Source organism: Mesorhizobium sp. WSM4849 (genome assembly GCF_055811385.1).
Map to the genome: position 1 here is coordinate 49,757 of NZ_JBVVPW010000005.1, position 57,671 is coordinate 107,427.

Consider the following 57,671-nt stretch of genomic DNA (forward strand, 5'->3'; position numbering starts at 1 on the left):
TTTTTTCTTTTTGGGGGGTTTTAAATTATGGGCGGGGCCTGAAACCCCGCCCCCCTCCGGGTTTTATTTTCCGGTAATGGCCCGGGGGCCCGGGGGGGCTACCGCCCCCCGTCCCGCTTCGAGCATCTCCGAAGAGCCCGAAGGCATAAAGTCGGACTTATTCCTCGATGCCCTTGGTGCCGCGCCGCGTGAGGTAGGCATCCCAATAGAAATCATCGGCGTTTTCCGCAGTGACGATGGAAAAGCCGTTGTCGACGAAAGGCACGCCCATGCCGTTGAAGCCCGACCGCCGGGCGTCGTTCATCGGATCGATCAGCTCAGGATGCTTGGCCAGCCACAGCAGCATGAAGCCCATATAGCCCTGCATGCCCTGGTTCGGGTTGACCGAGCCGAAGATTTCGCCGGCCTTGATCATATCGAGGATCTTGGCGTTGACGTCCGCCAGCATAACCCGGATCTTGCCGCCGCCCTCCTTCGCGGCCTGCGCGGCGCCGATTGCCGAGTTGGCTTCCGGCATGAACACCGCGCCCAGTTCGGGATGCGCCTGGGCAAGGCTGAGCACGGCCTGATAGGCCTTCGTCGCATCCTGATTCGACGCCGCGCGGCCGACGAGCTTCATATCCGGCCATTTGGCTTCCATGCGGGCGATGAAGGCGGCGATGCGCTTGTCGTGATTGTCCTGTCCGGGGTTTTCAAGGACCGCGTATTCGCCCTTGCCGTCCATCGCCTTGGCGACTGCATCGGCTGCATAGGTACCTTCGGCGACGTTGTCGGAGGTGATGTAGGACACTCGTTTGGAGTTGGGCGAATCCGCGGCGAATGTGACTACTGCCGTTCCCTGGTCGATGGCCCGGTTGATTGGCTCGATGAACGGATCGGAGTTCATCGGATGCACCAGGATGCCCGCCGGCTTCTGAGCCAGCGCCTGGTCGAATGTCGCTATCTGCTTGTTCACATCGTATTCGGGCGTTCCGGTGTATTCGGTCTCGCAACCGAACTGCTGTCCAGCCTGCTTGAACATCTCGTAGACCGGGAACCAGTATTCGACGCCGGAAACCATGACGTTCATGACGTATTTTTCACCCGGCTCGCACTTGAACGGGTTAGCGGCCTGGGCCGCGGCGTGGCCTGCCCCCAACACTGTGGTCGCTGCTGCCGAAATGGCGAGCATGCTCAAAAATTTGCGCAAGAGTCCTCCCTCGGCCGAAGCCTGGTCAATTGGGCGGCCTGACACTTACGTGCCGCCGCTTGTGGTTGATGAGACCGAACCTTCTCCCGAGGCCCAGCAGCTGATCATTCGCAGGAGTTGGCTCGAGTGTCAATAAAATTCACATGCTGAAATATATTTCACAGACTGGCTGGCAGTGACGAGCACCGATGGGCCGCCAGTGTTGGTGAACGAACGAGCCGAGCTCAGGTCAGCGGTTTCAAACTGACCTGCCGATGTTTTCCAGCATGACCTGCGACCGCGTTAGGTCAACGCAGCCACGGGTTGAATGTCAGGGACACGCCCGCTTCCGCTCAGGGACCTCAGAACATCCAGCCTGCAGCTAGACATGCACGGCAATCGAATTGCGCTCCACGATTTGGGCCGCCAGGACACGGTGCTCGAAAGGTAACGTAGCCTCCGCAAGCCTCTTCAAGAGAAGCTCCGCCGCCGCCGCTCCGATCAAGTGCGCTGGCTGCGCGATGGCTGTGATACCTTGGGCCACGAACTGCATCCAGTCGAGATCGTCGAAGCAAAGCAGCGAAACGTCTCCTGGAATCGCAAGCTTCAGTGCGGAAGTCGCCTCCAGAACGCCTGTCGACATCACACCGTCGGCGGTAAATAGAGCGGACGGTGCATTGCGCATTGTCAGCAGATCGAGCGCCTCCTTGCGGGCTGCCTCGCTGGAATAGACCGCCACCCGGCGGACCAACTGCAGATCCGGCTCGATACCTGCGGCACGATGAGCTTCCAGATAACCCAACAGCCGTTGCCAGCTTGGATGGTGGTAGCGAACGTCAGCGCTGGAGAGATCGACGTTTGCCACAAACGAGCCGACATCATAGCGCTGGCCCGGACCCAGTTCGGCCAGTATGCCGATGCGGCTGTGTCCGGCCTCAATCATCGCAGCGATGCTGCTGCGCGTCGCAGAAACGTTGTCGACCACCACGGAATCGGTTTCCAAGCCCGCCACGATGCGGTCGAACTGCACAACGGGACAGCGGCCCGCGACTGCCTCACGAAGATGATCCGGCTCGTCCACGAAGGTCGACGAGACGATCAAACCGTCGACCTGCTTTTCCAGCAGCAGTTGCACCGCCTCCCGCTCGAGTTCGGCATTTTCGTCACTATTCGTAACGATAACCCCGAAGCCGCCACGGCGCGCGACATCCCCTATTCCACGCAAGACGCTCGCGTAGAATGGGCTTTCGATATCGCCGACCACAACTCCGATAGTCTGCGTCTTACCGGTGATCAGACCTTTTGCCAGGCGATTGGGGCGGTAGCCCAGCGCAGCTGCGGCGGCGCGCACTTTCTCCTGAACCTCGGGGCTGCTGTAGCCGTAGTCGCCAAGCACACGCCCCGCCGTGGCGGAGCTGACCCCGGCCCGGCGAGCAACCTCTATGATGGTTGCGTTTTTCGACGATCTTTGAATCACTCAGCAAGCCCCGCCGCCCATTCGTGGTCGTAAAGACGAGCTAGTGGCAGTTAGGCCCACCCCGCAAGTCCGAACACCGCAGCACTCGCCGTTGCACACACCATTGCAATCACAGCACCTCAGACAGAAAGCGCCGAAGACGTGGGCTTTGCGGATTGTCGAAAAGGTCCTCTGGTCGCCCGGCCTCGACAATCCGCCCCTCGTCCATGAATACGACCTGGTTTGCAACCTTGCGAGCGAAGTTCATCTCGTGCGTAACGACCACCATCGTCATCCCGCCCCGTCCGAGGTCGGCCATCAAGTTCAGGACACCCTTTACCAATTCCGGATCGAGAGCACTGGTGACTTCGTCGAACAGCATGACTTCGGGCTCGAGGGCCAAGGCGCGCGCGATGGCCACCCGCTGCTGCTGTCCGCCCGAAAGATTTGCCGGCCGATGGTCTTTGCGCTCCAAGAGTCCGACTTCATGCAGCCTCGCCAAGGCCGCGCGCTCAGCCTCCTGGCGCGACATGCCTTTTACCTTGCGCAGCGCCAGGGTGATGTTGGCGAGCGCACTGCGGTCGGGGAACAAGTTGAATTGCTGGAAAACCATGCCGACACACCGCCGGAGCTGGTCAGGGGTCTGCTTGTAGATGCTTTCGCCATCGAGCAGGATGTCTCCGGCTCGACACTCGACGAGGCGGTTGAGGCAACGCAGCAAGGTCGACTTGCCCGAGCCGGATGGCCCGATCAGGCAGGTGACGGTCCCCGGCTCGACTTTCAGACTGACGTCATGGAGCACCTGGACGACGCCGTAGGCCATATCGATATTCGTGACCTCGATGCTGCCGCCGTTGAAGCGAGCGGGCGCGGCTGCGGCCGACTTCTCTGTGCCCGGCACACCGGCTTCCGCAAGCTCGGCGACTTCCTTGAGGCCGCTCTGCACCCCGGTGATACGCTTGCCGACGCGCATGCGCGCGTCGATGTAGTTGACGAGGTGGGTTAGCGGCACCGTGATCACGAGGTAGAAGACGCCGGCCAGCAAGAGCGGTGACAGGTTGCCGGTCAGCACGGCCTGATCTTGGCCGACGCGGAACAGTTCGCGTTCGGAGGCGAGCAGGCCAAGGAAATAGACCAGGCTGGAGTCCTTGACGTTGCCGATGAACTGGTTGACCAGTGCCGGCAGGACGCGGCGGATGCCTTGCGGGATCACCACCAGGCGCATGCCTTGGCCATACGTCATTCCGAGAGTGCGGGTGGCGTCGATCTGACCGCGCTCGACGCTCTGAATGCCGGCTCGGAAAATTTCTCCGATGTAGGCGCCGGCAATAAGGCTGAGTGCCAGAATGCCCAGCGGATAAGGCGATGGACCGAACAGGTCCCGGCCCAACCGTGCGAAGCCTTGGCCAATGATCAGAATAGTGACAATGGCGGGAAGCCCACGGAAGATATCGGTGTAGACCCGCGCGAGGAGCTTCAGCGGCCGGTTCTCGGAAATCCCCATCACGGCGAGAACGATACCGATCAGCGTCCCGAAAAACGTCGAGGCGACGGCCAGGATCAGGGTGTTCTTGAGGCCGACCATCACCATGTTTGGCAGAACTTCTGCCATCGCCTGGAAATCAAGGAAGCTGCGGGAGAAGGTATCGAACCAGCTCATATCAAGTCCATCTATAACTCGGCCGGGCACCGTTGCTCACGGGCCCGGCCGGAAAACACAGCGAAGTCGCTCGAATTCACTTCTTGGGCAGATATTGATCTGGCATGGGGGTGCCCGCGAACCATTTTTCGTGCAGCCGTTTCCAAGTGCCATCGTCCATGGCCTCGCGCAGTGCCTTGTTCAGTGCCTCGCGGAAGGCATCGTTGCCTTTCTTGACCACGAACCCGGCTGGCGCATCGAAGGACGGCACGTTCATTGTTATCTTCAGGTTTTTATAGCGTTCTACATACTGCTTGGCCGACTCATAGTCGGTGAAATGGCCGTCGATCGTCCCGTTGTTCAGCGCCGCCACCGCGGTGTTGTTGTCGGGGAACTTGACGATGTCGCCCTTCAGATTCTTCTCGGCATAGATTTCCTGCAGCGTCCCCTGGATCACGCCGATGCGCTTTCCGGCGGTGCTCTCATTGCTCGTCAGAGCCGGATCGGCCGAAATGATCGAAAGGTAACCCGCGAGATAGCCATCGCCAAAATCCACGGTCTTCTTGCGCTCCGCGGTCGTGCCAATGGCGGCGACAGCGACGTCGAAGCGGCCGTTGGCGACGGATGGCAGCAACGCCGAGAATTCCTGGCCGGTGAAGACGACCTGCTCCTCCTTGAACCCGAGCCGGTGCGCCACGTCGCGGAAGAGCTCAGCGTCGAAGCCGGTGAAGTTGCCGTTGGCGTCGGTGAAGACGTAGGGTTTCGCATCGCCCATCGTTCCGACACTGATCGTTGTTGGATCGATGAGGTTGTAAGGGTTGTCGGCCGCCTTTACCTGCGTTGACGCGGCCAACGTGCTAAGTCCTGTCACCAGGGCGATAGTCAGCGCCAGACCGCATTTCACCAGTTGGCGCCTGCTCGAATTCGTTTGCATGTCTTCTCCTCTTACGATTGGCCGAACCCGGCCTTCCCACTCGACGTCTGATCCATCAAAATGCTCTTAGGTGGCGTTTAATTAGATGGATGAGAACGTTATCACTTTACCTAGCATTGTCCGTTTCTCGCGTCAATTGTTTCGAGGAATTTCGCAGCTAGACCGTTTTCCCGTGTTGAACGTGCCCCGCTCCGCGGAGGATCTCGGGCGTCATGTTGCCTATATCGATTGCTGACGCATGGCCGATCGCGCCGTAGTACTGGCAGGTTGCAGCCGCCGCCTCTGCGGCATGGCGGAGAATGTCTCGAGGCGCCTCATCCGTAAGCAGGCCGAGTAGCGTTCGGGCTATGAAGGTGTCGCCCGCGCCCAGGGTGTCGATGGGTTCGACCAGCCGCGCCGGCGTACGGTAGGAGACGGTGTCGCTGTGAAGCACCGCGCCGGCTCGACCGCGAGTCACCAAAACCCACTTTGGACCACACGCAAGCAGATCGGATGCGATTACGGCCAATTCCTTGTCGTCAAGACCATCCCCTGAAACGGAAGCCAGATAGCAATAGCGTCCAACCTCGCGCCGGTGTTCCGGTTCCCGCCGCGTGGAAAAATCGTAAGATAACAGTGATTTACTCGAAACTGCAGCAACCCATGGGTCTAACCCGCTGGACTGGCCGATGTGGACAGCCTGAAAGCCTGAGAGAAAATCCAGATCTTCTTGCGTCGGCGTGAACATCGAAACGCCGAGATCGAAATCCAGGAAAATCCGATCGGCGTTGTGGTGACCTATGAGGCAGTAAGCGGTCGGCCCTTCGAGGCGCCGCAATCTGGTGACGTCAACGCGCTCCGACGCCAGTGCAGTGCAGATCAGGTCCCCGGCCCGGTCTTTGCCGATCGCTCCCACATAGGCCGACTGCCCGCCGAAGCGGCTCACATAGACCGCGACATTGAGGCAGTTTCCGCCAGGATACATCTCGCCGCGAGCAAGATAGCAATCGACCACGTTATCGCCCATCGCGGCAATCTTGACCATTGCAGGACTTTCAGCTTAAAAGGATGTGATAACGTTCGCACAATGGCTGCTATCTGTCAATTGTGCGCCGGCCCAAGCTCTGTCAATCGAGACGAGGAATCTCATGATTTCCGCCCTGCCCGCCGACCTAGAACGCGCTCTGAACGCTGCGGCGGGCAGGCAGTTTTCGCACCTCTTTCTCGTGGCGTGCGGCGGCTCGCTCTCGATCATGATGGCAGGCAAATACTTCCTCGACCGCCACAATGGCACATTCGCCTGCGACATCTACAACGCGGATGAGTTCGTCTGCCGAGATCCGCGGCGGTTGGGACCTGACACGCTTGTTGTCCTTTGCTCGCAGACAGGAACCACCAAGGAGACCGTGCGGGCGGCCAATCACGCAAAAGACCGAGGCGCAACGACAATCGGCATGACGCTCGACCAAACATCGCCCCTCGCGCGGGCGGTCGACCACCCGGTTGCCTACCAGGCCTCGTATACGACGGGCAAAGCAATCAATGCAGCCTACAGCAATTACGGCGTGCTCTACATGCTGCTCGCCGGTTTGATCGATGCTCGGGAGGACGGCGGGCTAACCGACGACCTGCTGATCAGCCTGAGCCATCTTCAACCGGCCATCGAGCGCGCGCACCGGGCCTATGCTGACCGGTTCGAGACCTTCGCCGCTCGCTTCGCACCTCGAGAGGCAATCTACACACTTGCCAGCGGTGCCAGCTACGGTGCGGCCTATTCGTACGCCATCTGCGTGCTCATGGAAATGCAGTGGTACGACTCGCAGGCAATACACGCGAACGAGTTCTTTCATGGCCCATTCGAAGTGGTGGATAGGGATGCTTGCTTCGTGGTCCTGCTGGGTTTGGACGAAACGCGGAGTCTTTCCGAACGTGCCCGTGATTTCCTTATCAAGTACGGCAGCCGGGAAAACATCCTGGTGCTCGATGGAGCGGAACTCGACCTCGGCGGTATGTCCGAACACATCAAACCCTATCTCGTGCCTTTGGTCTTCTTCGACACTCTATGGCGTTTTGCCTACAAGCTGGCAGGTCTGCGCGATCGGCCGATGCTCGAGGGCCGGCGCTACATGAAGAAGCTGTCGGACTACTAGTTCCGCCGCGCTTTGTGGCGACCTCACAACTCCCAGCCCATCTTCTGCGTAGAAGGATTTCTCTATGACTGCATCCTCAAAGCCGCGCCATGTCGTCGTTGTCGGCGCAGGCATCTTTGGCACCTCGACCGCGCTGCACCTCGCCCGCCTTGGCTTTGATGTGACCATTGTCAACGACGGCGCGCCGTCGAACGGTGCATCCGGCCGTTCACTTTCCTGGCTGAACTCAGCGCGACGCGCGGAGACCGCCTATCACCGCTTGAGGCTTGCAGGCGTCGACCGTTATCGGACCCTGGCCGTCACAAGGCCGGAAACCGCGTCCTGGCTTCGCTTTGACGGCGGCCTGACCTGGGATGCGGATGATGAGGCGAACCAGATCGCGTCCATCTGGCAGCTGGAGCAGGATATTGGTTATGACGCGCTTCTGCTCGGCCCTGCCGAAGTTGGCGCAGTGACGCCCGGGGTCAATGCCAGTGCAGTCACCCCGCAGGGCGCCATTTTCAATCCTGGCGAAGGATGGGTTGACCTGCCCTCTTTGATCGATCTGCTGCTCAATGAATTCCGCTCGCGCGGCGGCAAGCTTGTTCAGGACGCTGGACGCGTGCGGATAGTTGCCACAGGTGGTCGCGCGCGTGGCGTCGTCACTGCTGGCGGTGCGGCGGTCGAGGCGGATGCAGTGGTCCTTGCCGTTGGGCCAGCGACGCCTTCCATGCTTGCGGAGATCGGAGTCCATGTCCCCGACGCCACGCCGATTTCACTTCTCTTGAAGACCAAGCCCGTCAAGACCGACCTCCGTGCCGTGCTAAATACGCCGCGCGTGGCGGTGCGCCCGACGCCGGATGGCGCACTTGTTTTGGATTCGGCATGGTCGGAGGAAGAAGTCGTGGTCAACTCGGACGACACCTACACCGTGCACAACAAAACCGTCAAAGGACTGCTCGACGAAGCTAGCGCCGTGCTCGACGGCAATCCGCGGCTCCAACTCGCAACCTACGCCGTTGGCCCGAAGCCTATCCCCGGCGATGGCGAGCCGGTGCTTGGCTCCGTCGAGACCGTCGCCGATCTTCACGTCGCCTTTAGCCACAGCGGCGCCACGCTTGGACTGATCGTCGGCGAATTGCTAGCCAAAGAAATCGCCTCCGACAATCCGCACCCCATGCTTGCAACCTTCCGCGCCAACCGTTTCAATTGAAAGGGCAATCGCGGCCGAGGCCGACCGTCCAGATGAGCCGCGGTGGCATTGCCCAGATGACCGCCTTCGGAGGTTGATCCGCGCACCTGACTAGGATAACATGACAATCGTAGTTTAGTTTTAGCCGCGGCCGCAGCAAGGCTGGCCCTTCACGCGCGGCGCCAATGCCGATCGCATCGTGGTGGTCGCCGATACCGGCATCGTCGAACAAGGTCCGCATGATGAACTGGTGGCGCTTGGCGGTGCTTACTCACGACTGGGCGCGGCTACGGACTAACGACGCAGCTCTCAAAGCTGAAGCCGAGGGGAGTTCTACTGAAACGCACCCGATCGGGCTGCGCAACCCCAACCAAGCTGATGCCCGATCGGGTGCTCCGGTCGAAGCCGCCGCCACCGCTTTCCAAGCGGCGGGCGAGTCGCCGCTTGTCTAATCTCGACGGTGCCGGCCGAACGCTGTTATCAGCGCCCCCAGATCCCCTGTCTTGCGGCGGCAGGTTGTTCAGCGCACGGCGTGCGATGTTCGGAGGGCTGCTTGATAGCAGCCGAGATCATCACCATTCGGCGGCGTCAACGCGGCCTGTATGAATGGCGGCTGTTCCCGATCAGCCGTCGCGTGATGGGGTTGACGTCTGCCCCTTGTCGATCATGGCGTTGTAAGAGCCGGCGAGCCTCTTCATGGGCCGGATGGTTTTGGTCAATAAGGCTCGCGCGGAGCCGGTCGGGGAAATCGTACGAAGTAACTGGTTTATGCATTTTGAACCTCAGGTTTCGGAGCAAGACGCGTCGACACCTCGACAAGACTAGATGTTTGTCCAGGGCGCTGGATATTTGCGTCTCGCCAGTGAATCTGCCGCATCTGCGGTTCTTATTGCCATACACCGCTTTCGTTTCGGGCGTTTTTCTGTAGAGCGGTGGGAGTGTTTCGTTTGTTTCAGCGGCGCGCGCGACGGGATGACAGGCGGCGTTTTGTGACTGGTCCGAGTCGTTTGCTCGATCCGTGATATCGGCCGTGCAACCTAGGCCATTCGTGTTTCGGCCGTTTTTTCCGAAGGATTGGATAGAGTTTCGTTTTCACGTCAGCGCTGGCGATGACTCCCGCCGAAACAGTTGAAACAAATCACGCAGCGTCTGAATGTGTGCTGAAACAAAGAGGGTCTAGTATCCGCCCTCGGGCGATCACGCGAATAAAGGGGAACGACCATGCGGCCTGATAATCCGGTCACATCCACACACACAGGCTATGCCCTCTTTGACGCCAACAATGTCCTCGTTGGGAGCAATCTGGAGATATTTGGAAGCCAGCGCCTCGACCGCGGCGGGATGCAGCCGATGGACGCCATTGCCGCAGTCGCCGAAGCCCTCTCATATCTGAAAAGTTTCGACGGCCGCCCCATCGAGCCCGGCAACGCGTTCGTTGAAAGCGCCGTGGCGCGATGGACGCAAATCGACGACGCTCCAGTTGAAGCTGAGACATTGGATGGCCGGTGGAAGTTGCTCACCGCACATCCTCGGCCTGATGGCGGCGTGGCCCTGGTAAGCGTCGACATTACCGACATGAAGCGAGCGCAGATCGCGCACCGGGAAAACGCGGAGATATTCCGCTGCATCACGGACAGTCACCCGCTGCCCGTTTGGGTGGTGGACGCGGGAAGCGGGCAGATCCTCTACGAAAGCCTCGATGCGTCGAACCTGCTTGGCCGAAAATGGACCCCGAACGAGCCGCAATTCCTGACGGGTCATTTCGTGAATACTGGCGAATTCGATGAAATCAGTTCTCTCGCCAGCAACAGCGACATCGTGCGGGATCACGAAATCCAGCTCAGAAATACAAGCGGATCGACCGTCTGGTGCTCGACCAACTGCCGTCGAGGCGTTTATGGCGGGCGCCCCTCGCTCATCATCGGGGTATTGGACATCACGGAACGGAAGCAGCGCGAGGATCTGTTCGGTTTCCTGATCAAGCATCATCCGTTGCCGGTATGGATGAACGATGCAAGTTCGGGGGAACTCATCTATCAGAGCAATGCTGCCGAACGGCTGCTTGGATGGAGCAAAAAGGCGCAACGTGAGACGGTGCGGCTCGGCGACTACTTTGTCGACCCCGAGAAACACCGGGAAATCAATCGGGAGCTCATGCAAAAGGGCGTCGTCGAAAATTGCGAGGTGCTTCTTAAAAGACCCGACGGCCAGGAGTTCTGGGCCACGGGCAATCTCAGGATCGTCGCGTTCCAGGGCCGGCGAGTGGTTCTGGCCGGCATCGCCGATGTGACCAAGCAGAAGAAGCGTGACGGCGAAGTCGCTGCGGCGCGGGAGATGCTCGCAGACGCCGTTGAATCACTCTCCGAGGGATTCGCGCTGTACGACGAAGATCACCGCCTGGTCATGTGCAACAGCCTTTACCGCGATCTGAACCACCCGGTGCGGGATCTCGTTGAACCGGGTGTGGAATGGGGCGAACTCCTTCGCGAATCCGCCAAGCGCGGCGTGTACCGCAATGCGGTTGGGCGTGAGGATGAGTGGCTCGACGAGCGGATTCAAGGCCGGATCGAGTTCCACTCCCATTTCGAGGTACCCCTCTCCGACGGCAAATGGCACTCGGTTTCGATACATCCCACCGATCTTGGCGGCTTCGTCGTAACGCGCGCCGACATCAGCGGGCGAAAGAAGGCCGAGGCTGCCGAGCGCGACGCCACGGCACTGCTGCAAAAGGTGCTCGATGCCTGCCCTTCGCCAATACGCATGACCACGTTCGAGGGAGAAACGCTCTACCGCAATCCCGCTACCAGAGATCTCTACGCCGACCGTCCTCGAATAACCGACCACTATGTCGATCCAGACTATAGCGCAATATTGGAGCGCACCCTGATCGAAAAGGGCAGGATCGATGATTTTCGGGTCCAGCAGTACGACACCGAGAACAAGGCCTTCTGGGCTTCGATTTCCGCTCGCCTGATCGATTTCCAGGGAAGGCAGGTGATCGTATCAAACACGACTGATATCACCGACATGATCGCCGCCCAGCAAGAAACGCGCAAGGCCAACGAGCGGCTGATCGACGCGATCGAATCTCTGGCCGAAGGATTTGCCCTCTACGACAGGAATGATTGCCTGGTGCTGGCCAACAGCAGGTACCGCCAGATGCACGCGATAAGCGCGGATGTGCTCGTTCCCGGGGTGAACTGGTTCGATTTCCTCCGCGTGACCGCAGAGCGCAACCAGTTTCCGGTTCCTCGGGACAAGATCGACGACTGGCTTGCCGAGAGGGCACGGGACCGCCGCGAATTCCGGCAACAGGAATTCCGTCATACGGACGGGCGTTGGTTTTTCGTCTCGAACTGTCCGACCCGCGAAGGCGGATTCGTGGTCACCCGTGTCGACATTACAGAGCGCAAGCGGGCCGAGGAGGCCGCCAAGGAAGCGGATGAACTGGTCCGTAAAGTCCTCGAAGCCTGCCCCGTCAACATCCAGATGACCCGCGCCCATGACGGGAAGCTGCTTTACCGCAGCCCCGCCACCGTTGAGCTGCTCGGCGACGTCACCAGCGCCGTCGACTATTATGTCGATCCTTCAGAGCGGATCCGATACGTCGAGCGGCTTCTCGCGACGGGGTTGGTCGACGATTTCGAAACCCAGCTCAAACGCAAGGACGGTGGAACCTGCTGGTGCTCGATTTCGTCTCGACTGATCGATTACCATGGTGAGAAGGTGATCGTTTCCCACGCCTACGATCTCACCGACCGTATCGAAATGCAGCAGGAATTGGAGCGGCAGCGCGAGACGCTGCACCAGAACGAAAAAATGTCGGCGCTCGGTGGATTGCTGGCGGGGGTGGCGCATGAGCTCAACAATCCGCTCTCGGTGGTGCTTGGCCTGTCATCGCTGTTGAAGGAGACTGCTACCGACGCCAAGGTCGTGGAACGCGCCGACAAGATGAGCAAGGCAGCCGAACGCTGCGCCAGGATCGTCAAGACTTTCCTGGCTATGGCCAGACAGCAGCCGACGCGAACCTCAAACGTTGCGATCGATGATATTATTTCCGAAGCGGTGGAAGTGGCGAGCTATTCGATTCGATCGTCGGACATCGGGCTTTCAGTTCATCTTGAACCTGGCCTTCCTCCGATCTGGGCGGATCCCGATCAGCTTGCCCAGGTGCTGATCAATTTGCTGGTTAATGCAGAACAGGCGCTGCACGGCTGGGAAGGGCGACGGACAATCACGGTTTCAACGCGGCTTCAGCCCACGACCGGCAACATAGTCGTCAGCGTTGCCGACACCGGCCCGGGAATTCCCAAAGAGATACTTCCCCGCATTTTCGAGCCGTTCTTCACGACCAAAGAGATTGGGTCAGGGACCGGGATCGGGCTGTCCTTCTGTCATCGGATCGTTCAATCCCATGGAGGAACCATCGAGGTCGAATCCCCCGAGGAGGGTGGCTCGACCTTCATACTTTCGCTGCCTGCTTCGGACCGTCTCGAGGAACGAGCCGAAACGGCCGAAGACGAGCTCCCGAATTCAACCGGCATTGCTTGTCTGGTGGTGGACGACGAAGAGGAAGTGGGTGAGCTGGTCGCTGAGGTGCTCAGGCGGGATGGTTTCAAGGTCACCATTGCCAGATCCGGCGAAGAAGCGCTGCTGCATCTCCAGAACCGCACCTTCGCGCTGATCCTGAGCGATCTGAAAATGCCGAACATGGATGGACGGGGATTGTTCAACCAGATTGCCAAGCTCCATCCGGCCGAGCTCGACAGGTTGGCCTTCCTGACGGGGGACACGATCAGCCCGGACGCGCAGATGTTCCTGCGCGCCGCGAAACGGCCCTATCTTGAGAAACCGATCAAACCTAACGAGCTCCGTTCGTTTGTCTCGAATCTGGTCAACAACAATACTTGACAGATCCGTTGATTTGCACGTCACTTTAGGGGCAGCTTATCCATTAGGCTAGTTGCTCGGTGGTCGATTTTGACGACGCACGCACACGTAGTTGTCTGCGATGACGAACCGGATATCCGCGACACGGTAGCGGAATATCTGGAGCATCATGGCTATGCCGTGACGCCGGCCAACGCGGGGCCTGCCCTGCGTGAACTTGTTGATAGCCAGCACGTCGATGTGGTCATCTTGGATATCCGAATGCCAGGTGAGGATGGCCTCTCCCTGGCGCGATATCTACGAGAGCACTCAGACGTTGCCATTATCATGCTGACCGGATCGGCGGAAATCGTCGACCGCGTTGTCGGATTGGAGATTGGCGCCGACGACTATGTCGCGAAGCCCGTCGACCTGCGGGAGCTGCTGGCGCGGGTGAAGGCCGTGCTGCGCAGGACGTCGGCGAGTGAACGAGCTGCGGAGAAAGCGAGTACTCCGGGTCCTCACCAGGTCCAGTTCGGCAAGTGCCGCTTCGACCCGGACGAACACAAATTATACAACGCCGAGGGGGTCGAAATAGCGATCACCGCGATGGAGTTCCGGCTTCTGAAAGTATTCAGCGAACATCGTGGACGAGTACTCAACCGCGATCAACTGCTCGAGCTCGCCCATGACCGCGGGTGGGATCCCTTCGATCGCAGCATCGACATTCGCGTTTCGCGCCTGCGGAAGAAAATCGAGGTCGATCCCTCCAAGCCGGAGGTGATCAGGACGATCCGCGGCATGGGTTACCTCTACGCTTGAGCGCGCCGCCGCTGGGTTGGACCAGCGCCTCGTCCCTTGCGCTTTATGCGATTTTGTGGCTCCAGGGGATTGCCCCGCTCAACCTCTGATCTTCGGGATCCAGCTGCGTTGCGTTTCCACTATGACGTGTGGCACTGAAAGGCAGGCGTACCGGCCAAAGCATGTCTTTTTCAACCTGGGATTGTGTATCGCAGCCGGGGTTGCGAGGCTGCGACACGTTTCCTGAGCCGACAAGGACGCCGGCACTTTAAGCGCGGGTCAGAGCCGTTCGATGCCGAGAAAATCCGGCGCTCCCACCCAGGCGGCCTTGAAGCGCGCATCCATCTCTTCGGCGTCCGCTGTCCTGCCGGTCCTGCGGAAAACCTCGCGCAGGCCCCACAACGCCCAGGCGTTGTTTGGAGTCTGCTCCAGCACGTGCTCGAAGGCTGCCGCGGCCGCCTCGTGCTCACCCATGGCCATGTAGACCGCGCCGAGGGTCTGTCGGACCGGATAATACCAGTAGGCCGGTTCCATATAGGCAAGGCCGTCCTCGATCGCGACCGCCGCCTCAAGCTTATTGCGCGCTTCCCGCAGGTTGCCCTGGTGCTGGGCAATGCGGGCCTCCACGATCAGCGCGCTCAATTCCAGCAAATCCGGCGCCGGAAGTCCTCCCGCCGTTTCCGTGGAAAAATCGGTCTCGGCGGCGAGCTCGCGGATTGCCGCGGTCTCGGCGCGCGCCGCCTCGCTCGCGCCTTTTGCGGCGAAGGCGATGCCCCGCGCATATCGCCAGGTTGCCTCGACATAAGGCAGGGCGTTTGCCGGCAGCGGCAGCGCGAGTATGACCTCGGGACCGCTGTACTGGGCGTGCGCAAAATAGGTCGCCGCCTTGATCGGCTGCAGCCCGGCCACCTTCCTGGCCGTGGTGTTGGAGACCAGGGATTCGAGCTTTTTGGCCGCCTCGGCGATTGCCTCGATGTCGCCCGCCATCTGTGCTGAGGTCATCAGGAAATGCAGGTTGTGCGGATAATAGCCGTCCGTGTAGACACCGGGCGTGCTCTCCGGCGCTATGCCGACGCGCTCGAAATAGGCCTCGTCCGCCGCCACCGCCTTGCGGTTGATCTCCAGGCTGTCGATCCACCTGCCGACCTGGTGATAGATATGCGCTGGCATGTGCACGATGTGTCCGGCGCCGGGCATGAGGGCGGCAAGCCGGTCGGCATGGGCTTCGGCCCTTTCCGGCGTCGTCGACGCTTCGACGGCATGGATATAGAGATGGATCGCACCGGCATGATCCGGATTGCGCGCCAGCACCCGCTCCAGCGAGGCCACAAGCTTGACCGTGTCCGGCTTTGGCGTTGCTCCGCCGTCAAGCCAGTAGTCCCAGGGCATCAGGTTCATAAGGGCGTCAGCGTAGAGCGTGGCGATCTCGTCGTCCTGCGGATGGCGGTCTGCCAGTTCCGCCATCGCCGCAGCATAGGCCTGGTTCAGGGCGCCCTGATCGGCCGAAGTATCGGCGCTGTAGCGCCTGGAGAGCGCGGCGATAAGATCCTTTTCCCGGCTGGAGGCGAGGTGCGCTAGCTTGCGCGCCTGCGCTACGGCTTCGGCGGCGTTCGCGGCCGCCTCTTGGCCCATGCCGGCGTTGATGTTGGGGCCGAGCACGTAGGCCTCGCCCCAGAAACACATGGCGCAGGTCGGGTCCAGCTTCTGGGCGGCCCTGAAAGCGCGTTGCGCCTCGGCGTGGTTGAATGCCCACGCCCAGCGCAGGCCCTGATTGAAATAGGCCTGCGCCAGCGGGTTGGCGGTGGTGACAGGGTAGGAATAACTGCCGAGGTTTTCGAACAGCGGGACGCTTGTCGAATCCTCTGCAAACGCCGCCTTGGCCAGGCGGTGCGGAACGCCCGTTTCATGGGCATTGGCGGCAGGCGCCGCCAGAAGGGCGGCCGCGCTCGCACAGGCCAGTAGCGGGAGCCTGAATGAAAGCTTCATGGTTCAGCCCGCCTTGTCTTCTTGGCCGCGCTTCAAGCCGCGGACCACCAAACCAATCTCGGACCGGCTGATCCCGATGTCCCTCAGGAAGGCATCGTCCATCGCCGCAAGCGTCCGTTCCGCCATACGGTGAACCCGGTAGTCCCGGAAAGAGCGGTAAGCTGCTCGCATTATCGACATTGCAACACTCCATTGATTGGCGCCGCGGGTGCAGCGATGCCATTGCATTTAAACCATCCCTGTTTCAGGCGTTTTTCCGCGCCGAACGCGAAGTGTTTCGTTTGTTTCAGCGCCGAGGAGCGCTTTCCGCGCGGTGTGGACTGAGCTGCCAGAGTCGCGCGGGAAACCGCCTTCTTTCCTGGCGCTGGATAGTGAAACCGGCGTCCGAGATCAGCCACGCTGGCTCGCGTCAGATGGCAGCACCGGGAGCCAGCCCCACAATCCGACAAGACGCCTTTGCAGTGTGCTCGGGGAGCGGAGTTTCTCCGCCGCCATGCTCCATGAACACCAGCCGCCCGCCGAGCTTCAGGACGCGGCGGAACTCAGCCAGCGTGCTCTCGCTTTCCGGGTGCGGGATGGTACAAAGCGAGTAGATGGCGGTATCGGCCATAGCATCAGCCAGAACGTCTAAGGCAGGTTGAAGCTGGAGGAGGCATCGCCGGCGCCGTGCCCTTTGAGGTCGATGATTTGCCTTTCCAGGCAATCAGCCGAAACTTCTGCTCCGGCCATGACATTAGCCGCAATCGATCGACTGTGGTCAGGCGCGACCAGGGGCCCGTCTTGGTCGGGCCGATATGCGGCTGTCAAATCGTCGACCGCCTGGGCTGATATCGGCACGTCGCCGTACCCGGAGATGAATATGATCGGCACGTCTGCCCGCCCGACAGCCGTCGTTCGTTCGTTGCTGCTCAAGCTAAACAACGGGTCACGGCCTGCCGTTGGGCGGCAAGTTGGGCGGCAAGGGCCCTAGCGGTCGGGTTTGAGCCGTACAGGCCGTCAACGAACCCTGTAGAACGGATTCGGCAGCAGGAACAGCTTCTCGGCGTGTCCCCCGAACAGGTCGGATGGCTGGTCACCGACATTGGCAATGATCGTGTAGCCGGCCTTTTCGATTTCGGCTCTTACGGGTGCCTTGAAATCAGCGGCGGAACCATATTTGGCTCCCGGCTGGACCATATAAAGTTGCTCATAGCCGGCATAGCCCGCCGATTGCAGGTTCTGTTCGGTCGCCTGACGCTGGTCCTCCGGACGTCCGGTGATGAAGAATACTGCGACTTTCGCCGTTCGCGCCTGCCGGAAGACCTCCAGCACGGGGTCGATGGCCGGATCCTTCGCGAGTTGGTCCCAGGCGGCCCAGCCACAGGGACCGTCGATTGCGATGTCGCAGGCGCCGCCGATCGGGCGGCCGAAATTGTCACGTGTGATCACTTCCCAGTTGGCCAAAGCCGTCTCGTCGATATCGAGCACCAGTGCGGGGCGAGGCACCTCCATTGCGCGCTTGACAACCCAATCGCCGGCCTGCTTCGCCACGGCGGCAAGGTCGCGATCATATGCGCCGGAATCATGATAACTGGCGGCCGCCAGCATCGCGTCGCCGACATTGGCTGGCTGAGACGGGCTTGTGAGAAGCAGCGAGCCATCGGCACGCGCCGACCCAGGCACATTTGTGCCAATCATCAGCACGATTGCCCCGACGGCCGCACCACGCGCAATTCTATTCCAACTAATCGTCTGCATCACGAGACCTTGCGGTCGCGAGAAGTCCTCTGTCAAGCGAGGCAAGGCACAGGTCCTCGAAACTGAGCGATGTCGGCAAGTGCCCCAACAGCGGTCTTTCGGGGTGCTTGAGGTGAACGCTAGAAGTCGACCTCGCGAGAACTACCACCAACGCTCCTGAAGACAGGTTCGCGGTTCCGACGGCGAGATGGTTAAGTCCGTTCCGAAGAGGTGCTCGCAATGGATGCTCCGGACTGGACTCCACACGCTCGTGCGCGGCGGAGAACGTTGGATGGCGCGATATTCCGCGAAATGACTGCCCAATTGCCGCCGATTGCCGTTCAGCCGGCGCGCCGAGCCGTCAAGGACGCGATCGTCCGCATGGCAAGGGTTCGCAGCTTTGGCGTGCGATGCCGTTCAGCGGGCACCGCGGTGGAACGATCGCGGTGCCGTAGTCTGTACCCGCACACTAGCAGTTCGCCCCAGTCTGCGGGTCGCACGCCTTGTTTTCTTGCTTCTGTGGCTTGGGCTCGGCCGCCTGTTCCGGCTCGGCCTGCTGCTGCTCGGCGGCAGGCTGCTCCTTGGCCTTCCGCTTCTTAGGCTTGGCCGCCTGCTCCGGCTCGGCCTGCTGCTGCTCGGCGGCAGGCTGCTCCTTGGCCTTCCGCTTCTTAGGCTTGGCCGCCTGTTCCGGCTCGGCCTGCTGCTGCTCGGCGGCGGGCTGCTCCTTGGCCTTCCGCTTCTTAGGCTTGGCCACCTGTTCTGGCTCGGCCTGCTGCTGCTCGGCGGCGGGCTGCTCCTTGGCCTTCCGCTTCTTAGGCTTGGCCGCCTGTTCCGGCTCGGCCTGCTGCTGCTCGGCTGCGGGCTGCTCCTTGGCCTTCGGCTTCTCAGGTTTGGCCGCCTGGTCCGGTTCGGCCTGCTGCTGCTCAATGGTCGGTTGCTCCTCGCTCGTCGGCTTCTCAGGCTTGGCGGTCTCTTCCGGCTCAACCTCTTCGCCGGTCGCCGGCGCCTGTTCGGTCGTTGCTGCGCCTTCGGTCGGCTTCGATTTCCGGCCTGCCTGAACCTGCTTCACCTCCTCGATGTCTTTGAGCTCAGCTGGTTTGGCATCGGGATCGGCTTTCACGTCACCTTCAAAGACCGTGACCGTATTGTTTTCCAATTTGCCGGCCTGCTCGGGCGTCTCGGTCTCGCTGACCTCGACGACGGTCACCTCCTGGCTCGTCTCTTTCTCGATCACATCAACATCAATGACGTTGTTGATCACCACGTTGTTCTGGATCGTCACGTCGCCGGCAGGCTCGGCCGCTTCGACAATGCGCACAAACTCCGGCTCATCACGGATAACGACGACGGAAATGTCCTCAGCAAGGAATTCGCGGGTGGGGACCACGACCCAGTAAAAATCCGGCGTGGTGTCGAAGGTCACCTCGATTGAAATCAAATCGGGATCGCGGCGTGGCGGCAGCGGAGCCCAGATGATGTGCTCCCTTTCACGCCGCCAGCTCACCCAGGCTGGCGCCCAACGAGTGCCGGGAACCCAGTACCAGCCGATGTCGTCGGCATAGCCCCACCGGCCGTAATGGTAGGTCGCCCAGCCGAACGGCTCGTCGGACACCCAGAGCCAGCCATACTGCTCGGTATAGACCCAGTGTCCAATGGTATACGGACGCCAATCGTCAGGGACATCAACCGGGACGAAAACGGGCGCTCCCTGGTAGGAAACCCAATCACCATGGGAAGACAGGTCGTCATAGAATGTGCTGATCGAAATGGAAACGTCGGTGGCTGCCCTTGCCTCGGACACAAGCGCCAATGGTGCAACCGGGTTGGGAATCTCGACGACCATAAGCAGACAGGCGGTCACGCCGCCCAGCATCAGTCGTACCGCATTTTGTGCAAGGACGCGTTTCATTCTGGTCTTCCTCCGAAACAGATCGCCCTTCACCTTGAAAACTCGCCGGCTGTCGGATTGTTCCACTTGCTAATGTTGCCGCATCTGGCCACACGCCGGCTTGGCATCACACGGCGATGATCCCAGGGATCAACATCAGCGTTGCTTTATGGGCTCGGCGAGCCAGATCACGACCGCCGTCACAAATCTGCGCACCGAAGAAGCAATGCCTACGGAAAGCGCTTTGCGCACCAGTCGGTCGAAGCCATCACGGTCGCCCGGGAGCCGTGCCACAGGGTTCAGTGACCGCACCCTCGAAGTTTGGCGGCGCTGTCCGCGACATGCCTGACCTCAACAAGGTGTTTCGCAGGCGGCCAAGCCATTTGACGAAGCAAATATCGCATCGGTGACCAGATTCAGATCCGTTTTGGGGGCGTCTGCTCCTAGGGCGGAGCTGATGTCTCGGCCAAAAGCATCGATGATGCGTCGAGACTAACAGGCGCGCTCGGATCGTGCCGATGAAATTCCTCATTCAGCGGAACGGATAGGGGCAGGCGAAGTCGGGGCGCAACCGCGGCGTCCCACAGCCGTCAACTTTCGGAATCACTGCGCGTCGCCACCGCGTCCTTGACGGCATTGGCAAGGTTAGCGAGGATTCTCCATTCCTGCTTGAGACCTTCGAGCGTCGCCTCAAACGAACGAGTGCGGGTAGCTCTGGCACCGGCATGGCTTGCGACAGCCTGCGAATAGAGATCGACGGTCTGCTGCGCGGTTGAGGATCGTGAATAGGAGGCCGCGGTCTGTCTGGCTTCTTCTTGCAATGCCGCTCGGCCCGGCGCAGTGATCGCGCGGACTCTGGCGAGAGCCTTGGAGAATAGGCCTGGGGACGCATCGGCTGACAGGAGATAGCCGTTCTTTCCGTTGCGTACCACCTCACGGACTCCAGGTTCATTGAGCCCGACCACGGGAACGCCGGTCGCCATCGCCTCGACAAGCACAAGACCTTGGGTTTCGGAACGCGACGAGAAGGCGAAGACGTCCATGGCGGCATAGACGTCGGCCAGTTCGGCGCCTTCGACCACGCCTAGCAGATGGCATCTGTCCTGAAGACCTGCCTCGTCCAGCATTCGGCGCATTTCGGACGCTGACGCACCGTCGCCGGCGGCAACAAAATGCGCGCGCTCATTTTGCGAAAGAAACAGGCAAACTGCTTCAGTGAGGTAAGTCAGGTTCTTCTCCGGCGCCAGCCGGCCTACGTGCCCGACGATGAAATCGGTTTTCGCTAGTCCCAACCGGCTCCGCAATCTCAGCCGATCTCCTTCGGCGAACCTGGCCAGGTCGATCCCGGTCGGGATTATGGTGATCGGTTTGGTGACATCGTGGTGGCACAAGAGGTCGGCAATGCTGCGAGTTGGAGCGATGATATGCTCGCACAGATCACAGTAGCCAGCCGCGAGGCTGAGCACGAGGCGTTGGAGGACCGGTGCATCCTGCGCAACGTAGTGGCCGTAGAGTTCGTAGCGGGTGTGATAGGTAAATATCGTCGGCAACGCTCGTGAAGCCGCGATGCGAAGGGCGGTATCGCCGAGAAGAAACGGGTGGTGCGAATGGACGATATCCGGTTTGAAGGCGTTCAGTGTCTTCTCAAGGGAGCGGGTGAACGGGATCGGCACTGAAAAATCGCTCCCGTTAAAATTCTGGATCGCCGGGACGCGGAGGATGTCGCTTTCTGATCGCGCTGCTTCCGCATAGTCCGGCGCGACGATCAGGACTGCATGCCCCAACTCACGCAGCATCTCCGACAACGACGCAACGCTGTGTGCAACGCCGCCGACATGCGGGGTGAATGTGTTGGTAAACATCACGATGTTCATGCAAGGCCTGCCGCGTCTGTCGATCGAAGGGACGCGGCCTCAAAGAAATCGCCGTGTCCAGATTCTCGGGCCGGCGACGACCAGGTGGCAGGCTCGGTAGCACTCAGGCCAAGCCTCGACCTTGCCCTCAAGTTTCGGCCTCCCGCTTCAGCGCTGCCTCGTGTGTTTCTTGATGCAGGATACCGAGGGACGTGTCTTTCACCCACCACCTGCTGCAGTCCTGACCGGCCGCGCTATGCACTCAACCGAAACCGTGTGACGTCGATGGCCGCGGCCATCAGTGTCTGGGTGTAGGTAGCCTGCGGATTGCTGAAGATCGCCTCGGTCGGCCCTTCCTCAACGATCTTACCCTGCTTCATGACGATGATGTAGTCGGCCATGGCGCGCACGACGGCGAGATCGTGGCTGATGAACAGATACGACAGTTCATGGTCGGCCTGCAGCTTGCGCAGCAGTTCGACGATCTGCTTCTGGACGGAGCGGTCGAGTGCCGAGGTCGGCTCGTCGAGGACAACCACCTTAGGCTTGAGGATCATCGCCCGCGCGATGGCGATGCGTTGGCGCTGGCCGCCGGAGAATTCGTGCGGGTAGCGATTGCGCGCATTCGGATCGAGCCCGACCTCGCGTAAGGCCTCGACTGCGCGCAGATCGCGTTGCCTGCCCGGCAGGGTCGGCTCATGCACCAGAAGCCCCTCGGTGATGACCTGGCCGACGGTCATGCGCGGCGACAGCGAACCGAACGGGTCCTGGAAGACCAGCTGCAATTCGCGCCGCAGCGGCCGCATGGCCTGACGGTCGGCGGCGGAAATATCGCGATCGCCAAAGCGGATGAGGCCGTCGCTTGGCAGCAGCCGCAGCAAGGCTCGGCCGAGCGTCGATTTTCCCGAACCCGATTCGCCGACGATGCCGATGGTCTGGTTTCGTTTCAGCCGGATCGAAATGCGATCGACTGCGCGCAGGATCAGCGGCTCGCCGGCGAGAAACCCGCCGCCGATTTTGAAGGTCACTTCGACATTTCTGCCTTCTAGCAGAACGGGCGCATTTGGCGGTGGCGGCGCCTTGGTTCCGGTCGGCTCGGCGGCCAACAGCATCTTGGTGTAGGCGTGCTGCGGGTTGGCGAAGATCGCTTCCGCCTCGCCCTCCTCGACCACCTCGCCATAGCGCATGACATAGACCCGGTCGGCAAAGCGCCTGACGATGCCGAGATCGTGGGTGATGAAGACGATCGCCATGCCGAGCTTGCGCTGCAGTTCGGCGAGCAGCATGAGGATCTGCGCCTGGATCGTCACGTCGAGCGCGGTCGTCGGCTCGTCGGCGATCAGTATGTCGGGGTCGTTGGCCAGCGCCATGGCGATCATGACGCGCTGGCGCTGGCCGCCCGACAACTCGTGCGGATAGGATTTCATCCGCCGCTCCGGATCGGGAATATGGACCAGCCGCAAGAGCTTTAACGCCTCTTCGCGTGCCTCGGCGGCGCTAAGCCCGCGATGCCGGCGGATCGGTTCGATCAGCTGATTGCCGATCGAATAGAGCGGATCGAGCGAGGTCATCGGCTCCTGGAAGATCATGCTGATCTTGCGGCCGCGGATCTGATTGAGCTCGGACTTGCTTAGGGTCAAAAGATTGCGGCCGCGATAGTCGACGACGCCTGTCGCCTCGCCGTTCGAGGCCAGCAGGCTCATCGCCGCCATCATCGTCTGGCTCTTGCCGGAACCGGATTCGCCGACCACGGCAACGGTTTCGCCTGCATTGACGTGGATGTTGATGCCTTTGACGGCTTCGACCGCGCCGTCGAGCGTTCGGAAGCGGACCCGAAGGTCCTTGACGCTGAGGATCGTTTCGGAAGCGACCATCTCAACGATCCCTGGGGTCGAGCGCATCGCGCAGCCCATCGCCGACGAAATTCAGCGCGAACAGCGTGGAGACGAGAAAGAAGGCCGGGAACAAAAGCAGCCAGTTGGCCGAGCCGATGTTCTGGGCGCCGACCGAGATCAGCACGCCCCAGCTGGTCATCGGCTCCTGGACTCCAAGCCCAAGGAACGACAAAAAACTCTCCAGGATGATGACCTGCGGCACCAGCAGCGTCATGTAGATCACCACCGGCCCGAGCAAATTGGGGATCACATGGCGCAGCAGAATGCCGCGCTGGCCGACGCCCATGGCTTCGGCCGCCTGGACATATTCCTGCCGGCGGATCGACAGCGCCTGTCCGCGCACGATGCGCGCCATGTCGAGCCACAGCACGGCGCCGACCGCCAGGAACATCAGCACGAAATTCCTGCCGAAGAACACCACCAGCATGATGACGAAGAAGATGAACGGCAAAGAATAGAGCACGTCGACGATACGCATCATCACCTCGTCGATCTTGCCGCCGGCAAGGCCGGCGGTGGCGCCGTAGAGCACGCCGATGACCACGGCCACAATGCCGGCAAGCAGGCCGATGGCCAGCGATATGCGCCCTGCCATCAGCGTTCGGGACAGGAGATCGCGGCCCGTATTGTCGGTGCCGAACAGGAAATATTGCTGCTTGATCGAGGCACTCATCACCATTTCGAGACCGTCCGGCGATTTGCTCTCGATCTTTGTGTCATCAAATGTATCGGAACGATCAAGGTAGCGAATGTTGCGGTCGTCGATCGGCTTCGACGATCTGACGGTAACGAACACACGGCTGCCCTCCTGCCGCCACTCCTTGATGTCGACGCGCATACGCCTGATCGCCTCATCGAGAGCGCCTTCGATCATGTCGGCCTTCGGATAGGCGGAAAAGCTCGGCGGCGTACGGACATAGTCGGCATAGATGGTGGTGTATTGGTGCGGCACGAAATAGGGCCCAAACACGCTGATGACGGCGATGAAGGCAAGATAATAGATGCTGAACATGGCCGCGCGATTGGCCTTGAGGCGCGCCCAGGCATCGCCCCACAGGGAGCGGCCGACGACGGCCGGAGCGGTGGCTGCGATGTCAGTCATAGCGCACCCTCGGATCGACGACGGCATACATGACGTCGACGATCAGGTTGAAGATGATGGTGAACAGCGCGATGACCACCACCGTTCCCATGACCAACGTGTAGTCGCGGTTGAGCGCAGCAACGACAAAATGGCGGCCGATGCCTGGAATGGAGAAGATGGTCTCGACGATGATCGAGCCGGTGAGAAGCGCTGCCGCCGCCGGACCGGTGAAGGAGACGATCGGCAGGATGGCGCCACGCAGCGCATGTTTCACCACCACCGACCAGTCGGACAGACCGAGCGCGCGGGCGGTGCGGATGTGGTGCGAACGCAGCGATTCGATCATCGAGCCGCGCATCAGGCGGGCAACGATAGCGATCTGCGGCAGGGCGAGCGTCAGCACCGGGCCGATCTTGTTGATCAAGGCGCCGTCGCCCCAGCCGCCGATCGGCAGCAGTTTCCAGGTCAGACCGAACAAGAGCTGAATCACCGGCGCGATGACGAAGGTCGGGATGGTGCTGCCGGCGGTCGCCAGCGCGATCACCGAGTAATCGGCAAGCTTGTTCTGGTTGAGCGCGGCAACGGTGCCGAGCACGCTGCCGAGCAACAGCGCCAGGATGAGCGCCGAAGCGCCGAGCTGGACCGAGATCGGCAGACCTTCCCTGAACAATTCGCCCACAGTGAAATCCGGCATGTTGTAGCTCGGACCGAAATTGCCGCGCAGCAGATTGCCGAGATAGTGGACATATTGCAGCCAGAGCGGGTCATTAAGGCCGAACTGCGCTTCAAGATTAGCCTTGATCTCGGGGCTCAGGCCCCGCTCCTGATTGAACGGGCCGCCAGGCGCGACACGTATCAGGAAGAACGCCATGGTCACGATGACGAACAGCGTCGGGATGGCGGTCAGGAGCCGCCGGAATACGTATCGCAGCATCGGTTCCCCGCTTGACCTAGAGCGACGTGCGTCCACTTGGACGCACAAAGTACGCTCTAGCGCTTCAATCTTCGCATCGTGCTTCCCGAAAATCGATTCCGATTTTCGGGCCGATGCGATGGCAAACCGGAGCCGCCGCCCCTAACGCATGACCCGAACCGAAGGTTCGGAAAGGATCACGCGCAAAATCAAGGCGTTACAGCGCCCTGTGCGCGTCCCAAAGGACGCGCGGCGCTGTATAGGAGCGGCAGTCCGGCCAAGGAGATCAGTCCTTGGAGATGAAGCGGGACGGATGCACGTCCATAACGTTATCCTCGAAGCCATGAAGCTTCGGAGAAACGATATCCTTGTAGCTATAGTAGAGAAGCGGGATGTTGCCGACCTCGTCGACGAGGATGCGCTCGGCCTCGGCGAGTTCTTTCATGCGCTCTTCGGGCTTGCCGCCGGCGGCGGCCGCCTCGTCCATGGCCTTCTCGAATTCCGGGCTGTTGTAGCCCGAATAGTTGTTGCCGCTTGCCTTGCGGGAGATGCCGAGGAAGGTTTCCGGATCCTTGTAATCCGCAATCCAGCCGGCACGCGCCACGTCGTAGTCGCCCTTCTGCTCAAGGAAGGAGTAGTGGGTCTTGGTGTCGGTGTTGAGCAGCGTGACTTCGACGCCGAGCGGCTTCAACTGCTCCTGGATGGCGACCGCAGTGTTCTTGTGGTTTTCCGACGTGTTGTAGCGGATTTCCATCTTCAGCGGTTTCTCGGGCGTATAGCCAAGCTTCTCGAGTACCTTCTTGGCCTCATCCTCGCGGTCGATCTGCGACATGTCCGCGTATTTGGCCATTGCCGGCGTATAGCCCTCAATGCCTGGAGGCACCATCGAATAGCCGGGCAGCATTGAGTTCTGCCAGACCTTTTCGGCAAGGAAATCGCGGTCGACTGCCATGGAGATGGCATTGCGCAGTTCGACGTTGTCCCACGGGGCCTTGTCGGTCTTGATCGCAAAATAATAGGTGCCGAGGTAAGGCCCGACGCGAATCTGATCGCCAAACTTGGCCTTGAGGTCGGCGAGCTGCTCGGTCGGGAGGTCGTCGTAGCTGTCGAGTTCGCCGGCCTCGAAGCGCTTCATCGCCGACGAACGATCTTCGGTCGGGATGTAGTTGACGACGTCGAGCTTGACGCTTGCAGCATCCCAGAATTTCGGATTCTTGACCAGTTTGATGTGGTCGTTGGGAACCCACTCCACCAGTGTAAAGGCGCCGTTGGAGACCAAATTGCCCGGCTTGATCCAATCGGCGCCGAGCTTGTCAATGGAGGCCTTGCTGACCGGATAGGCCGCCTGGTGGGTCAGCATTTCGAGGAAATAGGGCGTGGGCGCCTTCAGCGTCACTTCCAGTGTATTTGCGTCGATTGCCTTGACGCCCATCTCCTCGGGCTTCGCCTTCTTGGTGTTCACCTCCTCGGCATTCTTCACGGGATAGAGCATCGAAGCGTATTCGGCGCCGGTGGCCGGATCTTCCAGCCGTTGGAAAGCGTAGACGAAGTCATCTGCTGTGACCGGAGCACCATCCGACCAGACGGCGCCCTTGCGCAGCTTGAAGGTGTAGACGGTGCCGTCGTCCGATACTGTCCAGCTTTCGGCGGCGCCCGGGATGAGGTTCGCCTTTGCGTCCTGCATGGTCAGCCCCTGGAACAGGTCACGCAAAATATTTGCTTCGTAGATTGTCGAGGTCTTGTGCGGGTCGAGCGACTCCGATTCGGCGGCGCTGCCGCGGTTATAGACGACCTCGGCGAAGGCCGGCGTGTAGAACGTGCCGGCGGCCAAGGCCATGGTTGTGGCGAACACCGTCGCCTTCAGCATGTTTTTCAGCATGAAGTTCTCCCTGTCGAGGCGGCCCTTCAGCTACGCCTCATGAGTGTTGACGCCCGAGACCGATTAGATGGCTCCTTTGAGCGCGCCGCCGGTTCCCTTTCCGGCAGCTGGTGGCCAAACAGTAACGTGGCGATTTTTTATTTCAACAGACTCGTGAGGTCACCCTAAGTAAGGCGCAGCGACAGCCACTTTGCGACCGGCAGAACAGCGGTCGAAACCATTGACTTGGCTCCGTTTCTCCCACTCAAGCATTCGTTTCCGGCAAGAAATCTGTCGTCGATTCCACTTTGTCGAAATGTCTTAAGCCGCCTTTAAGCAACCACGGGTTACATCTTGCGCGGGCTTCGGTATGTCCCGATGGGCGAAGGACATGAACAGCACAGAAACTAAGACAATCTCTATACAACAGCGTAAAATGCACCCGTTAACACTCAAATTACGCCAGTTTAGAGACCAGTCCGGAACTTCCGCGATTGAGTTCGCGCTGCTTTCGCCCATTTTTATCCTACTTTTGCTCGGAATGGTTGCATACGGACTCTATTTTGGTGCAAGCAATTCCGTACAGCAAATCGCGGCGGACGCCGCCCGCACAGCGATTGCCGGGCTAAATGAAGGCGAGCGCCAGGCACTGGTGACCAGTTTCGTCAACACCAATGCCGGCGGATATCCGTTCGTCGATTCCACCAAGCTGACCTATCACGCCAAGGACAGCACAGCCGACGGAAACCAGTTCGTCGTGTCCATCCAATACGATGCCCGTAACTTGCCGGTCTGGAATCTGTTCCCGGCGCTGCCCATGCCTGGAGCCACGATCTCACGCGAGTCGACAATACGGGTCGGAGGCATCTGAATGTCGGAAACTTTGCCGGGGAGAATCGGCCGGGCCGCCCGCTCGATGCTTGGCGACCTGAGGGCGAACTTCACCGTCATGACGGCGCTGTGCGCACCGTTCGCGCTGGCGCTGGCCGCCTTCGCCATCGATGAAGGCTCGATCTATGTGGAGCGCCGGGAGGCTCAGTCGCTGGTCGATCTTGCGGCAATCACCGCCACCTCCAACATCAACAACATTGAGGCGGCGGTGGTGACCACGCTCGGCGACAACGGAATGCCGGGTATCGTTGTTCAGAAGGCAGGGCAGACGATCGCCCCTGCCCTCGGAAAAACCGTCGTGTCGGTCACCGCCGGCCGATATTCACCAGAGTCGTCGCTCGGCGTCGACAAGCGCTTCGAGGCCAGCAAGAAGCCCTACAACGCCGTCCGTGTCGCGCTGAAAAAGATTCCTGCCCGCTATTTCGCAAGTTCGCTTATCCCTACGCCGGTCATCGGCACCCAAGCCGTTGCCAGCGTAGCGCCGCAGGCGATGTTCTCGGTCGGGTCCAGGCTTCTCAGCGTCAATGGCGGCATCCTCAACTCGCTTCTCAGCGGGCTACTGGGCGGCAACATCTCGCTCAGCGTCATGGACTACAACGCGCTGATCGCTGCCGACGTCAACCTGCTTCATTCTTCGACGCCCTTGCCGTCCAGTTGCAACTGACAGGTGTCAGCTATTCGGAGGTGCTGGCTTCGAACGCGACGGTGGGCCAGATAGCCACCGCCATGGCTAATGTTTCACCCGTTGGCAGCACCAGCAAGCTTGCTTTGCAGACAATCGCATCAAGGACCACCAGCACGGTCAAGATACCGCTCAATCATCTTGTCGACCTTGGATCAATGGGCCAACTGGGCCTCGGACAAAAGTCGGCCGGTTTTTCGGTCGACGCTAGCGTCATGGGTATGCTGACCACCGCCGCTGCACTGGCCAACGGCTCGAAGCAGGTCGAGCTCAATCTCGGAGCCACCATTCCGGGGCTTACCTCGACCACACTTGCCATCGCCATCGGCGAACCTGCGCAATTCTCGCCGTGGCTGACAATCGGCGAGAAGGGCGCCGTGGTGCGCACGGCGCAGACACGAATTAAGCTGGTTGCCTCCGTCGGCATCGGCAATTCGAATCTCGGAGGCGGCACCACTCTCTTGGCCGTCAATCTTCCGCTGCATATCGAAGTGGCCTACGCCGAGGCCAAGCTGACCGACATTAGTTGCCCGACGGGGCGCCCGGACAGTTTGGAGGTTTCCATCGCGGCGCGCCCGGGCGTTGCCTCGCTGCATCTTGCCGCCAGCGATGCCGACAGCAGCCCCACCGCCTTTGCCGATTTCAGCAATCCACAGTCGTTCTCTAACGCACAGATCGCGGCAGTGAGGCTTTTGCTCATTCCATTGCTGTCGGTGAACGGGTCTGCAGCGCTTGATATCACCAACAACGATCCGACGACATTGACCTTCAACAGCACCGAAATCGCCAACAAGACGATAAAGACCGCTTCTACGAAAAACCTGACGCAATCGCTCACCACATCGCTTGTCGATGAACTGTCGCTCTCGATCAATGCGCTGGGACTAGGGCTGCTGAACGTAACCGCCCTGCTTGGAACGGTAAAGCCGGCGGTGATTGTGGCTGTGAACGCCGTGACGGCGCCGGTCGACGAATTGGTTTATAACGTGCTTGCGGCACTGGGCGTGCATGTCGGCGAGGCAGATGTCCGGGTCATGGGCGCGACTTGCGGGCGCTCCGTGCTCGTTCCATGAGTTGACAAATGAAGACATCAGCCGGCTCGTCCGAGGAAGCAGCCCAAAGGCGGCAGCGACAGAATTTTTCCCTGCCAGTCGGCACCGGCGCCAAGATCGATCGTCTCTGCGACATCGATACCCTGCGGCAACGGCCATTTGGCCGGCTCCTCGGCGAAATTGAAAAGGCAGAGCAGCTTCTCGCCGCCGCCTTCGCGAATGAAGGCAAGCACATCGCCCTCGGCATCGAGAAAGCGGATCGAACCCTGTACCAGCGCGGCATGCTGCCTGCGCAAGGCCAGCATCGCCCGGTAGCTGGCTAGAACCGACTTTGCCTCGCCGTTCTGGACATCGACGGCGCGGTCGCGATGGCTTTCTGGGATCGGAAGCCACGGCTTGCCTGTTGAAAACCCGGCGTTCTCGGCGCCTTTCTCCCATACCATCGGCGTGCGGCATCCATCCCTGCCCTTGAACCCCGGCCAGAAGCGGATGCCGTATGGATCGCGCAGATCCTCGAACGCCAATTCGGCTTCCTCCAGCCCGAGCTCCTCGCCCTGATAGAGGCAGATCGATCCACGCAGGCATGACAGCAGCGCGATCGAGAATTTCGCCACCGCCTCCGGATTGCCGCCGGGCCTTGTCCAGCGCGTCACGTGGCGCACGACATCGTGGTTGGAAAACGCCCAGCAGACCCAGCCGTCGGAGACAGCACTCTCGAACGCTTCGACGCATCCGCGCACGTGTGCGGCCGAGAATTGCGGTCCGAGCAGGTCGAATGTGTAGCACATGTCGAGCTTGTCGCCGCCGCTGGTATAGGCGGCGAGCGTCTGCAAGGAACGGGTTTCGTCGCCAACCTCACCGACAGCGGCGCGGCCCTCATATTCGTCGAGCAGGGCCCGAAAACGGCGGAGGAAAGCGAGGTTTTCGGGCTGTGTCTTGTCGAACAGATGCTCCTGATAGAGGTAGGGATTGGTTTCGGTGTTGGTGCCGGCAACGCTCGAAGCCAAAGGCGGATTGCTGCGCAGCCAGCGGTCATGGACATAGTAGTTGACCGTGTCGAGCCGAAACCCGTCGACGCCGCGCTCCAGCCAGAACCGCACCGTTTCCAGCAGGGCGTCCTGAACCTCCGGATTGTGGAAATTGAGGTCCGGCTGCGAGGCGAGGAAATTGTGCATGTAATATTGCCTGCGGGTCGCGTCCCACTCCCAGGCTGGGCCGCCGAAGACCGACAGCCAGTTGTTGGACGCGGTGCCGTCAGGCCTCGGATCGGCCCAGACATACCAGTCCGCCCTGGGGTTATCGCGGCTCGCGCGGCTTTCGACGAACCATTCGTGCCGGTCGGACGAATGCGACAGGACCTGGTCGATAATGACTTTCAGGCCGAGACGGTGGGCCTCGACGGTCACCGCGTCGAAATCCTCTGATGTGCCGAACATCGGATCGACGGCTGTATAGTCGGATACGTCGTAGCCCATATCGGCCATCGGCGACTTGAAGAAGGGCGACAGCCAGACGGCGTCGGCGCCAAGCGATGCAACATGAGCCAGCCTTGAGGCAACGCCGCGCAGATCGCCGCTGCCGTCCCCTGTCGTGTCCTGGAAGGAGCGCGGGTAGATCTGGTAGATGACGCAGCCGCGCCACCACTGGCCGTTCTCACTTGCCACCGCCGTTCTCCTTTATCTGAGGTTGCGCGGCTTTGTGTTCGATCATGAAAATCACCGTTCGCCCTGGCACCGGCCGTGAAATTCCTGCTGCGCCGCCCGGTGTTTCGATGGCTGGCTCCCAGCGAAATCCGTCGCGCTCCGGCAGCGTGAACATACACGCCCGGCGATCGCCATTGATGACCACGGCAAGGCGGCAATCATCGCCGCCGAGCATCATGACCAGGCGGTACCGCCCCGGATCGTGCCAGCCTGCCTCGTCGAGCGGCGTGCCGGTTTCAGTGAGCCAGACGACGTCCGGTTTTTCTGATCCCGGCGGCGGCTCTCCGGTCAGGAAGCGCGTGTCGGAAAGCGCCGGCACGGAACGACGCATCGCGGCGAGCAGAACGGCGTATTGTTCCAGCGCCTGGTCGCGCCCGGCCCAGTCGAGCCAGGTGATCTCGTTGTCCTGCGCATAGGCGTTGTTGTTGCCCTTCTGGGTGCGGCCGAATTCGTCTCCGGCCGTCAGCATGATCGTGCCGCGCGAGGCAAACAGCGTGGCCAGCAGCGCACACTGGTCATCGAAACGGGCCGTAACGATCGCCCGGTCGCCGGTCTCACCCTCGACGCCATTGTTCCAGGACAGGTTGTCGTTGTGGCCATCGCGGTTCTGCTCGCCATTGGCCTCATTGTGCTTGTGCTCATAGGCAACAATGTCGGCCAGCGTCATGCCGTCATGCGCGGCGATGAAATTAACGCTGCGGCTTGTCTGCCGGCCTGGCTTGGCAAACACGTCGGACGAGCCGGCAAGCCGGGTCGCCAGCGCGCCGACCATGCCGCTATCGCCGCGCCAGAAGCGGCGGATGTCGTCGCGATATCTGTCGTTCCATTCGAGGAAGGGCGGCGGAAAATTGCCAAGCTGATAGCCGTCCGGGCCGATATCCCAGGGCTCGGCGATTAGCACCCGGCCGCCGAGGACCGGATCGTTCCGAATAGCCCTCAGCAACGGTGCCGCAGCGTCGAACACGCCATCGACCCGACCCAGAATGGGCGCCAGATCGAAGCGGAAACCGTCGACGCCGGCATGGCAGACAAAGTGACGAAGCGTTTCGAGGACCATTTCCTGGACGACCGGATGATCGCAAGCGACGGTGTTGCCGGTGCCGGTGTCGTTAGCCAAGCTGCCGTCCGGCCAATGCCGGTAGTAGGCGCGGCTGTCGAGTCCGCGCAGCGACAGCGTCAGCCCAAGCCTGTCGCTTTCGCCGGTGTGGTTGAAGACAAGATCGAGGATGACGCCGATGCCGGCCTCACGCAGTGTGGCGGCCGTCTGCCGCAATTCCGCGAGACCGCCGGGCGCGAGGCGCGGATCGAGCGCCATGAAGGTCACGGGATTGTAGCCCCAGGCATTACGCAGCCCGAGCGCCGGCAAATGCCGCTCATCGATCGATGCCGTCACCGGCATCAGTTCAACCGCCCCGACTCCGAGCTTTTTCAGATGCTCGACGATAGCCGGATGGGCAAGCGCTGCAATCGTCCCGCGCCGGGGCTTCGGGATGTCCGGATGCAGCATGGTGAAGGCGCGCACCGGCACTTCGTAGATCAGACCACCGGGTTGGAATAGCGGCGGCAAGGCAGGCACCGGTTGCGGCAGGGTGGCGGCAATCGCCTTCGGCAGCAGCGGCGCGGTATCGGTGCCCTCGCCCCGGCGCGCGGCGAGCCTGCCGTCATAGACATAGGGCCTGTCGACCTCGACGGCATAGGGGTCGACCAGCAGCTTGTCGGGATCGAACCAAAGCCCATTCTCGGGCGCATACTCGCCATCGGCGCGAAATCCGTATCGGGTGCCGGCGGCGAGGCCGGCAACGAAAACCGCGTGAACGCCCTCGCCTTCCGACTGGAGTTCGAGCCGGTCGATCTCCCGGGTTCCTTCATCGTCGAAGATCGAGACCCAGATGCGCCGAGCCGACGAGGACCATGCGGCGAAGCGAACGCCTTCTTTGGCGATGATTGCGCCGAGCTGGCTCACGCGCACTCACAACAGCAGATCGTAGACGGTTTGAGCGGTTGGCAGGTTGGCTCCCCCTTCTCCCCTTGGAGAAGGGGGAGCCAAAGGCGACGGATGAGGGGTGCTCCAGCCTGGCACCTACGACGATCCGTCCAACACCCCTCAACCGTCTCGGCGCTACGCGCCAATCCACCTTCTCCCACAAGGGGAGAAGGAAAGGCGCGCCGCGCCAGCTTCACGTAATCACGCTCGGCTTGACGCGGCCGGTATGGCTACGAATCCCGGCGATATCATCGGCTGCCGCAATCAAGTCGGCAAGCGCCTCCTGCGTGTCGAGATCGTGCCTGGACTTGTCCGGCTCGTAGCGCTCGATATAGACACGCAGCGTCGCCCCCGAGGTACCGGTGCCGGAGAGACGGAAGACGACGCGCGATCCGCCTTCGAATAGCACCCTGATGCCCTGGTTCCTGGCTATCGAGCCGTCGACCGGGTCGTGGTAGGCGAAATCGTCGGCGCTGGCGATCTTCATACCGCGCACACTGGTGCCGGGCAAGGAAGCGAGTTTCGGCCGCAATTCGTCGACCAGCGCATTGGCCCGGTCGGTCTCGATCTCCTCGTAGTCATGGCGCGAGTAGTAATTGCGGCCATAGGCGGCCCAGTGCTCGGTGACGATCTGCTTGGCGCTTTCGCCGCGGGCAGCAAGGATATTGAGCCACAAAAGCACGGCCCACAGCCCATCCTTTTCGCGGACATGGTTGGAACCGGTTCCGGCACTTTCCTCGCCGCAGATCGTTGCCATGCCGGCATCGAGCAGATTGCCGAAGAATTTCCAGCCGGTCGGCGTTTCATAGATGCCGATGCCGAGCTTTTCGGCGACGCGATCGGCCGCACCGCTGGTCGGCATCGAACGCGCAATGCCCTTCAGGCCGGCCTTGTAGCCCGGTGCCAGATGGGCGTTCGCGGCGAGCATGGCCACCGAATCCGACGGGGTGACGAAAATGCCTTTGCCGATGATCAGGTTGCGGTCGCCGTCGCCATCGGAAGCGGCGCCGAAATCCGGCGCGTCCGGTCCCATCATCTCGTCATAGAGGTGCTTTGCGTGGACCAGGTTCGGGTCTGGATGGTGGCCGCCGAAATCCGGCAGGGGAATGAAGTTGCGGGCGGTGCCGTTCGGCGCGCCGAGCCGGTTCTCCAGGATCTCCTTGGCGTAGGGACCGGTCACGGCATGCATTGCGTCGAAGCGCATGCGGAAACCCGATTTGAACAGTGCGCGCAAGGCATCGAAATCGAACAGGCTTTCCATCAGCTCGGCATAATCGGCGACCGGGTCGACCACCTCGACCGTCATGCCGCCCGCCTCGACCGTGCCGATCGTGTCGAGATCGACCGTGCCGATGTCGGCGATCTTGAAGCTCGAAATCATCTTGGTTTTGGCGAAGATCGCGTCGGTCAGCTTTTCCGACGCCGGCCCGCCATTGCCGGCATTGTATTTGATGCCAAAATCCTCGTGCGGGCCGCCCGGATTGTGGCTGGCCGACAGGATGATGCCGCCGAAGGTCTTGTATTTGCGAATGATGTTGGAAGCGGCCGGCGTCGACAGGATGCCGCCCTGCCCGACCATCACCTTGCCGAAGCCATTGGCCGCCGCCATGGCGATGGCCTTCTGGATTACCTCGCGATTGTAGAAGCGGCCGTCGCCGCCGATCACCAGGGTCTTGCCCCTAAATCCGTCCAGCGCATCGAAGATCGACTGGATGAAGTTCTCGGCATAGTGCTCCTGCTGGAACACCGGCACTTTCTTGCGCAGCCCGGAAGTGCCGGGCTTCTGGTCTAAGTAGGGTTTGGTGGCGACGGTTCGTATCATGCGTCAGACAGCCCTTTTCGATAGCAGCAAGCGATAGAGTTCGAGGTATTTTTCCGCGCTTTTGTCCCACGACACATCGGCCTTCATGCCTTGCCGCTGCATCGACGTCCAGATCGTGGGGTTGGCATGCGCCTCGACCAGCCGGCGGATGGCGTGCAGCAAGGCGCCGGCATCGGCGGGCGCGAACTGGAAGCCGGTCGCCACACCTGCCGAAACGGCCGCTTCATTGGCGTCGATGATAGTGTCGGCAAGACCGCCGGTGCGGGCAACGACCGGCACGCAGCCATAGCGCAGGCCATAGAGCTGCGTCAGCCCGCAAGGCTCGAAGCGCGACGGGATGACGATGGCGTCAGAGCCGCCCTGCATGGTGTGGGAAAGCGCCTCGTCGTAACCGACGACGACGCCGATGCGACCGCGATGGCGGGCGGCGGCGGCCAGCAGCGCGCCTTCGAGGCCGGCATCGCCCGACCCCAGGATCGCCAGGCGTGCACCCCTGGCAACGATCCCGTCGACGGCCGCTGCCAGTATGTCCATGCCCTTCTGCCAAGTGAGCCGGCTGATGACGCAGACGATCGGACTGTCGTCGCGGTCGAGATTGAAACGATCCTCGACGGCGGTCCGGTTGGGGTGCCGCGCCTTCAATGTCTTGGCCGTGTAGTTGGAGACCAGATGCTTGTCGGTTTCAGGGTTCCATATCTCGGTGTCGATGCCGTTGACGATGCCATAGAGATCGACGGACCGCATGTTGATGAGGCCATCGAGCCCCATGCCGAATTCCGGCGAGCGGATCTCCTGCGCATAAGTCGGGCTGACCGTGGTGATCGCCCAGGCGGCCTGCAGGCCGGCCTTGAGGAAACCGACGCCGCCGTAATATTCGACACCGTCGAGCGCCATGGCCGCCGCCGGCAAACCAAGCTCGCCAAAGATGCCGGCGCCGAACTGGCCCTGGAAAGCGAGATTGTGGACGGTGATCATCGACGGCGTGCCGACCGCCTTGCCGTAGCGCATATAGGCCAGCGTCATCGCCGATTGCCAGTCATGGGCATGGACGATGTCCGGCTGGTAGCCCGAGACGGCGCCGCCGGCGATGTCGCCGCCAACCTGGCTCAGGGCCGCGAAACGCCGCCAATTGTCCGGCCAGTCGGCGCCGGTGGCATTGCCATAGGGGCCGCCGGGGCGATCGAACAGATGCTGCGCGTCGAGCACGAACAGGTCGAGCCCGGCGATCTGGACGGCATGGACCGAAGCCTTGCCGCCTTGCAGCAGCGGATAGTGGTGTACGGGTTTTTTCTTCTTGAAGGCCTCCATGATCTGGGGATAGCCGGGAACAAGTGTGCGCATCGTCACGCCCTTGCCGGCGAGCGCGATGGGCAACGCGCCGGTCACGTCGGCGAGCCCGCCAGTCTTGATCAGAGGGAATATTTCGGGCGTAACCGACAAGACCTGCATTCACGACAATTCCAGTTTGTCGATCATGGCCTGGGTGACGAGGCAGATGCCCTTTTCGGAAACGCGGAAGCGCTTGGCGTCGAGGACGGGATCCTCGCCGACCACGAGGCCTTCGGGAATCCTGACACCATGATCGATCACCACGCGCTTCAATCTCGCGCTGCGGCCGACGTGGCAGTCGGGCAGCATGACGACGTCCTCGAGCGTCGAATAGGAGTTGATGCGCGCGCCGGTGAAGATCAGGCTTCGCTTCAGCGAAGCGCCTGAGACAATGCAGTCTCCCGAGACGAGCGAGGATACCGCCGAGCCACGGCGGCCATCCTCGTCATGCACGAACTTTGCCGGCGGCTTCAGCTCGGCATAGGTCCAGATCGGCCAGTCGCGGTCGTAGAGGTCGAGCTCGGGCGTGATGTCCGTGAGGTCGATATTGGCTTCCCAATAGGCGTCAACGGTCCCGACATCGCGCCAGTAGGCTTCGTTCTCGGCGGTCGAGCGCACACAGGACTTGGCGAAGCGATGGGCGATCGCCTTCCCGTGCTCGACGACATAGGGGATGATGTCCTTGCCGAAGTCACGGCTTGAGCCCGGTTCGGCCGCGTCGCGACGCAGTTGCTCCATCAGGAACTTGGTTTTGAATACGTAGATGCCCATCGAAGCCAGGGCAAAATCCGGCTTGTCGGGAATGCCGGGCGGATCGGCGGGTTTCTCGATGAAGGAGATGATGGTGTCCTTCTTGTCGACATGCATGACGCCGAAGCCGGTCGCCTCCATGCGCGGCACTTCGAGGCAGCCGACGGTGACGTCGGCGCCGGCGTCGACGTGCTGGCGAAGCATCAGCTCATAGTCCATCTTGTAGATGTGATCGCCGGCCAGAATGACCATGTATTCGGGCCCGTAGGCCTCGATGATATCGATGTTCTGGTAGACGGCATCGGCCGTGCCCTCATACCATTGCGTTTCCGATACGCGCTGGCTGGCCGGCAGGATATCGAAGCTCTCATTACGCTCGGGCCGCAGGAAGTTCCAGCCGCGCTGCAGGTGGCGGATCAGCGAATGCGCCTTGTACTGGGTGGCAACGCCGAGGCGGCGAATACCGGAATTCAGCGCATTGGAGAGCGCAAAATCGATGATGCGCGTCTTGCCGCCGAAATAGACCGCTGGCTTGGCGCGCCGGTCGGTCAATTCCTTGAGGCGGCTGCCACGACCGCCGGCCAGAACATAGGCCATGGCATCGCGCGCCAGCGGCTGGGTCCGTTTTATCTCTACCATTTTTATCCTCCCAAGTTACGCGCTGCGAGACATCGCTTAGTCCGGAGCAAATTCGAGCATGATCGTCGACAGCGGCGGCAACAGCATCGTCGCCGAGATGCCTCCTCCTTCCGCCCGAGCCTCGACGGCACCGCCATTGCCCTTGCCGGAACCGCCATAGTCGGTGGCGTCCGTGTTGATGATCTCGCGCCATCTTCCAACCATTGGCAACGGTACGCGATAATCGTCACGCGGCACCGGTGTAAAATTGGAGATGACGGCGACCGGGTTTCCGCCCGGCGCGCTGCGCAGCCAGGCAAAGACAGAGTTGGCGCTGTCGTCGACGATCAGCCAGGAAAAGCCCTCCGGCTCGCAATCGCGCGCATGCAATGCCGGGCGCGAGCGGTAGAGATAGTTGAGATCGCGCACCGTCTGCCAGACGCCACGATGGGCCTGGGAATCGAGCAGGTTCCAGTCGAGTGCGCGCGCCTCGCTCCACTCGCGGCGCTGAGCAAATTCCTGCCCCATGAACAACAGCTTCTTGCCGGGGTAGCCCCACATGAAAGCGTAGTAGGCGCGCAGTGTTGCGAATTTCTGCCAGTCATCGCCGGCCATCTTGCTGAGCAGCGTTCCCTTGCCGTGCACGACCTCGTCGTGGGACAGCGGCAGCACGAAATTCTCCGAGAAGGCGTAGACCAGACCGAAGGTGATGTCGCCGTGGTGATGCTTGCGAAAAATCGGCTCTTTGGAGAAATACTCCAGCGTGTCGTGCATGAAGCCCATGTTCCACTTGAAGCCGAAACCCAGCCCGCCCTCATGCACCGGCTGCGAAACTTTTGGCCATGAGGTCGATTCCTCGGCGATCGTCATCACACCCGGATGATGGCCGTAGACTTCCTTGTTCATCCTCTGGAGGAAGCTGACCGCCTCAAGGTTCTCGCGCCCACCCTTTTCGTTGGGAATCCATTCGCCGGCCTTGCGCGAATAGTCGAGGTAGAGCATCGAGGCGACGGCATCGACGCGCAAACCGTCGACATGGTATTTCTCGGCCCAAAACAGCGCATTATTGACCAGGAACGAGACCACCTCGCGCCGTCCGAAATTGTAGATCGCGGTGTTCCAGTCGGGATGGAAGCCCTTGCGCGGGTCGGCATGCTCATAGAGCGCGGTGCCGTCGAAATTGGCCAGGCCATGCGCGTCCACCGGAAAATGCGCCGGCACCCAGTCGAGGATGACGCCGAGGCCGGCACGGTGGGCACCGTCGACGAACCGGGCAAAACCGTCCGGATCGCCGAAGCGGGCCGACGGCGCGTACAGGCCCGTCGTCTGGTAACCCCAGGACGGGTCATAGGGATGTTCGGAGATCGGCATGAATTCGATATGGGTGAAGCCCGTGTCGACGACGTACGGGATCAGCCGGCCGGCAAGCTCGTCCCATGACAGGAAGCTGCCGTCGTCGTGAAGCTGCCAGGAGCCGGCGTGGACCTCGTAGATCGACACCGCCTCGCGCCTGGGATCGGCGTTGCGCCAGAAATGGCGGTGCACTTCGTCACCCCATTGATGCGCAGGCGGAAGCGCCGTCACCGAAGCCGTGGCCGGGCGCAGTTCGGACTTGAAAGCGAACGGATCGGCCTTCAGCGGCAGCCTCACGCCATCGGGCCCGATGATCTCGTATTTGTAGGGCCGGCCGGCGCCGATGTCGGGAATGAACAACTCCCAGATGCCGGTGTCGCGGCGGACGCGCATCGTATGCCTGCGGCCGTCCCATTCGTTGAAGTCGCCGACCACCGAAACGCGCCTTGCATTGGGCGCCCAGACGGCGAAATGCACGCCGGACGCACCCTCGTGATCGATGAGATGCGCACCAAGCTTGTCGAACAGCCTGAGGTGCGAACCTTCGGCGATGTAATAGTCGTCCAGCGGACCGAGCACCGGACCGAAGGAATAGGGATCGGTCAGCCACCAGTCACCGCCGGCATTGCGCGCGTGATAGCGCAGCGGCTGACGCTTTTTGAGCGACAGGTTGCCCTCGAAGAAGCCGCCTTCGTCGCGCCTGGAGAGTTCGCCGGCTTTCTTGCCGGTCAACGTATAGGCAGTGACGAACTCGGCATGAGGGACGAAGCAGCGGGCGACAAAGCCCTTGTCAACCTCGTGCACACCGAGGACAGCGAAAGGATCACCATGCGTGCCGGCGACAATTGCCGCGACATCACCGGCTGATGCCAGTCCATCCGGCCCGCTTGTCGCAGCGGTCGCGCGCGGCTTCCTCATCAGGCAGTGACCCTCCCCGGCACCCGGACCACGTTGTTCGTGGCCTCATGCAATCATATCAGACGGGCACGTTCCAGATTTCTTTCGCATATTGGCGGATCGTACGGTCGGACGAGAACCAGCCGACGCGGGCGACATTGCGGATTGCCTTAGCGTACCAATCCGGGCTGTTGCGCCAGACGGCGTCGACATCGCGCTGGGTGGCGGCGTAGGCGTCGAAATCCGCGGCGACCATGAACCAGTCGCTCTGATAGAGGCCGTTCATCAGGTCGCGATAGCGTTCCGGATCATCAGGCGAAAAGACGCCCGACGAAACGGCAGCCACTGCCTGCGCCAGTTCGGGAGAGGCTTCGATTACCGATCGCGGATCGTAACCGTTGCTGCGCCGCTCGGCGACCTCTTCGGTGGTCAGGCCGAAAATGAAGATGTTGTCGTCGCCGACGCACTCCTTGATCTCGACGTTGGCGCCGTCGAGCGTACCGATGGTCAGCGCACCGTTCAGCGCGAACTTCATGTTGCCGGTGCCGGAGGCTTCCATGCCGGCAGTCGATATCTGCTCTGAAAGATCGGCGGCCGGCATCATGATCTCGGCCAGGCTGACATTGTAGTTCGGCACGAACACTACTTTGAGCAAGCCGCGAACAGCCGGGTCGCGGTTGATGACCTTGGCGACGTCGTTGGCGAGTTTGATAATCAGCTTGGCGTTGTGATAGCTGGGCGCCGCCTTGCCGCCGAAGAACTTGACGCGAGGCATCCAGTTGCGCTCGGGATGGGAGCGGATCTGGTCGTAGAGGGCGACTGTTTCGAGGATGTTCAGGAGCTGGCGCTTGTATTCGTGGATGCGCTTGATCTGGATGTCGAACAGCGCCGAGGGATCGACCTTGATGCCGAGGCGGTCGGCCACGAGGTTGGCAAGCTTGGCCTTGTTCGCCCGCTTGACTGCCGCGAACTTGTCGCGGAACGCGGCGTCGTCAGCAAAGGCATCGAGCTCTTTGATCGCGTCTATATCGTCGAGGAAGCGGTCGCCGATCGCCTCGCGGGCGAGCGCGGTGAGACCGGGATTGCACTGGATCAGCCAGCGCCGCGGCGTGATGCCGTTGGTCTTATTGTTGATGCGGTCGGGGTAGAGCCGGTGGAGCTCGGCAAACACCGTTTCCTTCATCAGCTCGGTGTGAAGGGCAGAGACGCCGTTGATCGAGTGCGAGCCGACAAAGGCCAAATTGCCCATGCGCACGCGGCGCTCGCCGTTTTCCTGTATCAGCGAGATTTGGCTGATCTGCTCATCAGAAAACTGGTCGGAGGCGCGCGCCTCCAGCAGCACTTCTGAGTTGATGGCGTAGACGATCTGCATATGGCGCGGCAACAGCCGCTCGAACAGCGGCACCGGCCAGCTTTCGAGCGCTTCTGGAAGCAGAGTATGGTTGGTATAGCCGAAAGTGCGCTTGGTGATGCTCCAGGCCTGGTCGAAATCCATGCCGTGGACATCCATCAACAGGCGCATCAGCTCGGGCACGGCGATGGCCGGATGGGTGTCGTTCAGATGGATCGCCGCCTTGTCGGGCAGCGACTGCAGGTCGCCATATTGGCTGAGATGACGCTGGATGATGTCCTGCAGTGAGGCGGTGGAAAAGAAATACTCTTGCCTGAGCCGCAGTTCCTGACCGGCCTTGTGGGAATCAGCAGGGTAAAGGACGCGCGACAAGGCATCGGCCTTGTTGCTTTCGGCGAGCGCACCGATGTGGTCGCCGGCGTTGAACTTGTCGAGCAGGATCGGATCGATCGGCATGCCGGACCAGAGCCGCAGCGTGTTGACGCGGTTGGCCCGCCAGCCAACCACCGGCGTATCGTAGGCAACCGCCAGAACATGTTCGATCGGCTTCCAGACGTGGCGCTCAAGACTGCCGTCCTTCGAGGTGATCGATTCCACCGAGCCGCCAAAACCGACCTCGAATGAGCGTTCGCGCCGCTCGAACTCCCAGGGGTTGCCGTGATCGAGCCAGGTCTCGGGCAGCTCAACCTGCCAGCCGCCATGGATTTCCTGCCGGAACATGCCATTGGCGTAGCGAATGCCATAGCCATGCGCAGGAATGTCGACGGTTGCCATGCTTTCCATGAAGCAGGCGGCGAGCCGGCCGAGACCGCCATTGCCAAGTGCTGCATCTGGTTCGAGGGCAGCGATGAGGTCGAGGTCGACGCCGAGAGACCGCAGCGCTTCGCGCATATTGTCCATCAGGCCAAGATTGGAGAAGGCGTCGCGCATCAGGCGGCCGATGAGGAATTCCAGTGACAAGTAATAGACGCGCTTTTCCTGCTGGGCGTAGGCCTCTTGCGTCGCCTGCATCCAATGATCGACGATGTGGTCGCGCACGACCTTTATCGAGGCGGTGAGCCAGTCGTATTGCGTCGCGACGCTGGTCCCCTTGCCGAGCCTGTATTTGAGGGCCTTCAAGACTTCGTCGGCAAGCGCCTTGGGATCGGAGTTTTCGAGAATGGGAGCTTTGGATGTCATCGCGCGCGTCATGCTGCCTCTCGTGCGGTTGCCATGATCATACCGGCTTTCACCATTCCTCCCAGTCCATGCTAGCGCATATTGTTAAGCGTTCAATCGAGTTAGATTGCCGCGGGGAAGCTTACCCAACGGCAATCAGAAACTTAAGCGCATCGCGTTTGGGCGGCCCCTGCGACGCGCCTTCAGTTCTCACTTATGTGCATGTCGTCATCCCAAAATCGCTGCGCGCCCTCGGTTCACGCCCGAGCGCATGCTTTTGGGCGACATGCAATTCTTGTTTGATGCATGTCGTCATCCCAAAACCGCTGCGCACTTTCGGGCGACATGCATCAGGCCGCCAGTGCCGCCTCCGGCGGAAGCTTCGCCCCGGTCATGAAGGCGACGGCGTCGGACATCGTATATTGCTTGGGATCGATGACACAGAGGCGACGGCCCAGCCGATGGATGTGAATGCGATCGGCCACCTCGAAGACATGCGGCATGTTGTGGGAGATCAGCACGATCGGCAGGCCGCGCTTCTTCACGTCAAGGATCAGTTCGAGCACGCGACGGCTCTCCTTGACGCCTAACGCCGCCGTCGGCTCATCCATGATGACCATCTTCGAGCCGAAGGCGGCGGCGCGCGCCACCGCCACGCCCTGGCGTTGGCCGCCCGACAGCGTTTCCACTGCCTGGCTGATGTTCTGGATGGTCATCAGGCCAAGTTCGGTGAGCTTGTCGCGGGCGCGCTTTTCCATTGCCGGGCGGTCGAGCATGCGCAGCCAATCGCCCAGAAAACCCGATTTGCGGATCTCGCGACCGAGGAACATATTGTCGGCGATCGACAGCGCCGGCGACAGCGCCAGGTTCTGGTAGACGGTTTCGATGCCGGCTTCGCGGGCCTCGATGGGCGACTTGAAGAGCACCTGCTTGCCGTCCAACTCGATGATCCCCTCGTCCGGGACAACCGCGCCCGAGATCGCCTTGATCAGCGTCGACTTGCCTGCACCATTGTCGCCGATCACGGCCAGGATTTCTCCCGGGTAGAGATCGAAGTCGCAGCTGTTCAGTGCGGTAACGCGGCCGTAGCGCTTGACGAGGCCGCGCGCGGTGAGGATGGGCTCCTGGGTCATGGTTACACCGAAACCTTTCTGATCCACTGGTCGATCGCCACGGCGCCGATGATCAGCACACCGGTGAGCAGCACTTTCCATTGCGGATCGGCGCCCAGCATGTTGAGGCCCATCGAAACGACGCCGACGATCATCGCGCCGAACAGCGTGCCCAGAATCGAGCCGCGCCCGCCGAAGAGGGAAATGCCGCCGATCACCGTCGCGGTGATCGCCTGCAAATTGTAGTCGGTGACGGCGGCGGATGGCGAGATCGAGCCGTTGCGGCCGATGGAGACCCAGGCAGCGAAAGCGGCGATCAGCCCGGCAAGGGTGTAGACCGAGATCAGCACCTTCTTGGTCTGGATGCCCGACAGCTTGGCCGCCTCCGGGTCGTCGCCGACGGCGTAGACATGGCGCCCCCAGGCCGTGTGATTGAGCACGTACCACAGGATCAGCACCAGCACGACCATGGCAATGACGCCGAACGTCAGCACCGCGGTGCCGACCTTGAAGTTCAGGCCGAACAGATGCAGCAGCGGCGCCTGGACGTCGACGTCGGCATCGCGGATCGTCTCATTGGCCGAATAGATGAAGTTGGTGGCCATGACGATGTTCCAGGTGCCGAGCGTGACGATGAACGGCGGCAGCTTCATGTAGGCGACCAGCAGGCCATTGAGCAGCCCGCAGGCCGCGCCGGCGGCAAGCCCGATCACCACGGCAAGCAAGGTCGGCAGGCCATAGGTGACCGCGCAATTGCCCATGATCACGGCCGAAATCACCATGATGACGCCGATTGACAAGTCGATGCCGGCTGTAAGTATGACCAGCGTCTGCGCGGCGCCGAGAATACCGACGATGGCGATCTGCTGCAGGATCAGCGTCAGCGTGTAGGACGAAAAGAACCGTCCTCCGATCGTGACGCCGAAGACAGCGATCGACAGAACCAGCACGATCAGCGGCACCGCAGCCGGAGTGGAATGCAGGAAATGCTGGATGCGCTTGACGATCGACGTGCCGTGCTCGTCAAAAGCAGCAACGCTTGCGTCGCTGTTCGAGAGAGCTTTCTCGTATTCCTGAACCTGAGCCATGTTTTCTCCCGTGGGGCTTCAGCCACGCGCCGACGCCCGTCCACTGTTTCCGATCTGCCGCCGGAATTGTTCGCGCTTGCGATTACCGCATCGTCCACCCGAAACGGCCGGGGATCAAGCCCGGCCGATCGGTTCTGTTGCCTGTCAGACCGGCATCAGCCCCAGCACTTGGCGAGGCCTTCCTTGGTGTCGATGGACTTCACGCCTTCTGCGGGCTTGTCGGTCACGAGGTTGACGCCGGTGTCGAAGAAATCCTTGCCTTCGGTCGGCTTGGGCTTCGTCCCGTCCTTGGCGAAAGCGGCGATCGCTTCGATGCCGAGTGCCGCCATCTGCAGCGGATATTGCTGTGAGGTCGCACCGATCACGCCCTCGGCGACCGACTTCACGCCGGGGCAGCCGCCGTCGACCGACACGATCAGCACGTTGCCTTCGAGACCCACGGCCTTGAGCGCCTGGTAGGCGCCGACAGCTGCCGGCTCGTTGATGGTGTGGATGACGTTGATGCCGGGGTCCTTCTGGAGAAGGTTCTCCATCGCCTTGCGGCCGCCTTCCTCGTTGCCGTTGGTGACGTCGTGGCCGACGATGCGCGGATCGTCCTCATCGCCGATCTTGTTGGGGTCCTTCACGTCGATGCCGTAGCCCATCATGAAGCCCTGGTCGCGCAGCACGTCGACCGTCGGCTGCGAGGGCGTCAGGTCGAGGAAGCCGATCCTGGCATCCTTCGCCTTGTCGCCGAGCGTCGCGGCGGCCCACGCGCCAATCAGCTTGCCGGCCTCCAGATTGTCGGTCGCAAAGGTCGCGTCGGCGGCGTCGAGCGGGTCAAGCGGCGTGTCGAGCGCGATCACGAGCAGACCGGCGTCACGTGCTTTCTTCACCGCCGGGACGATGCCCTTGGTGTCCGACGCGGTGATCAGGATGCCCTTGGCGCCGTCGGCGATGCAGCTTTCGATCGCCGCCACCTGGCTCTCGCTGTCGCCGTCGATCTTGCCGGCGTAGGCTTTGAGCTCGACGCCGAGTTCTTTGGCCTTGGCGGACGCGCCTTCCTTCATCTTGACGAAGAACGGGTTGGTGTCGGTCTTGGTGATCAGGCAAGCTCCGACATCGGCGGCGGACGCAGCCGAGGTGAACGCCATCAGGCCCAGTCCGGCCGCGGCAAACACGGTGGATTTTAGTAGTGTTGTTTTGGTCACGATTTCCTCCCAGTGGAACCATTTCGGATGCCGGCCACCCGGCGTCCGCATAAGCATCCAGACGACTTTTCCCAGCGTGGACGCCTGCCCCAACAGAATACCAGACCGAGGCTCCTGTCAATAATTAAATCACTCTTATTTATTATTGACAGCGCTGCATCGTTCACTCATTCTGGCTCAAAAGGATTGAGGGGAAAAGACGAGAGGAACAGGGGTGGAGACCGGCATTACAAGGCACGGTTCGCCCGAGGCAGCCGAGAGCCGCATTCACCGCGGCACCAACCAGAGCGGCATGCGGGATCACAATGAGCGGCTGGTGCTGTCGCTGGTGCGTCAGCACGGCAGCCTGGCCAAGTCCGACATTGCGCGCATGACCGGGCTTTCGGCCCAAACGGTTTCGGTCATCATGCGTGAGCTCGAGCAGGACAACCTCCTTGTCCGCCAGGCGCCGCTGCGCGGCAAGATCGGCCAGCCTTCCATTCCGATGGCGCTCAATCCCGATGGCGCCTTTTTCATCGGCCTGAAGATCGGCCGTCGCAGCGCCGAACTCGTGCTGATCGACTTTCTCGGCAATGTGCGCTCGATGCTGCAGCATTCCTACCGCTATCCGGCACCGCGCGAGACGGTCGAATTCGTCACCTCCGGCATGAAGACAATGCGCGGCGAACTCACCCCGGCTCAGGACAAGCGCATTGCCGGACTTGGCATCGCCATGCCGTTCGAATTGTGGAACTGGGCCGATACGGCAGGTGCGCCGCGCGACGTCATGGACGAATGGCGCCACCGCGACATCCGCGCCGACATCCAGGCGCAGTGCGAATTCCCGGTCTACCTGCAGAATGACGCCACCTCGGCTTGCGGCGCCGAGCTGGTGTTCGGCAAGGCGGGTGCGGCGCGCGACTTCGTCTATTTCTATATCGGCGCCTTCGCCGGCGGCGGCATCGTGCTGAACGGTCACCTTTTCGGCGGACCGACCGGCAATGCCGGCGCGCTGGGTTCGATGCCGGTGCCCGGACCGGACGGCAAGCCGACCCAATTGATCGACGTGGCGTCGATCGCCATGCTGGAAAAGGCGCTCAACGCGCGCGGCGTCGAAGCCTCACATCTGTGGACGTCACCGGAGGATTGGGGCGAGATCGGCGTCGAGCTCGACGACTGGATCGCCTGCGCCTCGCAGGCGCTCGCCTATGCTATCGTGGCGGCGTCCTCGGTTATCGATTTCGAGGCAGCGGTGATCGACGGATGGATGCCGAAGGCTGTGCGGCGCCGGCTCGTCGATGCCGTTATCGAAGCCATCGGCAAGATCGACGGTGAAGGCCTGAAGCTTCCGGACGTTCGCGAGGGGACTGTCGGCATTCATGCACGTGCCTTGGGCGGGGCCAGCCTGCCGCTTTCCGAGCGCTTCCTCATCGGCTCGACCACGATTTCCAGGAGTGCCTGAATGCTGATCGGAATCCCGGCCCTGCTCGGCCCGGAGCTGCTGGCGATGCTGCGTGCCATGGGCCATGGCGACGAGATCGCCCTTGTTGACGGAAACTACCCGGCGAAGGAACAGGCACACCGGCTCATCCGCGCCGACGGTCATCATCTTGTTCCGATGCTCGACGCTGTCCTCAGCCTATTGCCTGTCGATGACGCAGTACCGGAGGCGCTGTTTCGCGCCTCGGTCAAAGGCGATCCCATGCTTGCCGATCCCGTTCATCACGAGATGGAGGCGATCTGCGCCACGCGTGCTCCGGGCCGCAAGGTGGTTGCGCTTGCCGGCGCCGACTTCTATTTACGGGTTAGATCCGCGCACGCGATCGTCGCGACAAGCGAGCCGCGGCTTTACGCCAACATCATCATCCGCAAGGGTGTGATCTATCCGCCGGAGAACAGGAAATCATGATCCTCTGTTGCGGCGAAGCCCTGATCGACATGCTGCCACGCACCACGACGGAGGGCGAGCCGGCCTTTGCCCCCTATGTCGGCGGCGCGGTCTTCAACACGGCAATAGCGCTTGGCCGGCTGGGAGCACCCGCCGGTTTCTTTTCTGGCCTGTCGACGGATCTGTTCGGCAGCCAGTTCGAGGACGCGCTGAGGGCAAGCCAGGTCAGTTCCACCTATGCGCATACATCGCCCCGGCCGACCACGCTCGCCTTCGTGCGGCTGGACAACGGCCACGCGACCTACACGTTCTACGATGAAAACACAGCCGGACGCATGCTGACCATCGACGATCTGCCGGAACTCGGCAGCGAGATCGAAGCCATGCTGTTCGGCGCCATCAGCCTGATCTCGGAGCCGGCCGGATCGGCCTACGAGGAATTCATGCGGCGCGAACATGAGCGCCGCGTCATGATGCTCGACCCCAACATTCGGCCGAATTTCATACCGGACAAGGCCAAGCATCTCAGGCGCATCCGCTCGATGATGGCGATGGCCGACATCGTGAAGCTGTCGGATGAGGACCTAAACTGGTTCGGCGAAGCCGGCTCGCACGAAGACGTCGTCCGCAACTGGCTGGATCGCGGTCCGACGCTGATCGTCGTTACCCATGGCAGCGAAGGCGCCGTCGGCTATATGAGGGATCACAAGGTCACCGTCGTGCCGGACAAGGTCGAGGTGGTCGATACGGTCGGCGCCGGCGACACGTTCAACGCCGGCATCCTGGCCTCGCTGCACGAGCAAGGCCTGCTGTCGAAGGAGGCGATCGCCAATCTGCCGGATGACGCCATCCACAAGGCGCTGGCGCTTGGCGCCAAGGCTGCGGCGGTGACCGTGTCGCGGGCCGGCGCCAATCCGCCCTGGCGGCATGAAATCGCCTGATTGGACGGCGATGCGCTGAAGACGCGCTGGAAATCGATCACTTTATGTTTCGCCGAGCCGAGCGCGTGCGACACAAGGGCCGTCTCGTGCGCGACAAAGCCCCGGATTTCCGGCGTCTGACGCGGACCTGTCGGAATCAGAGGTAACAGGCTGCGACATTTGAGCAATTCGTGGTTTTGTTCGTGCAGCTTTCTCGGCTGGCGCAACTCTGCTACCAGCGGCCATTCTCTGACTAATACCGTTTTGAGGCCGACATGCAGTTCATCGATCTAGGCGCGCAGCGCGAGCGAATCCGCGACAGGCTGAAAGCAGCCATCGACCGCGTCGTCGACGAGGGACGTTATATTCTCGGCCCCCAGGTCACCGAATTCGAAAACAAGCTCGCCGCCTATGTCGGCACCAAGCATGTCGTAGCCTGCGCCAACGGCACCGACGCACTGCTGCTGCCGCTGTTTGCGGCCGGCATCGGTCCAGGTGACGCGGTGTTCGTGCCGAGCTTCACCTTCGCCGCCACGGCGGAAGTGGTGGCGCTGGCCAAGGCCGAGCCGGTTTTCGTCGATGTCGATCCCCAGACCTACAACATCGACATCGCCAGCCTCGAAGCGGCCATTGCCATGATCAAGGCGGAAGGCCGGCTGAAGCCAAGGGCGATCATTCCCGTCGACCTGTTCGGGCTCGCCGCCGATTACGAGGCGATCATGGCCATCGCCAACCGCGAAGGGCTGATGGTGATCGAAGATGCCGCGCAGGCGATCGGCGGCTCGATCGACGGCAAGATGTTAGGTTCGTTCGGCGCGGTCGGCTCGACCAGCTTCTACCCGGCAAAGCCGCTCGGCTGCTATGGTGATGGCGGCGCGATGTTCACCAATGACGATGCGCTGGCCGAACAGCTCCGCTCGTTCGCCTTCCACGGCAAGGGCGAAACCCAATATGACAATGTTCGCGTCGGCATCAATTCGCGACTCGACACGCTGCAGGCGGCGATTCTGATCGAGAAGCTGGCCATCCTCGAAGACGAGATGGTTGCCCGGCAAGCGGTCGCCAATCGGTATGCCGAAGGCCTCGGCGATATCGTCAACGCGGCGCGCAACCTGGACGGCAGCCGTTCGGCCTGGGCGCAATATGCCATCGAGACGCCGAAGCGCGACGCGCTGAAGGCACATCTTGGCGAAAAAGGCATCCCGTCGGTGATCTATTACGTGAAGCCGCTGCACAGCCAGATCGCCTACCGCGACTATCCGCGCACGCCGACAGGCCTGGCCGTTTCGGAGGGGCTGCCGAAGCGTATTCTGTGCCTGCCCATGCACCCCTATCTGAGCGAGGCCGACCAGGACCGGATCATTGAGACGATCCGCAACTATATCGGCTCGAATTCGGCGCAAATCGCCGCGGCGTAAGCGCGTAATCTCCCCCCTTGAGGGGGAGATGGCCGGCAGGCCAGAGGGGGTCGCCACGCGTGAAGCGCCGACTTTCCCTCTTTCGTTTCCATATGCGTCGCACCTGCTGAGGCGACCCCCTCTGTCGCCTTCGGCGACATCTCCCCCTCAAGGGGGGAGATTACTGGCCCGCGCTCTTCCCGCTGGCGACGAAATGCGGATTGGCGAAGTCCACGTCATCGCTCTGGTTGCGCTTGCCGTAGGCCAGCGGCTCACCGTCCAGCGTGCGCGTTATCCCGCCTGCAGCGCGCAGCACCGCGTCACCCGCCGCGGTGTCCCATTCCATGGTGCGGCCGAAGCGCGGATAGACGTCGGCCTCGGCGCCGGCGACAAGACAGAATTTCAGCGACGAGCCGACCGAGACGATCTCGGCAGCGCCCACCGTGCGAATATAGGCTTCGGTCTCCGGCGTATTGTGGGACCGGCTGGCGACGACGGTCAGTGGCGCCACACCCGCCCTCACCGAAATCGGCCGACGGCCGATGATCTGGTAGTCGCCATTGACATCGATTGCTTCCGCGCTGCCCGGCCGGCCGGAAAAGAAGCGTCCGGTGCATGGCGCGAAGACCACACCGATCTCCGGCACGCCGTGGCGAACGAGCGCGATGTTGACGGTGAAGTCGGTCCTGCGATTGACGAATTCCTTGGTGCCGTCGAGTGGATCCACCAGGAAGAAGGCGTCGTCGAGATCGGGCGGCACGATGCCGGCCGATGCCTCTTCCTCAGCCACGCAAGGGATATCGGGGAACGCCGCGCGCAGCCCGTCGAGAATGATCTTTTCGCTCTCGCGATCGGCCTCGGTCACCGGCGAGGCGTCTGATTTCTGGTCGACCGCGCAGCCGGCATCGAAGACGCGCATCACCTCTCGCCCCGCCGCCAAGGCAAGGCGCTCGAACAGGCCGAGCATCGCTTCGTCGTCAGATGCCGCCGCCGCTATCATATTGGTTTTCGGCAATGTCGCGCTCGTTCAGCCAGAGTTCCAGGGCCTCTACCATCTCCTCGGCAGACTTGCCGAGTGTCTTGAGATGGATTTCGGGGTTTTCCGGGGCTTCATACGGTGAATCGACGCCGGTGAAATTTTTGATTTCGCCATTCAACGCCCGCGCATAGAGGCCCTTCGGATCGCGTCTGGCGCATTCCTCAAAGGGTGTGTCGACAAACACCTCGACGAACTCACCGTTGGTCATCAATTCCCTGGCCATGCGCCGCTCGGCGCTGAATGGCGAAATGAAGGAAACGATGACGATCAGCCCGGCATCGGCCATCAGGCGCGCCACTTCCGCAACGCGACGAATGTTTTCGACACGGTCGGCGTCGGTGAAGCCAAGATCGCGGTTGAGGCCATGGCGGACATTATCGCCATCCAGGATGTAGGTATGCCGGCCGGTGGCGAACAGCTTCTTCTCGAAAAGGTTGGCGATGGTCGACTTGCCCGAGCCCGAGAGCCCGGTGAACCAGAACACGGCAGGTCGCTGGTTCTTCAGATCGGCGCGGCCGTGCTTGCCGACATCGAGCGATTGCCAGTGGATGTTTTCGGCGCGGCGCAGCGAATGCAGGATCATGCCGGCGCCGACCGTGGCGTTGGTGATGCGGTCAATCAGGATGAAGGCGCCGGTCGTGCGGTTCTCGGCGAACGTATCGAAGGCGATCGGCGCCCGCGTCGAGATGTTGCAAATGCCGACCTCGTTCATTTCGAGCGACTTGGCCGCCTCATGAGCAAAGTCGTTGACGTTGACGCGGTATTTCAGGTCGGTGACGGTTGCGCTGGTCTGGTCGGTCTCGGTCCGCAGGATATAGGAGCGGCCCGGCAGCAGCGCGTGCTCGTCGAACCAGACGATGTTGGCGGCGAACTGATCGGCGACCTGCGGCCGCGCCGACGGTGACACCAACATATTGCCGCGCGAGACCTCTACCTCGTCGTCGAGGACAAGAGTGATGGCCTGGCCGGCCACCGCCTGGCTCAGATCGCCGCCATGCGAGACGATGCGCCTGACATGAGAAGACTTGCCGGATTTGGCGACAACGACTTCGTCGCCTGGTGAGACGGAGCCGGACGCGATCGTGCCGGCAAAACCGCGAAAATCGAGATTGGGGCGGTTCACATACTGCACCGGAAAACGGAACGGCAGTTCGACAACGGCTTCATCGACCGACACGGCTTCCAGATGTTCGATCAGCGTCGGCCCGGAATACCATTCCGTCTTGTCCGAGCGGCTGGTGACGTTGTCGCCGTAACGGGCAGACATCGGGATGGGCACGATCGTCTCGAAGCCGAGCTTGTGCGAGAACTGCCTGAAATCCTCGATGATCCGTTCGAACACGGCCTTGTCGAAGCCGACGAGATCGATCTTGTTGACGGCCAGGACGATATGCCGGATTCCCAACAGCGAGGCGATGATCGAATGGCGCCTGGTCTGGCGCAGCACGCCCTGCCGGGCGTCGATCAGCACGATGGCCAGATCAGCGGACGACGCGCCCGTTGCCATGTTGCGCGTGTATTGTTCGTGGCCGGGCGTGTCGGCAACGATGAATTTGCGTTTCGGCGTGGCGAAAAAGCGATAGGCGACATCGATGGTGATGCCCTGCTCGCGCTCGGCCTCGAGGCCATCGACCAGCAGCGCGAAATCAACGTCGTCGCCCGTCGTCCCGTGCTTGCGCGAATCACGCTCGAGCGCGGCAAGCTGGTCCTCGAAAATCTGCTTGGTATCCGAAAGCAGGCGCCCGATCAGCGTCGACTTGCCGTCGTCCACCGAACCGCAGGTCAGGAAGCGCAGCAGCGACTTTTGTTCCTGCACCGCCAGATAGTCACGAATGCCATCGGTGGGCGCGAGGCTCTCGGCCGTGATGTGGCGCATGCTCAGAAATACCCCTCGCGCTTCTTCTTTTCCATCGAGCCGGCTTCATCACGGTCGATCAGGCGGCCCTGCCGTTCGGAGGTGCGCGCCGTCAGCATTTCGCCGACAATGGCCTCCAGCGTATCGGCGTCGGATTCGATCGCGCCGGTCAGCGGATAGCAGCCGAGCGTGCGAAAGCGCACCAGCCGGTTCTCCACCGTCTCGCCGGGACGCAGTTCCATACGGTCGTCATCCTTGAGAATGAGCATGCCGTCGCGTTCGACGACCGGTCGCTCCTTGGCGAAATAGAGCGGCACGATCGGGATGTCTTCCTGGAGAATATACTGCCAGATATCGAGTTCGGTCCAGTTCGATAACGGAAACACCCGGATCGACTCACCGGTCGCGATGCGGGTGTTGAATATCTTCCACATCTCCGGCCGCTGGTTCTTCGGATCCCAGACGTGCTGGGCGTTGCGGAAGGAGAAGATCCGCTCCTTGGCGCGCGATTTCTCCTCGTCGCGCCGCGCCCCGCCGAAGGCTGCATCGAAGCCGTATTTGTCGAGCGCCTGCCGCAGCGCCACGGTCTTCATCACATGCGTATGGGTGTTCGAGCCATGGTCGAAGGGATTGATGTTGTCGCGCACACCATCGGCGTTGACATGGACCAGCAGATCGAAGCCGAGTTTTTGCGCCATCTGATCGCGAAAAGCGATCATCTCGCGAAATTTCCAGGTCGTGTCGACGTGGAGAAAGGGAAAGGGCGGCTTGGCCGGATAAAACGCCTTCATCGCAAGATGCATCAGCACGGAGGAATCCTTGCCGACCGAATAGAGCATGACCGGCTTGGCGAAGGCCGCCGCTACCTCGCGAAAGATATGGATGGATTCAGCCTCAAGCCGCTGAAGGTGCGTAAGCGCGATGTTCATGGACTGTAAGCGTTCTCTCGTGCCAATCCAGACCTTGCATCGATGCATCAGGCGCAATTTTCAGCGGGCCGGTTCAAGCTTCACTTCTGGACAATGTGTCTTCGTGCGGGCCTTCTAGCAGATCGCTATCGTTTATAACAATGCAAGACAGGCCTGCCCTGGAGTGGTTCGGGAATGAATTTTCCACGTAAGAACCAGAAACCGGAAATTCCTGCTCAACGGGCTGATGGGCTTGGCGGCCCAAGAAAAATATTCCCGAAGGGCCGAGATCAGCCTGTGCGGCGCTGGTACAATCGCAATCCTCTTCTGGACGCAGTCCTGATGATCTTCCTGGTTTCCGAGACATATCCTGGGGGCAGAACGCTACCTACCGCTGATGGAAGAGCGGAGCCGTCGCCGAAAGGCGCTACGACGAAGCTCCGATCGGAACAAACAACTTGCCACCGTTGTGGTCGATCTCGATCAATTCGTTCTTCTGGGCCGAACGGCCTGCAAGTCCTTTGTGGAAGATAATGGCGTTCATAAAGGCGAACGTCATTGCAAGCGCCTCGGTTCGCAATGGATAATCGACGAGTGAATGGATGAGAAGAAACGACACCGAGAGAAACGCCGCCTTTTGAAGGGGATCGCGGCGAACTTTAGTAAGCGCCATGAAAAGCATTGCGAAATAAAGCGTCATTAACAGAACAGCAAGAGCTCCGCCTTCGAAAGCTATTTCAAGATATTCATTGTGAGCATGATTTACATATTGCTTGAAAATCATCTCTTCCTTTTCATATATCTGGTAGGCCTTTTGAAAATTTCCAAACCCAACGCCGGTTGCCCAATTCTCTTTGATCCCCTCAATGGTGGTGCGCGCAAACTCTCCTCGCCCGAAAGCTGGATCAATCGCCTCGGCATCGATCTTCGTCCATGCGCCTATCGTATAGGCTGAAAGTCCTATGAAAACTGCAAGGATGCTGAACCCACTCATCCTGGAACGCGCTGAAAGAAAGACTATGGACAGTACGGTGATCGCCAACCCGATCAGAACGCCGGCACGCGAACCGGCGGCCAAAAGGAGCAGTAAAAGCGTGGCCAGCCCGAGCGATCCGGACAAAAGATGTCCTCGGAACAGACCGTAATAAACGACGAAGGGGATAGAAACAAAAAGCAATGCCGCAAAATGATTCTGGTTGGCAAAAAGCCCGGCATTGATCGTGAAAGGCAACAATCCCTCTATGGCGATGTCATCCGAGAGCGAATATTGAATCGCGCCTGCCAAGCCGTTGCAGATAACACCCATAAAAAAGAACGGCAGAAGCGCACGGACCTGCTCGACACGCAAACGCAATACGCTCAAAAAAAACGCCGCCGACGCCACCAGATACAACAGAGATTCGATCGTCCGTCCAACGCCGACACTGACGAACCGAAATCGGGTTTCTCCAACCAGCCCGGAATCTGCGAGCAACGGCTCCGGTCGCAATCCGCTGAATATAGCCGCAGGCAGCGGAACGATTTGCAAAATCACCAGCGCCACAGCGAACATAAGCAGCCACAGAACAGAATGGGGGACTCTTTGGCCAGAGGTCTGTGAAAAGACCGAGGCCGCCGCCACAATTGCCGCGACCTCAATCAGCGTGTCCGTGTAAAGGCCGCTTGCAGTGCCACCGCCGATCAGCAGCGATATAAACAGAACCGATCCGAGGAGATATTTATCCCATTCCGATGGCCGGTCGCTCAAGATGAAAGTCTCTCGATGCTCAATTTGTGCATTACCACCGTGCCGACATATCGAAAGCGCCAGCTCTCGGCAATGGCGGCAGTTTCCAGCTTCAATAATTGCATGGGGCACCCAGCCGGTCCAACCGAAAAATCATGACTGAGCGCCTGACGACTATATGTACCCTCCGGAATATTGAACCGCGCTATTTCGCCAGCGGGCCCCACGCACCTGATCGACCAGAACAACTCTTTAGGAAGCTTCAGGTTTCTCGCAGACGCAGCCAGAGAAATCTTGTAGGAGCCTGGAGGCAGTTGGATATACTGCTGAAGAGCAGTGTTCTTGACGGGCGTATTCAGGAAACGGACCGTCGCTCCCCCCTCACCTTCGACCGCATCTCGGGATGTTGCAAACGTAACTTCCAGGCCCGACTGACCCCCGACCTGCCAATCAAAAGGCTTGCCGCTGGATACAGGCTCAAATGTGCTGTTGAAAATATATCCGCCCAATTTCCGTTCTTGATCGGACAGACTGAAAAGAAACAACCGATACGCTTGCTCATATTCTTTCTGACGAATATAGCCGTGGATCACAGAGGACAATTCGCTCGAGTTCGGTGGCGCACCTGACCCGGTCAAATCGAGCAGCAGCCGATTTGCGAAATCGAGCCCGTCCGGGGTTTGGCCCAGCGCGACCAACAGATTGCCCCTCCAGGGCGCCGCGGCCCTGATGGCTGCCAGCACAGCCTGGTATCCATCGGGGTTCGAGAGGATTGTCGGGAGCCCCTCGGCGATTTCAGGAAATTGATCTGGCCATCGCCGCAGCAAAATGTCGATCTCGCCGACGGCCTTTGACAGATCGCCCGTTTCGATCGAGCGGCCTATCGACCTCTGGAGCGCGTGGATCTCGGTCTTGGATAATTTTCGAGCTTGATCGAAAAATTCGTAGGCTTGGTCTTTTGCACCTTGTCGGTACTTTATCTCGCCGATCAGGCTGTAGAGACGTGCGTCCGCAAGATCAAAGCGAAGCGCGCTTTCGGCCCTGGCAAGCAATGCGTCGAGATCTGGGGCGTTGCTTGTATCGTTCAGGTCGTCGGTAATCTCACCTATCAAGGCATTGACGTTCAGCGGATCCAGCGCGATGGAAACGGTTGGCGTTTCGGTTTCAAGAAATCGACTTAGCCCGATCGACGAAGCCGCCAACGCTAGCACGGATGCGACGAACCAAACGCCTGAACGCCGGAGATTTTGTATAAGCGGGCTGGTCTGCTCCGTCATCGACTTTGCCCTCAATTTTCGGGGTGCCGTAGTCGTAATACTGGTAGTTCATATATTTGTAGGCGTAGTTATAGTCGAACTTGTTCACTGCAAACTTCGACATCGCGGCTCCGACCACATTCGCGCCGGCAGCTCGCAGGCGCTTCAACGCCGTCTTCGCCGACTTGCGTGTCACCTGATTGGTAGAGATGACCATCAATGTTCCCTCGGCAAGCCGGCTGAGAATGGGGGCATCTGAAAGGCCGACGATCGGCGGGGCATCGATTATGACTAGATCGAAGCGCTTGCCGAGATTGGTAACGATCAGCGCCATCTTCGGCGACGAGAGCAAATCAGCAGGGT

Annotated in this window: 44 protein-coding genes (1 of these 44 cut by a window edge); 12 read left to right on the top strand and 32 right to left on the bottom strand. The window is 61.0% G+C overall.

Annotation, left to right across the window (positions count from 1 at the left end):
• Positions 1-157 precede the first annotated feature (157 nt).
• From AC0L3L_RS06780 to AC0L3L_RS06800, 5 genes are all read right to left on the bottom strand, one after another.
• Positions 158-1,189 carry a substrate-binding domain-containing protein gene (locus AC0L3L_RS06780; RefSeq protein WP_123147196.1) on the bottom strand — a complete coding sequence of 344 codons (1,032 nt, stop codon included), beginning with the start codon at positions 1,187-1,189 and terminating at the stop codon, positions 158-160.
• A gap of 361 nt (positions 1,190-1,550) precedes the next feature.
• Complete coding sequence (locus tag AC0L3L_RS06785) at positions 1,551-2,645, bottom strand: LacI family DNA-binding transcriptional regulator (RefSeq protein ID WP_473637014.1); 1,095 nt, start codon at positions 2,643-2,645, stop codon at positions 1,551-1,553.
• 109 nt (positions 2,646-2,754) lie between these two features.
• A complete protein-coding gene (locus tag AC0L3L_RS06790) occupies positions 2,755-4,284 on the bottom strand; it encodes an amino acid ABC transporter permease/ATP-binding protein (RefSeq protein WP_473637015.1) in 1,530 nt (509 codons plus the stop codon).
• Positions 4,285-4,360: 76 nt separating this feature from the next.
• Positions 4,361-5,197 (bottom strand): ABC transporter substrate-binding protein, encoded by an 837-nt coding sequence (locus tag AC0L3L_RS06795; protein WP_473526406.1) that lies wholly within the window; start codon positions 5,195-5,197, stop codon positions 4,361-4,363.
• 157 nt (positions 5,198-5,354) lie between these two features.
• Positions 5,355-6,221 carry a PfkB family carbohydrate kinase gene (locus tag AC0L3L_RS06800; protein ID WP_473637016.1) on the bottom strand — a complete coding sequence of 289 codons (867 nt, stop codon included), beginning with the start codon at positions 6,219-6,221 and terminating at the stop codon, positions 5,355-5,357.
• A 103-nt stretch (positions 6,222-6,324) separates the two neighbouring features.
• Between AC0L3L_RS06800 and AC0L3L_RS06805 the strand changes: the two genes are divergently transcribed.
• The 5 genes from AC0L3L_RS06805 to AC0L3L_RS06825 all read left to right on the top strand — a co-directional run bounded on the left by AC0L3L_RS06805 (position 6,325) and on the right by AC0L3L_RS06825 (position 14,188).
• Positions 6,325-7,326 (top strand): SIS domain-containing protein, encoded by a 1,002-nt coding sequence (locus tag AC0L3L_RS06805; RefSeq protein WP_473484732.1) that lies wholly within the window; start codon positions 6,325-6,327, stop codon positions 7,324-7,326.
• A 64-nt stretch (positions 7,327-7,390) separates the two neighbouring features.
• The gene (locus tag AC0L3L_RS06810; protein ID WP_473637017.1) at positions 7,391-8,518 is read left to right on the top strand and encodes an NAD(P)/FAD-dependent oxidoreductase; all 1,128 of its coding nucleotides are present in this window, start codon (positions 7,391-7,393) and stop codon (positions 8,516-8,518) included.
• A 164-nt stretch (positions 8,519-8,682) separates the two neighbouring features.
• The gene (locus tag AC0L3L_RS06815) at positions 8,683-8,949 is read left to right on the top strand and encodes a hypothetical protein (RefSeq protein WP_473637018.1); all 267 of its coding nucleotides are present in this window, start codon (positions 8,683-8,685) and stop codon (positions 8,947-8,949) included.
• Positions 8,950-9,718: 769 nt separating this feature from the next.
• Complete coding sequence (locus AC0L3L_RS06820) at positions 9,719-13,408, top strand: PAS-domain containing protein (protein ID WP_473637019.1); 3,690 nt, start codon at positions 9,719-9,721, stop codon at positions 13,406-13,408.
• A gap of 69 nt (positions 13,409-13,477) precedes the next feature.
• The gene (locus tag AC0L3L_RS06825; protein ID WP_473484724.1) at positions 13,478-14,188 is read left to right on the top strand and encodes a response regulator; all 711 of its coding nucleotides are present in this window, start codon (positions 13,478-13,480) and stop codon (positions 14,186-14,188) included.
• Between the two features lie 258 nt (positions 14,189-14,446).
• On the opposite strand, the gene AC0L3L_RS06830 is transcribed toward AC0L3L_RS06825, so the two are convergent.
• The 10 genes from AC0L3L_RS06830 to AC0L3L_RS06875 all read right to left on the bottom strand — a co-directional run bounded on the left by AC0L3L_RS06830 (position 14,447) and on the right by AC0L3L_RS06875 (position 27,381).
• Entirely contained in the window at positions 14,447-16,153 is a 1,707-nt protein-coding gene (locus AC0L3L_RS06830) for a tetratricopeptide repeat protein (protein ID WP_473637020.1), read from the bottom strand.
• Positions 16,154-16,156: 3 nt separating this feature from the next.
• Positions 16,157-16,381: a YjiS-like domain-containing protein gene (locus AC0L3L_RS06835; RefSeq protein WP_244602675.1), complete on the bottom strand. Its 225-nt coding sequence runs from the start codon at positions 16,379-16,381 to the stop codon at positions 16,157-16,159.
• Positions 16,382-16,562: 181 nt separating this feature from the next.
• On the bottom strand, positions 16,563-16,763 hold the full coding sequence (locus AC0L3L_RS06840; RefSeq protein WP_473637021.1) for a hypothetical protein: 201 nt from the start codon (positions 16,761-16,763) through the stop codon (positions 16,563-16,565).
• Between the two features lie 386 nt (positions 16,764-17,149).
• Positions 17,150-17,830: an HAD family acid phosphatase gene (locus AC0L3L_RS06845; protein WP_192365727.1), complete on the bottom strand. Its 681-nt coding sequence runs from the start codon at positions 17,828-17,830 to the stop codon at positions 17,150-17,152.
• A gap of 508 nt (positions 17,831-18,338) precedes the next feature.
• Positions 18,339-19,778 (bottom strand): DUF6600 domain-containing protein, encoded by a 1,440-nt coding sequence (locus tag AC0L3L_RS06850; protein WP_473637022.1) that lies wholly within the window; start codon positions 19,776-19,778, stop codon positions 18,339-18,341.
• 569 nt (positions 19,779-20,347) lie between these two features.
• Positions 20,348-21,631 (bottom strand): glycosyltransferase, encoded by a 1,284-nt coding sequence (locus AC0L3L_RS06855; protein WP_473484714.1) that lies wholly within the window; start codon positions 21,629-21,631, stop codon positions 20,348-20,350.
• Between the two features lie 233 nt (positions 21,632-21,864).
• The gene (locus AC0L3L_RS06860) at positions 21,865-23,484 is read right to left on the bottom strand and encodes an ABC transporter ATP-binding protein (protein ID WP_473637023.1); all 1,620 of its coding nucleotides are present in this window, start codon (positions 23,482-23,484) and stop codon (positions 21,865-21,867) included.
• A gap of 1 nt (position 23,485) precedes the next feature.
• Entirely contained in the window at positions 23,486-24,607 is a 1,122-nt protein-coding gene (locus AC0L3L_RS06865; protein WP_473484708.1) for an ABC transporter permease, read from the bottom strand.
• Positions 24,600-25,523 carry an ABC transporter permease subunit gene (locus AC0L3L_RS06870; RefSeq protein WP_473484705.1) on the bottom strand — a complete coding sequence of 308 codons (924 nt, stop codon included), beginning with the start codon at positions 25,521-25,523 and terminating at the stop codon, positions 24,600-24,602. The genes AC0L3L_RS06865 and AC0L3L_RS06870 overlap by 8 nt, the downstream gene beginning before the upstream one ends.
• 265 nt (positions 25,524-25,788) lie before the next feature.
• Positions 25,789-27,381 carry a peptide ABC transporter substrate-binding protein gene (locus AC0L3L_RS06875; protein ID WP_473637024.1) on the bottom strand — a complete coding sequence of 531 codons (1,593 nt, stop codon included), beginning with the start codon at positions 27,379-27,381 and terminating at the stop codon, positions 25,789-25,791.
• A 415-nt stretch (positions 27,382-27,796) separates the two neighbouring features.
• On the opposite strand from AC0L3L_RS06875, the gene AC0L3L_RS06880 reads away from it, so the two are divergent.
• Positions 27,797-28,231, top strand: a complete 435-nt coding sequence (locus AC0L3L_RS06880) for a TadE/TadG family type IV pilus assembly protein (protein WP_473637152.1) — start codon at positions 27,797-27,799, stop codon at positions 28,229-28,231.
• Positions 28,232-28,915 (top strand): pilus assembly protein TadG-related protein, encoded by a 684-nt coding sequence (locus AC0L3L_RS06885; RefSeq protein ID WP_473637025.1) that lies wholly within the window; start codon positions 28,232-28,234, stop codon positions 28,913-28,915.
• 10 nt (positions 28,916-28,925) lie between these two features.
• Here the strand turns inward: AC0L3L_RS06885 and AC0L3L_RS06890 are convergent, their stop codons facing one another.
• Entirely contained in the window at positions 28,926-29,057 is a 132-nt protein-coding gene (locus AC0L3L_RS06890) for a hypothetical protein (protein WP_473637026.1), read from the bottom strand.
• A 34-nt stretch (positions 29,058-29,091) separates the two neighbouring features.
• On the opposite strand from AC0L3L_RS06890, the gene AC0L3L_RS06895 reads away from it, so the two are divergent.
• Positions 29,092-30,006: a hypothetical protein gene (locus AC0L3L_RS06895; RefSeq protein ID WP_473637028.1), complete on the top strand. Its 915-nt coding sequence runs from the start codon at positions 29,092-29,094 to the stop codon at positions 30,004-30,006.
• 17 nt (positions 30,007-30,023) lie between these two features.
• On the opposite strand, the gene bglA is transcribed toward AC0L3L_RS06895, so the two are convergent.
• The 10 genes from bglA to AC0L3L_RS06945 all read right to left on the bottom strand — a co-directional run bounded on the left by bglA (position 30,024) and on the right by AC0L3L_RS06945 (position 46,283).
• Positions 30,024-31,649, bottom strand: coding sequence for a beta-galactosidase BglA (gene bglA / locus AC0L3L_RS06900; protein WP_473484697.1), 1,626 nt, complete (start codon positions 31,647-31,649; stop codon positions 30,024-30,026).
• Entirely contained in the window at positions 31,639-33,651 is a 2,013-nt protein-coding gene (gene glgX / locus AC0L3L_RS06905) for a glycogen debranching protein GlgX (protein WP_473637029.1), read from the bottom strand. Before glgX ends, bglA begins: the two co-directional genes overlap by 11 nt.
• A gap of 214 nt (positions 33,652-33,865) precedes the next feature.
• Positions 33,866-35,494, bottom strand: coding sequence for an alpha-D-glucose phosphate-specific phosphoglucomutase (locus AC0L3L_RS06910; protein ID WP_473637031.1), 1,629 nt, complete (start codon positions 35,492-35,494; stop codon positions 33,866-33,868).
• Between the two features lie 3 nt (positions 35,495-35,497).
• A complete protein-coding gene (gene glgA / locus AC0L3L_RS06915) occupies positions 35,498-36,943 on the bottom strand; it encodes a glycogen synthase GlgA (RefSeq protein ID WP_473637032.1) in 1,446 nt (481 codons plus the stop codon).
• Positions 36,944-38,212 carry a glucose-1-phosphate adenylyltransferase gene (glgC, locus tag AC0L3L_RS06920; protein ID WP_473637033.1) on the bottom strand — a complete coding sequence of 423 codons (1,269 nt, stop codon included), beginning with the start codon at positions 38,210-38,212 and terminating at the stop codon, positions 36,944-36,946.
• 36 nt (positions 38,213-38,248) lie between these two features.
• The gene (glgB, locus tag AC0L3L_RS06925) at positions 38,249-40,462 is read right to left on the bottom strand and encodes a 1,4-alpha-glucan branching protein GlgB (RefSeq protein ID WP_473637034.1); all 2,214 of its coding nucleotides are present in this window, start codon (positions 40,460-40,462) and stop codon (positions 38,249-38,251) included.
• A gap of 58 nt (positions 40,463-40,520) precedes the next feature.
• Positions 40,521-42,983 (bottom strand): glycogen/starch/alpha-glucan phosphorylase, encoded by a 2,463-nt coding sequence (locus AC0L3L_RS06930; protein ID WP_473637035.1) that lies wholly within the window; start codon positions 42,981-42,983, stop codon positions 40,521-40,523.
• 317 nt (positions 42,984-43,300) lie between these two features.
• Positions 43,301-44,083 carry an ATP-binding cassette domain-containing protein gene (locus tag AC0L3L_RS06935; RefSeq protein ID WP_473637036.1) on the bottom strand — a complete coding sequence of 261 codons (783 nt, stop codon included), beginning with the start codon at positions 44,081-44,083 and terminating at the stop codon, positions 43,301-43,303.
• 2 nt (positions 44,084-44,085) lie between these two features.
• Entirely contained in the window at positions 44,086-45,150 is a 1,065-nt protein-coding gene (locus AC0L3L_RS06940) for an ABC transporter permease (protein WP_473637037.1), read from the bottom strand.
• Between the two features lie 155 nt (positions 45,151-45,305).
• Complete coding sequence (locus AC0L3L_RS06945; protein WP_473485129.1) at positions 45,306-46,283, bottom strand: substrate-binding domain-containing protein; 978 nt, start codon at positions 46,281-46,283, stop codon at positions 45,306-45,308.
• 271 nt (positions 46,284-46,554) lie between these two features.
• Here AC0L3L_RS06945 and AC0L3L_RS06950 point away from each other — a divergent pair, with 271 nt between their 5' ends.
• From AC0L3L_RS06950 to AC0L3L_RS06965, 4 genes are all read left to right on the top strand, one after another.
• Positions 46,555-47,781 carry an ROK family transcriptional regulator gene (locus tag AC0L3L_RS06950; protein ID WP_473637038.1) on the top strand — a complete coding sequence of 409 codons (1,227 nt, stop codon included), beginning with the start codon at positions 46,555-46,557 and terminating at the stop codon, positions 47,779-47,781.
• Positions 47,782-48,228 (top strand): RbsD/FucU family protein, encoded by a 447-nt coding sequence (locus tag AC0L3L_RS06955; RefSeq protein ID WP_473484673.1) that lies wholly within the window; start codon positions 47,782-47,784, stop codon positions 48,226-48,228.
• Complete coding sequence (locus AC0L3L_RS06960) at positions 48,225-49,148, top strand: carbohydrate kinase family protein (RefSeq protein WP_473637039.1); 924 nt, start codon at positions 48,225-48,227, stop codon at positions 49,146-49,148. The genes AC0L3L_RS06955 and AC0L3L_RS06960 overlap by 4 nt, the downstream gene beginning before the upstream one ends.
• Before the next feature lie 254 nt (positions 49,149-49,402).
• Positions 49,403-50,545, top strand: a complete 1,143-nt coding sequence (locus AC0L3L_RS06965) for a DegT/DnrJ/EryC1/StrS family aminotransferase (RefSeq protein ID WP_473637040.1) — start codon at positions 49,403-49,405, stop codon at positions 50,543-50,545.
• A 160-nt stretch (positions 50,546-50,705) separates the two neighbouring features.
• Here AC0L3L_RS06965 and cysQ read toward each other — a convergent pair whose 3' ends face one another.
• From cysQ to AC0L3L_RS06995, 6 genes are all read right to left on the bottom strand, one after another.
• Entirely contained in the window at positions 50,706-51,491 is a 786-nt protein-coding gene (cysQ, locus tag AC0L3L_RS06970; RefSeq protein WP_473637153.1) for a 3'(2'),5'-bisphosphate nucleotidase CysQ, read from the bottom strand.
• A gap of 10 nt (positions 51,492-51,501) precedes the next feature.
• The gene (gene cysN, locus AC0L3L_RS06975; RefSeq protein ID WP_473637041.1) at positions 51,502-53,439 is read right to left on the bottom strand and encodes a sulfate adenylyltransferase subunit CysN; all 1,938 of its coding nucleotides are present in this window, start codon (positions 53,437-53,439) and stop codon (positions 51,502-51,504) included.
• Positions 53,440-53,441: 2 nt separating this feature from the next.
• Entirely contained in the window at positions 53,442-54,347 is a 906-nt protein-coding gene (gene cysD, locus AC0L3L_RS06980; protein WP_473637042.1) for a sulfate adenylyltransferase subunit CysD, read from the bottom strand.
• A 406-nt stretch (positions 54,348-54,753) separates the two neighbouring features.
• Positions 54,754-56,073 carry an O-antigen ligase family protein gene (locus AC0L3L_RS06985; protein ID WP_473637043.1) on the bottom strand — a complete coding sequence of 440 codons (1,320 nt, stop codon included), beginning with the start codon at positions 56,071-56,073 and terminating at the stop codon, positions 54,754-54,756.
• The gene (locus AC0L3L_RS06990) at positions 56,070-57,263 is read right to left on the bottom strand and encodes a tetratricopeptide repeat protein (protein ID WP_473637154.1); all 1,194 of its coding nucleotides are present in this window, start codon (positions 57,261-57,263) and stop codon (positions 56,070-56,072) included. The genes AC0L3L_RS06985 and AC0L3L_RS06990 overlap by 4 nt, the downstream gene beginning before the upstream one ends.
• Positions 57,217-57,671: the end of a GumC family protein gene (locus AC0L3L_RS06995; RefSeq protein WP_473637044.1), read on the bottom strand. The gene runs 1,921 nt beyond the window's last position; only the last 455 of its 2,376 coding nucleotides appear in the window; its start codon lies beyond the right edge, outside the window; the stop codon is at positions 57,217-57,219. Before AC0L3L_RS06995 ends, AC0L3L_RS06990 begins: the two co-directional genes overlap by 47 nt.

Excerpts from the sequence above, each read along its gene's own strand:
- AC0L3L_RS06910 (WP_473637031.1), bottom strand. The coding sequence starts at position 35,494 with ATGATACGAACCGTCGCCACCAAACCCTACTTAGACCAGAAGCCCGGC.
- AC0L3L_RS06860 (WP_473637023.1), bottom strand. The coding sequence starts at position 23,484 with ATGGTCGCTTCCGAAACGATCCTCAGCGTCAAGGACCTTCGGGTCCGC.
- AC0L3L_RS06820 (WP_473637019.1), top strand. The coding sequence starts at position 9,719 with ATGCGGCCTGATAATCCGGTCACATCCACACACACAGGCTATGCCCTC.
- glgC (WP_473637033.1), bottom strand. The coding sequence starts at position 38,212 with ATGGTAGAGATAAAACGGACCCAGCCGCTGGCGCGCGATGCCATGGCC.
- AC0L3L_RS06965 (WP_473637040.1), top strand. The coding sequence starts at position 49,403 with ATGCAGTTCATCGATCTAGGCGCGCAGCGCGAGCGAATCCGCGACAGG.
- cysQ (WP_473637153.1), bottom strand. The coding sequence starts at position 51,491 with ATGCTCGGCCTGTTCGAGCGCCTTGCCTTGGCGGCGGGGCGAGAGGTG.
- AC0L3L_RS06790 (WP_473637015.1), bottom strand. The coding sequence starts at position 4,284 with ATGAGCTGGTTCGATACCTTCTCCCGCAGCTTCCTTGATTTCCAGGCG.
- AC0L3L_RS06955 (WP_473484673.1), top strand. The coding sequence starts at position 47,782 with ATGCTGATCGGAATCCCGGCCCTGCTCGGCCCGGAGCTGCTGGCGATG.
- AC0L3L_RS06805 (WP_473484732.1), top strand. The coding sequence starts at position 6,325 with ATGATTTCCGCCCTGCCCGCCGACCTAGAACGCGCTCTGAACGCTGCG.
- AC0L3L_RS06810 (WP_473637017.1), top strand. The coding sequence starts at position 7,391 with ATGACTGCATCCTCAAAGCCGCGCCATGTCGTCGTTGTCGGCGCAGGC.
- AC0L3L_RS06845 (WP_192365727.1), bottom strand. The coding sequence starts at position 17,830 with ATGATTGGCACAAATGTGCCTGGGTCGGCGCGTGCCGATGGCTCGCTG.
- AC0L3L_RS06960 (WP_473637039.1), top strand. The coding sequence starts at position 48,225 with ATGATCCTCTGTTGCGGCGAAGCCCTGATCGACATGCTGCCACGCACC.
- AC0L3L_RS06945 (WP_473485129.1), bottom strand. The coding sequence starts at position 46,283 with ATGGCGTTCACCTCGGCTGCGTCCGCCGCCGATGTCGGAGCTTGCCTG.
- AC0L3L_RS06880 (WP_473637152.1), top strand. The coding sequence starts at position 27,797 with ATGCACCCGTTAACACTCAAATTACGCCAGTTTAGAGACCAGTCCGGA.
- cysD (WP_473637042.1), bottom strand. The coding sequence starts at position 54,347 with ATGAACATCGCGCTTACGCACCTTCAGCGGCTTGAGGCTGAATCCATC.
- AC0L3L_RS06875 (WP_473637024.1), bottom strand. The coding sequence starts at position 27,381 with ATGCTGAAAAACATGCTGAAGGCGACGGTGTTCGCCACAACCATGGCC.
- AC0L3L_RS06815 (WP_473637018.1), top strand. The coding sequence starts at position 8,683 with ATGCCGATCGCATCGTGGTGGTCGCCGATACCGGCATCGTCGAACAAG.
- AC0L3L_RS06940 (WP_473637037.1), bottom strand. The coding sequence starts at position 45,150 with ATGGCTCAGGTTCAGGAATACGAGAAAGCTCTCTCGAACAGCGACGCA.
- AC0L3L_RS06795 (WP_473526406.1), bottom strand. The coding sequence starts at position 5,197 with ATGCAAACGAATTCGAGCAGGCGCCAACTGGTGAAATGCGGTCTGGCG.
- glgB (WP_473637034.1), bottom strand. The coding sequence starts at position 40,462 with ATGAGGAAGCCGCGCGCGACCGCTGCGACAAGCGGGCCGGATGGACTG.
- cysN (WP_473637041.1), bottom strand. The coding sequence starts at position 53,439 with ATGCGCCACATCACGGCCGAGAGCCTCGCGCCCACCGATGGCATTCGT.
- AC0L3L_RS06830 (WP_473637020.1), bottom strand. The coding sequence starts at position 16,153 with ATGAAGCTTTCATTCAGGCTCCCGCTACTGGCCTGTGCGAGCGCGGCC.
- AC0L3L_RS06930 (WP_473637035.1), bottom strand. The coding sequence starts at position 42,983 with ATGACGCGCGCGATGACATCCAAAGCTCCCATTCTCGAAAACTCCGAT.
- AC0L3L_RS06865 (WP_473484708.1), bottom strand. The coding sequence starts at position 24,607 with ATGACTGACATCGCAGCCACCGCTCCGGCCGTCGTCGGCCGCTCCCTG.
- AC0L3L_RS06850 (WP_473637022.1), bottom strand. The coding sequence starts at position 19,778 with ATGAAACGCGTCCTTGCACAAAATGCGGTACGACTGATGCTGGGCGGC.
- AC0L3L_RS06835 (WP_244602675.1), bottom strand. The coding sequence starts at position 16,381 with ATGCAATGGCATCGCTGCACCCGCGGCGCCAATCAATGGAGTGTTGCA.
- AC0L3L_RS06870 (WP_473484705.1), bottom strand. The coding sequence starts at position 25,523 with ATGCTGCGATACGTATTCCGGCGGCTCCTGACCGCCATCCCGACGCTG.
- AC0L3L_RS06840 (WP_473637021.1), bottom strand. The coding sequence starts at position 16,763 with ATGGCCGATACCGCCATCTACTCGCTTTGTACCATCCCGCACCCGGAA.
- AC0L3L_RS06855 (WP_473484714.1), bottom strand. The coding sequence starts at position 21,631 with ATGAACATCGTGATGTTTACCAACACATTCACCCCGCATGTCGGCGGC.
- AC0L3L_RS06895 (WP_473637028.1), top strand. The coding sequence starts at position 29,092 with ATGGGCCAACTGGGCCTCGGACAAAAGTCGGCCGGTTTTTCGGTCGAC.
- AC0L3L_RS06935 (WP_473637036.1), bottom strand. The coding sequence starts at position 44,083 with ATGACCCAGGAGCCCATCCTCACCGCGCGCGGCCTCGTCAAGCGCTAC.
- glgA (WP_473637032.1), bottom strand. The coding sequence starts at position 36,943 with ATGCAGGTCTTGTCGGTTACGCCCGAAATATTCCCTCTGATCAAGACT.
- AC0L3L_RS06885 (WP_473637025.1), top strand. The coding sequence starts at position 28,232 with ATGTCGGAAACTTTGCCGGGGAGAATCGGCCGGGCCGCCCGCTCGATG.
- AC0L3L_RS06800 (WP_473637016.1), bottom strand. The coding sequence starts at position 6,221 with ATGGTCAAGATTGCCGCGATGGGCGATAACGTGGTCGATTGCTATCTT.